Annotated in this window: 60 protein-coding genes (2 of these 60 cut by a window edge); 32 read left to right on the top strand and 28 right to left on the bottom strand. The window is 43.9% G+C overall.

The genetic code is table 11. From position 1 onward, the window contains the following. The 6 genes from AAFP14_RS06765 to AAFP14_RS06740 all read left to right on the top strand — a co-directional run. Nucleotides 1-109 carry the end of a glutathione S-transferase gene (locus AAFP14_RS06765; protein ID WP_341731524.1) on the top strand. It extends 560 nt beyond the left edge of the window, so the window shows 109 of its 669 coding nt (coding positions 561-669); its start codon lies beyond the left edge, outside the window; its stop codon occupies nt 107-109. A gap of 53 nt (nt 110-162) precedes the next feature. Continuing rightward, nucleotides 163-588, top strand: coding sequence for a nuclear transport factor 2 family protein (locus tag AAFP14_RS06760; RefSeq protein ID WP_341731523.1), 426 nt, complete (start codon nt 163-165; stop codon nt 586-588). A 28-nt stretch (nt 589-616) separates the two neighbouring features. After that, a complete protein-coding gene (locus tag AAFP14_RS06755) occupies nt 617-919 on the top strand; it encodes a hypothetical protein (RefSeq protein WP_341731522.1) in 303 nt (100 codons plus the stop codon). Nucleotides 920-1,138: 219 nt separating this feature from the next. Beyond that, complete coding sequence (locus tag AAFP14_RS06750; RefSeq protein WP_341731521.1) at nt 1,139-2,044, top strand: D-hexose-6-phosphate mutarotase; 906 nt, start codon at nt 1,139-1,141, stop codon at nt 2,042-2,044. 249 nt (nt 2,045-2,293) lie between these two features. Beyond that, the gene (locus tag AAFP14_RS06745; protein WP_341731520.1) at nt 2,294-3,820 is read left to right on the top strand and encodes a phosphomannomutase/phosphoglucomutase; all 1,527 of its coding nucleotides are present in this window, start codon (nt 2,294-2,296) and stop codon (nt 3,818-3,820) included. 344 nt (nt 3,821-4,164) lie between these two features. Further along, on the top strand, nt 4,165-4,392 hold the full coding sequence (locus AAFP14_RS06740; RefSeq protein ID WP_341731519.1) for a hypothetical protein: 228 nt from the start codon (nt 4,165-4,167) through the stop codon (nt 4,390-4,392). A 128-nt stretch (nt 4,393-4,520) separates the two neighbouring features. Here AAFP14_RS06740 and AAFP14_RS06735 read toward each other — a convergent pair whose 3' ends face one another. From AAFP14_RS06735 to acs, 7 genes are all read right to left on the bottom strand, one after another. Further along, complete coding sequence (locus AAFP14_RS06735) at nt 4,521-5,552, bottom strand: sulfate/molybdate ABC transporter ATP-binding protein (RefSeq protein WP_341731518.1); 1,032 nt, start codon at nt 5,550-5,552, stop codon at nt 4,521-4,523. A 270-nt stretch (nt 5,553-5,822) separates the two neighbouring features. Continuing rightward, entirely contained in the window at nt 5,823-5,966 is a 144-nt protein-coding gene (locus tag AAFP14_RS06730) for a hypothetical protein (protein ID WP_341731517.1), read from the bottom strand. A 13-nt stretch (nt 5,967-5,979) separates the two neighbouring features. Beyond that, entirely contained in the window at nt 5,980-6,315 is a 336-nt protein-coding gene (locus tag AAFP14_RS06725) for a XisI protein (protein ID WP_341731516.1), read from the bottom strand. Continuing rightward, nucleotides 6,303-6,719 (bottom strand): element excision factor XisH family protein, encoded by a 417-nt coding sequence (locus tag AAFP14_RS06720; RefSeq protein WP_341731515.1) that lies wholly within the window; start codon nt 6,717-6,719, stop codon nt 6,303-6,305. The genes AAFP14_RS06725 and AAFP14_RS06720 overlap by 13 nt, the downstream gene beginning before the upstream one ends. 211 nt (nt 6,720-6,930) lie before the next feature. After that, the gene (locus AAFP14_RS06715; RefSeq protein ID WP_341731514.1) at nt 6,931-7,185 is read right to left on the bottom strand and encodes a hypothetical protein; all 255 of its coding nucleotides are present in this window, start codon (nt 7,183-7,185) and stop codon (nt 6,931-6,933) included. Further along, on the bottom strand, nt 7,182-7,388 hold the full coding sequence (locus AAFP14_RS06710) for a hypothetical protein (RefSeq protein ID WP_333104262.1): 207 nt from the start codon (nt 7,386-7,388) through the stop codon (nt 7,182-7,184). The genes AAFP14_RS06715 and AAFP14_RS06710 overlap by 4 nt, the downstream gene beginning before the upstream one ends. Nucleotides 7,389-7,569: 181 nt before the next feature. After that, a complete protein-coding gene (acs, locus tag AAFP14_RS06705) occupies nt 7,570-9,540 on the bottom strand; it encodes an acetate--CoA ligase (protein WP_341731513.1) in 1,971 nt (656 codons plus the stop codon). A gap of 281 nt (nt 9,541-9,821) precedes the next feature. On the opposite strand from acs, the gene AAFP14_RS06700 reads away from it, so the two are divergent. The 6 genes from AAFP14_RS06700 to AAFP14_RS06675 all read left to right on the top strand — a co-directional run bounded on the left by AAFP14_RS06700 (nt 9,822) and on the right by AAFP14_RS06675 (nt 16,535). Next, entirely contained in the window at nt 9,822-10,481 is a 660-nt protein-coding gene (locus AAFP14_RS06700) for a restriction endonuclease subunit R (protein ID WP_341731512.1), read from the top strand. Nucleotides 10,482-10,532: 51 nt separating this feature from the next. Further along, complete coding sequence (locus AAFP14_RS06695) at nt 10,533-10,781, top strand: type II toxin-antitoxin system RelE family toxin (RefSeq protein ID WP_333367514.1); 249 nt, start codon at nt 10,533-10,535, stop codon at nt 10,779-10,781. A 19-nt stretch (nt 10,782-10,800) separates the two neighbouring features. Next, nucleotides 10,801-11,004 carry a type II toxin-antitoxin system prevent-host-death family antitoxin gene (locus tag AAFP14_RS06690; protein ID WP_341731511.1) on the top strand — a complete coding sequence of 68 codons (204 nt, stop codon included), beginning with the start codon at nt 10,801-10,803 and terminating at the stop codon, nt 11,002-11,004. Nucleotides 11,005-11,006: 2 nt separating this feature from the next. Further along, nucleotides 11,007-11,315: a hypothetical protein gene (locus AAFP14_RS06685; RefSeq protein ID WP_341731510.1), complete on the top strand. Its 309-nt coding sequence runs from the start codon at nt 11,007-11,009 to the stop codon at nt 11,313-11,315. A 259-nt stretch (nt 11,316-11,574) separates the two neighbouring features. Beyond that, the gene (locus AAFP14_RS06680) at nt 11,575-12,876 is read left to right on the top strand and encodes an AAA-like domain-containing protein (RefSeq protein ID WP_341731509.1); all 1,302 of its coding nucleotides are present in this window, start codon (nt 11,575-11,577) and stop codon (nt 12,874-12,876) included. Then, on the top strand, nt 12,873-16,535 hold the full coding sequence (locus AAFP14_RS06675) for a WD40 domain-containing protein (RefSeq protein WP_341731508.1): 3,663 nt from the start codon (nt 12,873-12,875) through the stop codon (nt 16,533-16,535). Before AAFP14_RS06680 ends, AAFP14_RS06675 begins: the two co-directional genes overlap by 4 nt. A gap of 85 nt (nt 16,536-16,620) precedes the next feature. Here AAFP14_RS06675 and AAFP14_RS06670 read toward each other — a convergent pair whose 3' ends face one another. From AAFP14_RS06670 to AAFP14_RS06655, 4 genes are all read right to left on the bottom strand, one after another. Further along, nucleotides 16,621-16,773 (bottom strand): hypothetical protein, encoded by a 153-nt coding sequence (locus AAFP14_RS06670; RefSeq protein ID WP_341731507.1) that lies wholly within the window; start codon nt 16,771-16,773, stop codon nt 16,621-16,623. Between the two features lie 409 nt (nt 16,774-17,182). Continuing rightward, nucleotides 17,183-17,335 carry a type II toxin-antitoxin system RelE/ParE family toxin gene (locus AAFP14_RS06665; RefSeq protein WP_341731506.1) on the bottom strand — a complete coding sequence of 51 codons (153 nt, stop codon included), beginning with the start codon at nt 17,333-17,335 and terminating at the stop codon, nt 17,183-17,185. Beyond that, nucleotides 17,332-17,556 carry an addiction module protein gene (locus tag AAFP14_RS06660; protein WP_341731505.1) on the bottom strand — a complete coding sequence of 75 codons (225 nt, stop codon included), beginning with the start codon at nt 17,554-17,556 and terminating at the stop codon, nt 17,332-17,334. The genes AAFP14_RS06665 and AAFP14_RS06660 overlap by 4 nt, the downstream gene beginning before the upstream one ends. A gap of 56 nt (nt 17,557-17,612) precedes the next feature. Next, nucleotides 17,613-17,756 (bottom strand): hypothetical protein, encoded by a 144-nt coding sequence (locus AAFP14_RS06655; protein WP_341731504.1) that lies wholly within the window; start codon nt 17,754-17,756, stop codon nt 17,613-17,615. A 162-nt stretch (nt 17,757-17,918) separates the two neighbouring features. On the opposite strand from AAFP14_RS06655, the gene AAFP14_RS06650 reads away from it, so the two are divergent. Beyond that, the gene (locus AAFP14_RS06650; protein WP_341731503.1) at nt 17,919-19,991 is read left to right on the top strand and encodes a WD40 repeat domain-containing protein; all 2,073 of its coding nucleotides are present in this window, start codon (nt 17,919-17,921) and stop codon (nt 19,989-19,991) included. A gap of 155 nt (nt 19,992-20,146) precedes the next feature. Further along, a complete protein-coding gene (gene galT, locus AAFP14_RS06645) occupies nt 20,147-21,148 on the top strand; it encodes a galactose-1-phosphate uridylyltransferase (RefSeq protein WP_341731502.1) in 1,002 nt (333 codons plus the stop codon). A gap of 125 nt (nt 21,149-21,273) precedes the next feature. Here the strand turns inward: galT and AAFP14_RS06640 are convergent, their stop codons facing one another. The 4 genes from AAFP14_RS06640 to AAFP14_RS06625 form a co-directional block, all read right to left on the bottom strand. Next, nucleotides 21,274-21,558: a hypothetical protein gene (locus AAFP14_RS06640; RefSeq protein WP_341731501.1), complete on the bottom strand. Its 285-nt coding sequence runs from the start codon at nt 21,556-21,558 to the stop codon at nt 21,274-21,276. 571 nt (nt 21,559-22,129) lie between these two features. Continuing rightward, entirely contained in the window at nt 22,130-23,251 is a 1,122-nt protein-coding gene (locus tag AAFP14_RS06635) for a hypothetical protein (RefSeq protein WP_341731500.1), read from the bottom strand. Nucleotides 23,252-23,411: 160 nt separating this feature from the next. After that, nucleotides 23,412-24,113 carry a GDYXXLXY domain-containing protein gene (locus AAFP14_RS06630; protein WP_341731499.1) on the bottom strand — a complete coding sequence of 234 codons (702 nt, stop codon included), beginning with the start codon at nt 24,111-24,113 and terminating at the stop codon, nt 23,412-23,414. 101 nt (nt 24,114-24,214) lie between these two features. Then, nucleotides 24,215-25,615 (bottom strand): DUF2157 domain-containing protein, encoded by a 1,401-nt coding sequence (locus AAFP14_RS06625; RefSeq protein ID WP_341731498.1) that lies wholly within the window; start codon nt 25,613-25,615, stop codon nt 24,215-24,217. 585 nt (nt 25,616-26,200) lie between these two features. On the opposite strand from AAFP14_RS06625, the gene AAFP14_RS06620 reads away from it, so the two are divergent. Together AAFP14_RS06620 and AAFP14_RS06615 are read left to right on the top strand one after the other, a co-directional pair. Beyond that, a complete protein-coding gene (locus tag AAFP14_RS06620) occupies nt 26,201-26,794 on the top strand; it encodes a Uma2 family endonuclease (protein WP_341731497.1) in 594 nt (197 codons plus the stop codon). Nucleotides 26,795-27,148: 354 nt separating this feature from the next. After that, nucleotides 27,149-27,376: a hypothetical protein gene (locus AAFP14_RS06615; RefSeq protein ID WP_341731496.1), complete on the top strand. Its 228-nt coding sequence runs from the start codon at nt 27,149-27,151 to the stop codon at nt 27,374-27,376. 604 nt (nt 27,377-27,980) lie between these two features. On the opposite strand, the gene AAFP14_RS06610 is transcribed toward AAFP14_RS06615, so the two are convergent. The 3 genes from AAFP14_RS06610 to AAFP14_RS06600 form a co-directional block, all read right to left on the bottom strand. Next, complete coding sequence (locus AAFP14_RS06610; protein ID WP_341731495.1) at nt 27,981-28,682, bottom strand: hypothetical protein; 702 nt, start codon at nt 28,680-28,682, stop codon at nt 27,981-27,983. Between the two features lie 355 nt (nt 28,683-29,037). After that, entirely contained in the window at nt 29,038-29,274 is a 237-nt protein-coding gene (locus AAFP14_RS06605) for a hypothetical protein (protein ID WP_341731494.1), read from the bottom strand. A gap of 27 nt (nt 29,275-29,301) precedes the next feature. Next, nucleotides 29,302-29,517, bottom strand: a complete 216-nt coding sequence (locus AAFP14_RS06600) for a hypothetical protein (protein WP_341731493.1) — start codon at nt 29,515-29,517, stop codon at nt 29,302-29,304. A 123-nt stretch (nt 29,518-29,640) separates the two neighbouring features. Here AAFP14_RS06600 and AAFP14_RS06595 point away from each other — a divergent pair, with 123 nt between their 5' ends. After that, nucleotides 29,641-29,853, top strand: coding sequence for a hypothetical protein (locus AAFP14_RS06595; RefSeq protein WP_341731492.1), 213 nt, complete (start codon nt 29,641-29,643; stop codon nt 29,851-29,853). A gap of 62 nt (nt 29,854-29,915) precedes the next feature. Here the strand turns inward: AAFP14_RS06595 and AAFP14_RS06590 are convergent, their stop codons facing one another. Beyond that, a complete protein-coding gene (locus tag AAFP14_RS06590) occupies nt 29,916-30,626 on the bottom strand; it encodes a DUF547 domain-containing protein (RefSeq protein WP_341731491.1) in 711 nt (236 codons plus the stop codon). Between the two features lie 103 nt (nt 30,627-30,729). After that, complete coding sequence (locus AAFP14_RS06585; RefSeq protein ID WP_341731490.1) at nt 30,730-31,119, bottom strand: pentapeptide repeat-containing protein; 390 nt, start codon at nt 31,117-31,119, stop codon at nt 30,730-30,732. A 129-nt stretch (nt 31,120-31,248) separates the two neighbouring features. Between AAFP14_RS06585 and AAFP14_RS06580 the strand changes: the two genes are divergently transcribed. After that, on the top strand, nt 31,249-32,703 hold the full coding sequence (locus AAFP14_RS06580) for a bifunctional orotidine-5'-phosphate decarboxylase/orotate phosphoribosyltransferase (protein ID WP_341731489.1): 1,455 nt from the start codon (nt 31,249-31,251) through the stop codon (nt 32,701-32,703). 324 nt (nt 32,704-33,027) lie between these two features. Here the strand turns inward: AAFP14_RS06580 and leuB are convergent, their stop codons facing one another. Next, complete coding sequence (gene leuB, locus AAFP14_RS06575) at nt 33,028-34,107, bottom strand: 3-isopropylmalate dehydrogenase (protein ID WP_341731488.1); 1,080 nt, start codon at nt 34,105-34,107, stop codon at nt 33,028-33,030. 204 nt (nt 34,108-34,311) lie between these two features. Here leuB and AAFP14_RS06570 point away from each other — a divergent pair, with 204 nt between their 5' ends. Together AAFP14_RS06570 and hemH are read left to right on the top strand one after the other, a co-directional pair. Next, nucleotides 34,312-35,517, top strand: a complete 1,206-nt coding sequence (locus tag AAFP14_RS06570) for a DUF4336 domain-containing protein (protein WP_341731487.1) — start codon at nt 34,312-34,314, stop codon at nt 35,515-35,517. Nucleotides 35,518-35,752: 235 nt separating this feature from the next. Next, entirely contained in the window at nt 35,753-36,916 is a 1,164-nt protein-coding gene (hemH, locus tag AAFP14_RS06565; protein ID WP_341731486.1) for a ferrochelatase, read from the top strand. Nucleotides 36,917-37,390: 474 nt separating this feature from the next. Here hemH and AAFP14_RS06560 read toward each other — a convergent pair whose 3' ends face one another. After that, complete coding sequence (locus AAFP14_RS06560; RefSeq protein WP_341731485.1) at nt 37,391-38,002, bottom strand: DUF4126 domain-containing protein; 612 nt, start codon at nt 38,000-38,002, stop codon at nt 37,391-37,393. Nucleotides 38,003-38,287: 285 nt separating this feature from the next. Between AAFP14_RS06560 and AAFP14_RS06555 the strand changes: the two genes are divergently transcribed. Continuing rightward, nucleotides 38,288-39,574 carry a Glu/Leu/Phe/Val family dehydrogenase gene (locus AAFP14_RS06555; RefSeq protein WP_341731484.1) on the top strand — a complete coding sequence of 429 codons (1,287 nt, stop codon included), beginning with the start codon at nt 38,288-38,290 and terminating at the stop codon, nt 39,572-39,574. A gap of 56 nt (nt 39,575-39,630) precedes the next feature. Here AAFP14_RS06555 and AAFP14_RS06550 read toward each other — a convergent pair whose 3' ends face one another. From AAFP14_RS06550 to AAFP14_RS06530, 5 genes are all read right to left on the bottom strand, one after another. Next, on the bottom strand, nt 39,631-40,227 hold the full coding sequence (locus tag AAFP14_RS06550) for a CPBP family intramembrane glutamic endopeptidase (protein ID WP_341731483.1): 597 nt from the start codon (nt 40,225-40,227) through the stop codon (nt 39,631-39,633). Between the two features lie 16 nt (nt 40,228-40,243). After that, nucleotides 40,244-41,365, bottom strand: a complete 1,122-nt coding sequence (locus tag AAFP14_RS06545) for a DUF3326 domain-containing protein (RefSeq protein WP_341731482.1) — start codon at nt 41,363-41,365, stop codon at nt 40,244-40,246. After that, entirely contained in the window at nt 41,362-41,565 is a 204-nt protein-coding gene (locus tag AAFP14_RS06540) for a hypothetical protein (RefSeq protein WP_341731481.1), read from the bottom strand. Before AAFP14_RS06540 ends, AAFP14_RS06545 begins: the two co-directional genes overlap by 4 nt. A 65-nt stretch (nt 41,566-41,630) precedes the next feature. Next, on the bottom strand, nt 41,631-41,948 hold the full coding sequence (locus AAFP14_RS06535; protein ID WP_341731480.1) for a 2Fe-2S iron-sulfur cluster-binding protein: 318 nt from the start codon (nt 41,946-41,948) through the stop codon (nt 41,631-41,633). A gap of 240 nt (nt 41,949-42,188) precedes the next feature. Then, the gene (locus AAFP14_RS06530) at nt 42,189-43,127 is read right to left on the bottom strand and encodes a serine hydrolase (protein WP_341731479.1); all 939 of its coding nucleotides are present in this window, start codon (nt 43,125-43,127) and stop codon (nt 42,189-42,191) included. A gap of 79 nt (nt 43,128-43,206) precedes the next feature. Here AAFP14_RS06530 and AAFP14_RS06525 point away from each other — a divergent pair, with 79 nt between their 5' ends. Both AAFP14_RS06525 and AAFP14_RS06520 read left to right on the top strand, forming a co-directional pair. Next, entirely contained in the window at nt 43,207-43,938 is a 732-nt protein-coding gene (locus AAFP14_RS06525) for a C40 family peptidase (RefSeq protein ID WP_341731478.1), read from the top strand. Between the two features lie 127 nt (nt 43,939-44,065). Further along, nucleotides 44,066-45,070: a glycosyltransferase family 2 protein gene (locus AAFP14_RS06520; RefSeq protein ID WP_341731477.1), complete on the top strand. Its 1,005-nt coding sequence runs from the start codon at nt 44,066-44,068 to the stop codon at nt 45,068-45,070. A 250-nt stretch (nt 45,071-45,320) separates the two neighbouring features. On the opposite strand, the gene AAFP14_RS06515 is transcribed toward AAFP14_RS06520, so the two are convergent. Then, complete coding sequence (locus AAFP14_RS06515) at nt 45,321-46,490, bottom strand: IscS subfamily cysteine desulfurase (protein ID WP_341731476.1); 1,170 nt, start codon at nt 46,488-46,490, stop codon at nt 45,321-45,323. Nucleotides 46,491-46,586: 96 nt separating this feature from the next. On the opposite strand from AAFP14_RS06515, the gene AAFP14_RS06510 reads away from it, so the two are divergent. From AAFP14_RS06510 to ldpA, 9 genes are all read left to right on the top strand, one after another. Further along, on the top strand, nt 46,587-47,237 hold the full coding sequence (locus tag AAFP14_RS06510) for a hypothetical protein (protein WP_341731475.1): 651 nt from the start codon (nt 46,587-46,589) through the stop codon (nt 47,235-47,237). A 70-nt stretch (nt 47,238-47,307) separates the two neighbouring features. Beyond that, nucleotides 47,308-48,627, top strand: a complete 1,320-nt coding sequence (locus AAFP14_RS06505) for a four-carbon acid sugar kinase family protein (protein ID WP_341731474.1) — start codon at nt 47,308-47,310, stop codon at nt 48,625-48,627. A 527-nt stretch (nt 48,628-49,154) separates the two neighbouring features. Continuing rightward, nucleotides 49,155-49,835, top strand: coding sequence for a DUF4352 domain-containing protein (locus AAFP14_RS06500; RefSeq protein WP_341731473.1), 681 nt, complete (start codon nt 49,155-49,157; stop codon nt 49,833-49,835). Between the two features lie 58 nt (nt 49,836-49,893). Continuing rightward, entirely contained in the window at nt 49,894-50,601 is a 708-nt protein-coding gene (locus AAFP14_RS06495) for a hypothetical protein (RefSeq protein ID WP_341731472.1), read from the top strand. A 252-nt stretch (nt 50,602-50,853) separates the two neighbouring features. After that, nucleotides 50,854-51,558: a hypothetical protein gene (locus AAFP14_RS06490; protein ID WP_341731471.1), complete on the top strand. Its 705-nt coding sequence runs from the start codon at nt 50,854-50,856 to the stop codon at nt 51,556-51,558. A 53-nt stretch (nt 51,559-51,611) separates the two neighbouring features. Further along, the gene (locus AAFP14_RS06485; RefSeq protein ID WP_341731470.1) at nt 51,612-52,877 is read left to right on the top strand and encodes a histidine kinase; all 1,266 of its coding nucleotides are present in this window, start codon (nt 51,612-51,614) and stop codon (nt 52,875-52,877) included. Between the two features lie 90 nt (nt 52,878-52,967). Continuing rightward, nucleotides 52,968-54,578 (top strand): hypothetical protein, encoded by a 1,611-nt coding sequence (locus tag AAFP14_RS06480; RefSeq protein ID WP_341731469.1) that lies wholly within the window; start codon nt 52,968-52,970, stop codon nt 54,576-54,578. A gap of 115 nt (nt 54,579-54,693) precedes the next feature. Further along, the gene (locus tag AAFP14_RS06475) at nt 54,694-55,956 is read left to right on the top strand and encodes an O-antigen ligase family protein (RefSeq protein ID WP_341731468.1); all 1,263 of its coding nucleotides are present in this window, start codon (nt 54,694-54,696) and stop codon (nt 55,954-55,956) included. A gap of 309 nt (nt 55,957-56,265) precedes the next feature. After that, nucleotides 56,266-56,347 carry the 5' end (the start) of a circadian clock protein LdpA gene (gene ldpA / locus AAFP14_RS06470; RefSeq protein WP_341731467.1) on the top strand. It continues 1,070 nt past the right edge of the window, so 82 of the gene's 1,152 nt are visible here — the first part of the coding sequence; it begins with the start codon at nt 56,266-56,268; the stop codon falls past the right edge of the window.

Here is a 56,347-nt window from a genome sequence, read left to right as displayed (position 1 = left end):
ACACTTACAGTCTTGGTTAACCGAGTTTGTAGATTCCGAAATTTACGCTCGGATTATGCCTAAATATCCGAAATGGGAATCTGGTAATGAATGCGTTGTTTTCCCTTAACCCAAGTGCATTCTATCTGAGTAACTTGTACTATATCCTCTATCTAAATCAAAATGGAAACTAAACCACCTCTACCACCTTTTACCTTAGAAACAGCTAAAGCAAAAGTTCAAGCCGCAGAAGATGCTTGGAATAGTCGCGATCCAGAACGAGTAGCCTTGGCTTACACCGAAGATTCACAGTGGCGAAATCGCGCCGAATTTTTTAGTGGAAGAGCAGAAATCAAAGCTTTCTTAAAACGCAAATGGGCAAAAGAATTAGACTATCGTTTGAAAAAAGAACTATGGAGTTTTACTGACAATCGAATTTCTGTGCGTTTTGAATACGAGTGGCATGATGATTCTGGCTACTGGTATCGCGCCTATGGTAACGAACAGTGGGAATTTGCCGAAAATGGATTGATGCGAAGACGTGAAGCTAGTATTAATGATGTGCTAATTCAAGAGTCTGACCGAAAGTTTAAATGGGAACGCCCATGATTCGTCCTCTAAAAACTGTGTTAAAAGTATGAGAAAACCACAAACAGTAAAATCTCTGGAAGAATTAGGACGTATCCAACTTTCAAAGAGTTTTTTTATGCGTGAATTTCTGTATTCGGAAATATCACAAATTGAAAGCATTCCCAATATCCCGGACGATCCAGATTTAGCAATTGCCGCCGGGAAAAATCTGTGCGAAAAAGTGCTTGAGCCAATTCAAGATGCACTCGGTAGAATCAGCGTCCGTTCGGCTTTCCGTGCTAGTGCTGTCAATCAAATAGGTGCTGAAAATAAAAATCAATATAACCGATCTTTACACTATCAGTTATGATACAAAGTGCAAGTCCGTCCGCTGAAGCCCAAGCTGTTAGGCAACTTATTCACAGGATGAGTCAAGGATAAAGGTGCGTCGCTTTCTACAATCAGCAATTTCCATTGAATATCCGGCGGCGACGCACCCTACAAAGCTACTTCGTGTCCTTCGCGTCTTCGCGGTTCAATAATACTAAAGTCCTGAGATAATTGTGAAGCAGTTAACCAGGCCAACAGCATGAGTATTGACCAATTAAACACCGACTATGGCATTGCCGGCCACCTCACTTTTGCCACCGGAAATGGTGGTTTTCCGATGATTCACATCGACAATGGCCAAGCCAAAGCCTTGATTTCTGTGTATTCTGGCCAAGTGCTCTCCTTCCAACCAGCCACCGAAACCACAGATTTGATGTTCCTCAGCGACAAAGCCTACTATGCGGAAGGGAAAGCCATCAAAGGCGGTATACCCATCTGTTGGCCTTGGTTTGGCCCCGATCCCGAAGGTTTGGGGCGTCCAGCCCACGGGTTTGTGCGGAATCGCCTCTGGAATGTGGTAGCCACCAGCACTACTCCAGAGGGCGCAACTCAAGTGATTTTGGGGCTTAAGGATACTGAGGAAACGAGGGCGATGTGGCCCCAAGCCTTTGAATTGACGATCGCCATTACGGTCAGCACCACTCTCACGGTAGAATTAATTACCCGCAATTTAGGCGATAAAGCTTTTCCCCTCACCCAAGCTTTCCACACCTATTTCCAAGTAGGAGATATCAACCGCGTGCAGGTTTTGGGATTGGAAAATACCCAGTATCTTGATAAAGCCGATGGTGGTGTGGAAAAAACTCAAGTGGGTGGAGTGGTAGCAACTGGTGAAGTCGATCGCATTTATCTCGATGTTCCCAATGAATTAGTCATTGACGATAGCAGTCTTAATCGCCGTATTCGCATTAAATCCTCTGGTAGCAAATCTGCTGTAGTGTGGAATCCCTGGGTGAAAATATCTGCAAGTATGGCCGACCTTGATGATAGCGATTATCAGCGTTTAATCTGCGTGGAAACGACCAATGCGGCGACGGATGTTGTCGAAGTTCCTGCTGATGGTGAGTTTCGATTGGCTGCAATTTACAGCGTGGAGCGTAATTAAGAAATGAGAGGTTAATCTCAGCGGTGATGGGGCTATTATTTTCACTATTGAATTGAACAACTCTGTCACCGTAATGTCTAAGATTTAACCGCAGAGAGCGCAGAGAACGCAGAGGAAGATAAGAGAGAGATGAATAATTATTTGTGACTGATTGTTGCGGGTGTCCTAAAGGCGATCGCAACAAATGTAACAATATTTAATTTCAACCTGCTGTAAACTGAGGTATTGTAGATATTACCATCAATGATTATGCAAAACTATAACTGGAAAAAACTCCAAAATGGCTCAGATATTCGCGGTATCGCTCTCGAAGGGGTTGCCGATGAAAAAGTTAACCTCACACCGGAAATTGCCACAATTTTGGGTCAAGCATTTGCTAATTGGCTGGTGGGAAAAGTCCATAAACCTTCGGAAAAGTTAACGATCGCGATCGGGCGCGACAGCCGCCTATCCGGGCCCAGTTTAATGTCAGCAGTCATGGCCGGAATCACCTCAGTTGGTAGCCAAGTATACGATTTTGACATGGCATCAACTCCGGCGATGTTTATGAGTACCATTACTCCTGGTTTTGATTGCGAGGGCGCAATTATGCTCACGGCTAGCCATTTGCCTTTTAATCGGAACGGCTTAAAGTTTTTCACCGCCAATGGGGGTTTACAAAAAAAAGATATTACAGATATCTTAGCATTAGCTGAAAGTAATAATTTTGAACTAGCCACAGTTCCAGGTAGCATTGAAAAACATGATTTTATATCTGTTTATGCTAACCAGTTTGTGACTAAAATTCGCGAATCAGTTAATCATCCAGATAATTTTCAACACCCATTAAAGGGATTAAAAATTGTTGTGGATGCGGGTAATGGTGCGGGTGGATTCTATGTGGATAAAGTTTTAAAACCTTTAGGTGCTGACACCACAGGCAGTCAGTTTCTGGAACCGGATGGCACTTTTCCCAATCATGTACCAAATCCTGAAGATAAACAGGCAATGCAGTCAATTTGTCAAGCGGTAATTGCTAATCAAGCTGATTTTGGGATTATTTTTGATACGGATGTCGATCGCAGTGCCGCCGTCGATGGAGCCGGCAAGGAACTCAATCGCAATCGCTTAATTGCCTTGATTTCGGCGATCGTCTTACAAGAACACCCTGGTTCCACCGTTGTTACCGATTCCATTACTTCCGATGGCTTAACGCAATTCATCGAACAGGATTTAAAGGGAATTCACCATCGCTTTAAACGAGGCTACAAAAATGTGATTGATGAGTCGATTCGTCTCAATCAAAGCGGACAGGAATCTTGGCTGGCTATTGAAACTTCTGGTCATGGAGCTTTGAAGGAAAATTACTTTCTGGATGATGGTGCTTATTTGGTTAGTAAACTATTGATTGAATTGGCTAAATCTAAGCTGGTAAATAAGTCATTGCCCGATTTAATTAGGAATTTGCAAGAGCCTGAAGAAAGTGCAGAGTTTCGGATTAAAATTAGTGTGGATGATTTTAGGACTCTGGGCGATCGCGTTATTGAACAACTGCAAGAATTTGCATCAACTCAAGCGAACTGGAAAATCGTTCCTAATAACTATGAAGGATTGCGGATTTCCTGCACCTCACCTGACGAATCTGGCTGGTTTCTGTTACGTTTATCTCTGCACGATCCGGTGATGCCTTTGAATGTTGAGTCTAATGTCCAAGGTGGTGTCCGTCGCATAGTCGATCGGCTTTTAGTTTTTTTCCAAACAACAGAATCTCTTGATTTTTCTACACTGTTGAAGTAGGAACCCACCCCTAACCCCTCCCTGGAGGGGAACCCACCCCTAACCAAGGGGGACTTTGAGCGGAATCTTGTCCCCCCCTCCCACCAGGGGGGCTAGGGGGGATCAGATTCTATGCAGCTTCATAAAAAACTGGTATTATAGGGGATGATGTTGTATTTCATCAATTCCAAGACACTTCATTGTAATTTATTTTATGATAAACATCCCTGACGGCGATGGAGCATGATGGCTCCCTCCCCAACCACAAGATTATTAATAATATCTGAGCGCGGATGGGATTTACCAAATCGTGGCACAATAAGTTTCAGACTATTGACAAATCCTATCCAACCAGGAATTTAATTATGTGGCGTGTAAGCATTAACTGTTCAGCAGCAAGCTGGGATATCCATTCTAAGGCATTCAAGGCGATCGCCGAAAAATATCCGGGGACACCTCTTTCTTCCAAAAAAATGAAAGGTGACGGCCAACGCATTATGGAATATCAAATTGAAAACGTCAATGACGCAGAGGATTTTATAGAAGAATGTTTTACCTTAGATGGTTTTAGTGCTACCTTTGAATCCCTATAGAGACGAGGAAAGGGAAATACCCCCTCCCAGACTCCCTGTCCTATTCCAGTCTGTGATTAGCCTTAGTTCTATAAGAAAGTATTATAGAAGCTTGCCCATCCCATTTTGAGTAAGATGCAAAGGTGAATTTACATAGAATAAGCAGGAAAAGTCATCGCGTGTTTGGGTTTGACATAAACCCTTTGATTTCGCACTAACTGTAGTTGCTCGAAGCGCTCGCGGCTGAGATAAGCTGTCACAATTTGACCCGATTCTAATAGTAATTCAGTTTGAATTTCGCGTCCCAGATGAATGATGCGGCTGACTTTTGCTTCAGCAAAACCGGACTCCGGCTGAGTGTTAATTACCACATCATGGGGACGCAAAAATACTACTTGAGAATGAGCAGCTCCATGGTTAGAGAGTTCTTCAGCATTCCTGTTAAACAGCCCGATCGCATTCGGCAACACATTAACAGGCCCAATAAAACTCATCACAAAAGCCGTTGCCGGTTTGTCATAAATTTGAGCAGGAGTGCCAACTTGTTCCACTCTACCTTTGTTCATCACTACAATTTCATCGGCTACTTCCATCGCTTCTTCTTGATCGTGAGTCACAAAAACTGTAGTGATATTCACTTCTTTGTGGAGTTGGTGCAGCCACGATCGCAATTCTTTGCGAACTTTAGCATCCAACGCTCCGAAAGGTTCATCTAATAGCAGCACTTTCGGCTGAACTGCTAGAGCTCTGGCTAAGGCCACCCGCTGTCGTTGGCCTCCCGAAAGCTGGGAAGGGTACCGATCGCCCAAACCACTCAACTGCACTAACTCCAAAAGTTCCTCAACCCGTTTAGTAATTGTGCCTTTAGGAACTTTGCGAATTTCCATCGCAAAAGCAATATTTTTTCTGATCGTCATGTGCTTAAACAAAGCGTAATGCTGAAACACAAAACCGATATTCCGTTCCTGCACCGACTGCTGAGTAGCATCTTCACCGATTAAATAAATGTTACCGCTATCTGGGGGTTCAAGTCCCGCAATCATCCTCAGCAAAGTCGATTTCCCGGAGCCCGAAGGGCCCAACAGCGCCACTAGAGAGCCGTTTTTAATTTCCAAACTCACGCTGTCAATGGCATGAAACGACCCAAAGTGCTTGGATACGTTCTCAATTGTAATGCTCATAACCTTTAACTCCTGTTCGTTGACCGATTTTACGTACTATACATTAAATACCGTTGTCTGTCATGGTCGTAACTTTTTTTAGGAATTGAAATTTTTATTAACTCCAGTTACTATATCTATTTACAGTAGTTCACGTCTTAGCAATTCTCAAAGACGAACAGCATTCTCAAGCAGTCGATGATGATTACTTGTTAGAAGAATGGCTGCAAGTCAGGTCGCAAATTAACCCGGATGCCGTTCATTTATGGCGCGGTAAATAAGATTTTTTTGCTAGATCTGTGAATCGGGAAACGTAAAAGAGCGATCGCCTAACCTAACTTTAGTATGCAGGCGATCGCTGCACCCACACTCAAATATTACTTGCGATCGACGATCGATGCTCGATCGCAAGCAATAAAAGCTTAAATCTTTCATACATAAGCTGTAACTAAGCAACTGCATAACCCGTATGAGGTCTGACATCTGCTGGATGAAATCCTAAAACAATCGAATCCTTGGGAATTCCAGCAGCTACAAGTTCTTTAGTCACGCCGTATTCTGTCTCATCTCGCTGTACCCAAATCTTATTGTCAATAATATCTATATGAACCAAACAGCCGTGAATTCGTTTGGCTTTATCCCATCCTAAAGTAACTAGCAGGTAACTGTCTGAGTTGTCATCAAACACGGCTTTACAAATTATATCGCCGTGAGAGTAAGGAATTTTTGTATAGGGTTCCAGGACTGTTTTAATCGTAGTTCTGAAGTTAGCTAAAGTATCCATTTTACGATCGCCTCTTGATTTGGATCGAATACAATCAGCTTGAGATTTTCATCTTCGATCATTAATTGACCGATCGGTTCTTCAAATAGAGATTCATAAGTAATATCGCGAACAGCCAGATAAAGCGTATGTTCTGGATAAGTTCTTTGAAGAACAGACCGATAAATAGTAAATTGTGCGATCGCATCTCTCAAGTCCTGCATTTCTGAATCGCTGACAAAGCTTTTGACTTCCACAGCAATTTTCTGTTCTCCTCGTTCTGCTGCTAGCACCTGTTTTGCTCCCAGATCCACATACATATCTTTTTTACCCCATTTCAGATGGAGAGGATCGTGAGTAATTATCCAGCCATCATTGAGGAGAGATTTTTTGACTGTATTGTGGTAGAGGTCTAAAGCGGGCATAAAACAAAACGAGCAAAATAAGACTTCATGGTTATATGATAGCAAATTATCATGCAATTATCTTAAACTCTAACTAAACCGCAGATGAACACAGATGTAAATCTTATCTGCGTTCATCCGCGTTCATCTGCCTACATCTGCGGTTAAATACCCCTATAAATCAGCCCGCAATTTATCCGAAGCCGTTTTATTTCAGAAGTAGTATTGCGGCCTATTGAGAGCTATACTCACCAAATGTTGTCACATACCCCTTAACAGTAACTCCCAGATCTAATTCCTCGTGATGAATCAGTAAGCTAGATAATTGGGCTATCAAAAATTCAATCTCGCGACGGTTCTCAAAGGAGAGAAAAATACTGCTACCTTCACCCTTAATAATCACAGTTGGAATATCACTGTCGTCTAACTGTGAATCAATATCTGGGATTATTTGTCTGATTTGTTCTTCAGTCCACATCTGACTCATTCCTCTATCTCCCGTTCAAAAATACAGCGGTATGACTTACCACTTTTATTGAGAATGACACCGCAGAAAGTGCAGCGCCCCTCGCCTCTTAATTCATTATACTCTGCCAACTCACGGCAGCGACGAATAGCAGCTTGCCGATCGCTAGTAGCCACGATTGTGTCTGCATCAAGCCAAACTTTATTTTCAGGGTTTTCTAACATTCCTACACTCTACATTGCCGTAAATATTGCACCATTGTCAATAAACCCAAAACAACCCGGTTTCTGGCTATTGTGCAAGATTTAAATTATACCTAAAAATTAAACCCAGATGAACGCATATCTAATCTTATCTGCGTTCATCTGCGTTAATCAGCCTACATCTGCAGTTGCAAAAATACCCCTAGGAACCACCCCGCAACTTATCTAAAACCGTCCGATCTTCCAAAGTCGAAGTATCCCCAGTCACCTCCAAACCAGCAGCCAAAGAACGCAACAAACGCCGCATAATCTTCCCGCTGCGAGTCTTCGGTAAAGCATCAGTAAATCGAATTTCGCCCGGACGTGCGATCGCCCCAATTTCCTTAACAACGTGCTGCTTCAATTCCTTAGCCAATTCATCGCTAGGTTGCTGTGAATTTTCCAGCGTCACAAACGCCACAATTTCCTCACCCTTAATCTCATCCGGTTTCCCCACAACCGCAGCTTCCGCCACCGCTGGATGCGATACCAAAGCCGATTCAACTTCCATCGTACCGAGTCGATGTCCTGCCACATTAATCACGTCGTCAACGCGGCCCATTACCCAGAAATAACCATCTTTGTCCTTGTGCGCGCCGTCCCCTGCAAAGTAGACGAATTCGCCATCTTTGGGGTGCAAATATTCCCAATAAGTGCGACGGAAGCGATCGGCATCGTTGTAAAGAGTCCGCATCATTCCCGGCCAAGGATGTTTCACAACTAAATAACCGCCGCTTTCGTTAGTTACTGGTTCGCCATCTTGGTTAACAACATCGGCAATAATTCCGGGGAAAGGAAGGGTTGCAGAACCTGGTTTTGTCGGAATTGCACCAGGTAAAGCAGTAATCATAATGCCACCAGTTTCAGTTTGCCACCAAGTATCGACGATCGGACAATTCGAGTTGCCAATTACCCGCTGATACCACATCCAAGCTTCAGGATTAATCGGTTCGCCGACAGTTCCCAACAACCGCAAAGATGATAAATCTCTGGCATTTGGCAACTCTTCGCCCATTTTCATAAACGTGCGAATTGCGGTTGGTGCAGTATAAAAAACAGTGACACCATATTTTTCAATGACATCCCAAAAACAGCCTGGATTAGAAGGGCGAGGAGCACCTTCATACATGACAGTTGTCGCACCGTTGGACAGCGGCCCGTAGACTATGTAACTGTGTCCAGTAATCCAGCCGACATCCGCAGTACACCAGTAAACATCAGTATCTTGGAGGTCGAAGATCCACTTGGTTGTCATGTGGCTATAAAGGTTATAACCACCCGTTGTATGGACGACACCTTTGGGTTTTCCGGTACTTCCAGAAGTGTAAAGAATGAATAGCATATCTTCACTATCCATCGGTTCGGCTGGACAATTTGCAGAGGCATCTTTTTGCAATTCATGCCACCAAACATCGCGCCCCGGTGCCATGTCAATTTGCTGTTTTGTGCGCTGAACTACGAGGACGTTGGTAACGCTAGGTGCGGCATTATTTGCTAATGCTTTGTCTACTTGTGCTTTGAGGCCGACTGCTGCATCTTTGCGGAAGCCACCGTCAGCGGTGATGACGAGTTTGGCTTGGCCGTCGTTGAGTCGATCGCGCAAAGCTTCAGCACTAAATCCGCCAAACACCACGCTATGTACTGCACCGATTCTGGCACAGGCTAACATGGCGATCGCAGCTTCGGGAATCATGGGCATATAGATACCGACGCGATCGCCTTTTTCCACTCCCAAATCCTTGATTACGTTAGCCATTTGGCAAACTTCGCGGTGGAGTTGGGCGTAGGTGAGGGTGCGGGAGTCTCCGGGTTCCCCTTCCCAAATCAGGGCTGCTTTATTTTTGCGCCAAGTTGTTAAATGTCTGTCTAGACAATTGTAAGAAATGTTAATTTTACCATTGACAAACCATTTAGCAAAGGGCGGCTGCCAGTCGAGTACGGTATCCCATTTTTGGAACCAGTCTAATTCTTGTGTGGCGAGTTCGGCCCAGAATGCTTGGGGGTCTGCTTTGGCTTTGTCGTAAAGGGCTTGGTACTCTTCTAGGCTTTTGATGTGAGCTTTTTGGGAGAATTCAGCGGGCGGCTGAAACAGGCGTTTTTCTTGGAGAATTGATTCGATCGTATCTTGTGACATCGCTGTTAGTTTTAATTTTGGTTAGTCTTTTTACCTATTGTTTGCATAAGTTGTGGCAAAAGTATGTTTATTTTCCTTAAGACTTTGGGGGATTTTGTCAATGTTGAAGCTGCATTAAGAATAGTTTCGATGCCAATGCGGGAACCTTTGAGCCGAATATCGTCAGGTCTCAGGAAGTTGAAGTAGTCTTCAAGTTGCATAGCTGGTTCGGGGTGATATCTGGTATGATTATATCATATCAATTATATACAGTTGAATAGATCGGCGATCGCACAAAAGCCATGACTCAAAATTTAGAAGCAAGCCAACTTTCGTTAAATGACGTTCGCCATCTTCTCAAACTCGAAGAGTTAGAAGGAGAAGGTTTCACTGATTTTTTCTCTCTGGAACCGCTGACAGAATCAGAACATCAGGAACTATTGAAACTTAGAAATGACTTTCGACGCTACCTATCCGCAGGAAAAGTTTCAGAAGAACTCATTAAGTTTTTAGTGCTTTCACCTTTGATGAGATTAACAGGATTTTTTGATATTCCGATCGTGCTGACAATGGAGGATAGCATACCCATTGAAGTTGAGGATGAGGATACTTTAATTAAAGGACGGTTGGATATTTTAGCCGTAAATCAGCCGGATGCAGAACTCGCAGCGGCACAGTTTTGGATTTTGGTAGTGGAGGCGAAAAATAGCGCGATCGCCCCTTTGGCCGGTTTGCCACAATTGCTGACTTATGCTTATAAAAGTTTGCAGCAGCAATCGTCGGTTTGGGGATTGACGACGAATGGCGAAAGTTATCGGTTTGTGCGGGTGACGCGGGGGAATCCTTGTACTTATCAAATTTTACCGGAATTGAATTTTATTGATAAAGAACGATCGCACTTATTAGCCCAAGTATTGAAAGCTATTTGCAAATTGCAGAACGTGGAGTTACAATTGGCGTAAGATGATATAATTGGTCGCTCATCAGTTATCCTGTAGATAGGTGACGATTTGATGAATTACCAAGTTGAGTTTAAGCCGAAAGCGGTCAAAGACTTAGAATCTTTGCCAGCAGAGGTACAAAACCGAGTTTTGACCAAGATTGAGTTAATGCAAAATAATCTGGCGGGAGATGTGAAACGGTTAACTAATTATACGCCCGAATATCGGTTGCGGGTAGGAGATTACCGAGTTTTGTTTGAAATTGAGGGAGATGTTTTGGTAATCTACCGCGTCAAACACCGAAAAGATGCTTATTCTTAAACAATTGGAGGAAATACCTATGATTAAATTACATCCTGAGTTTATTACCAAAAATGGCAAAAAGGAATTTGCGGTGATACCTTATGAAGAATTTGAAGCACTGCAAGAATTAATTGCCGATATAGAAGATTTGATGGATTTGAGGGCTGCAAAGGAAGAAGAGGCAAATCAGCCTTCTGTGCCACTAGCAGAGGTGAAGAGACTGTTAGGATTGCAGACATAAATTTGCTATGTATCAATATTGTTGTCTTGTACGGTTGTACGATCGCCCTTCCTAAGAGCGATCGCACCCGATGTTATTTTGATGGTGGAATTGTGCGATCGATCGCTGGAGTGGGCGGTTGTTGGGTATTTGGAGGGGCGATCGACGGTGTGGCTAGAGGAATTAGGGCAGGAATTAGGGCGATCGCGATCGGTACAGCAACTTTTTCAATCCACCATTTGATGTTGGAATCGTCAGATTTTTTCACTGGATTTACCTTTTTAGCTAATTTAGTCTTGTTTTGTGGAAGCCGTTTTAAAATCTTCATTTAGTTCATTCCCTTCTCTACAATTTCAAATGTACGGCTAAGTTGATTAGTATTGTTTGATTGACAAATAAATCCGACAAAAAAGTCGATCGCCTGCGAATTACCAAATTTGTTCGCAATTGAGTTGAAGAGTTTGTGGAAAAATATTCACAAATTAGCTGGTGTTTGTAAATTTGTGAAATTAAACTAACAATCCGGGCTGAAGCTGAAAACTGTGGTAAATTAGTAATAATCGCAGGGAAAGTGTTAAGGGAAGTATGCGGATGATGGAACGAAAAGAGTTTGAGGCGAAGTGCGAAAAGCTAACCCCCAAACAGCTTAAAGTGCTAAAACTATTTTTGCAAGGGAATCCAGAAGCTAAAATTGCTAAGTGCATCGAAGTTAATAATTCATCAAGTGTCAGACACCATATTTCAAATATTTGCGAATTATTTGGTTTTCAAAATGAACCAGGTGAGCATTTACGACAGCGCGATGAATTAATTCCGCTATTTGCCAAGTATAAACCTGACTTAGTGAGCGATAAATTAAAAGAAAATTATGGAATCTTTCCTGACAATCCACAAAAAGTTAAATTTTACTATGTAGAGCGCGATTGCGAGAGTAAATGTTATGATAAAATTTTAGAAGATGGAGCGCTGATTCGGATCAAAGCGCCTCAGAAAATGGGCAAGACTTTACTGGTAGATAGAATTCTCGATCGCGCTTCGCAAGCAGGTTACAAAACTGCACTCCTCAGTTTTGAAGAAGCTGACAGCGAAGTTTTGGGGGATTACCGGAAATTATTGCAGTGGTTGTGCGTTACTCTGGGCGACTTACTGGAATTGGATAATAAATTAATGGAACATTGGGATGACACTTTAGGCGGTATTAACCCGAACGTCACTAAATATTTAGAAAGGTATTTATTCAAAGATTTTGCTCAACCTTTGGTACTGGTATTAGAAAAAGTAGACTTGGTTTTTGAGCAAGCTAATTTTAATGTAGATTTTTGTCGCTTGCTGCGCGCGTGGAATGATGCAGCAAAAAGGAAAGATCGCCGCGGTGCAATTTGGCGAAAAATCAGGTTAATTATCGTTCACGCTACAGAAGTTTACAGTTCTCTTGATATCAACTCATCGCCTTTAGCAGGTGTTGGGTTGACTGTACCTTTGCCAGATTTTACCCTAGAAAAAGTACAGCAGTTGGCGCGGCAGTATCAACACAATTGCTTGAGTACAGAGGAGATTCAACAACTTATGGTAATGTTTGGTGGCTATCCTTATTTGGTGCAAACTGCTTTTGCTTACCTGCAAACGCCTCAATCTTCTCTAACTAAGCTTTTGGAAATTTCACCTACCGAACAAAGTCCATTTATCAATCACTTGCGCGAACTTTTTGGCAAGCTCAAACTTTGTCCCGAACTTGCAGCAGTTTATCGAGAAGTTGTGAATAACAATAAATCGGCAATGCTGGAAACTCATCAGATATTTAAGTTGGAAAGTATGGGATTGGTGCGAGTGGAAAATAATGATTGTTTTCCCCGCTGCGATTTGTACCGTAAATATTTCTCGGTGCGTCTATGACTTATCAATATATAGCTGAATCAACTCTTCCAGAAGATACCCAAACCTATGTAACGCGAGAAGCTGACAGTCAGCTTTATCGAGCGTTGCTGGAAGGTAAACTTTGTTATGTTTTTAATTCTCGCAAAATTGGTAAGTCTAGTTTGGCGCTACAAACTATCAAGCGACTGCGAAATTCAGGCGTTCGATCGGTTTTTATTGACTTGTCTGGCGACGAGACGAAGTTAGAGCATCCCGAACAGTGGTATGCTAATATACTTGATACTTTGGCTTATGAATTAGAGCTTGATGTCGATCTAAAAAACTGGTGGCAAGAAGGAAGTTGGCTGTCTCCCTTACGCCGATTTCAGAAGTTTATTGAATCGGTGATGCTGTCGCAGATTCCTGGAAAAATAGTTATTTTTATTGATGAAATCGATAGTGTTCTCAGTTTAAATTTTTCGGCAGACGATCTATTTGCTTTTATCAGAAGTTGCTACAATCGCCGCACCCAAAATCCAGAATACGATCGCATTACCTTTTGTCTGTTGGGCGTGGCAACACCTTCAAATTTGATTCAAGATAAAAAACGCACGCCATTTAATATCGGTCAAGCTATTGAATTAACAGGTTTTACTAAAGAACAAGCTGCACCTTTAGCGAAAGGTTTAGCAGGAAAAGTCGATCGCCCGATTCAGGTTTTACATGAGATTGTAGACTGGACGGGCGGACAGCCTTTTTTGACTCAAAAACTTTGTAAGATTGTCCTAGAAAGAGCAGAAACCCGCAATCCTGACATTGCCACACTGGTACAAGCTTACATTATTAATAATTGGGAAGCGAACGACAATCCCGAACACCTCGGCACAATTCGCGATCGCATCCTCAGCAACCAACAGCGGATCGGTCAACTCCTAGGCATCTACCAACAAGTTATTACCCCCCCTAACCCCCCCTTGCTAAGGGGGGGGACAGATAGCACTGATTCTTTCGTCGAAGCACAAATTATTACCCCCCCTAACCCCCCCTTGCTAAGGGGGGGGACAGATAGCACTGATTCTTTCGTCGAAGCACAAATTATTACCCCCCCTAACCCCCCCTTGCTAAGGGGGGGGACAGATAGCACTGATTTTCCCTTACTAAGCAGGGCGAAAGATAGCACTAATTCTCCCTTAGCAGAGCACAAAATAAAGAATCTTACTCCCCCCCTTAGCAAGGGGGGGCTGGGGGGGGTTAAACCCTTAACAGAAGACAAAACAAACAATCTTACTCCCCCCCTTGCTAAGGGGGGGCTGGGGGGGGTCGCCGCTGATAATAGTCCCGACCAAATGGAGTTACAACTCTCAGGATTAGTCGTCAAACGCAACGGATATCTGCAAGTTTATAATCCCATATACGCTGATATTTTTGACCTCGATTGGGTACAGCAAGAATTAGCGAAACTCCGCCCATACCAGGAAAACTTCGCCGCTTGGATCGCCTCAAAACGTGAAGATACTTCGCGACTGTTGCACGGTCAAGCGTTGGATGATGCGTTGCAGTGGAAAGTGGGGAAACGTTTAAGCGATGAGGATAATGATTTTTTAGATGCCAGTCGAGATGATGAACGGCAAGAACTGAAAAAAACTATTGAATCATTAAGAGAAATCCGTAAACAAATCAGGAAAGTTTTCAAAATCGAAGAAGCTGGACGCATGGCGTTAAATCTTTTTCAGTCGGATGGAAAGCAAATAGAAGCCTTGCGGGCAGCTATCAAAGCAGGAGAAGATTTAAAGAAGTGGATACCTGATAATCCGCCGGTTTCCGATTATCCCGTTACCAATCCTCTATTAGTTTTGCAGAAGATTCTTGCTAAAATCCGCGAACGGTGCCAGTTTGTCGGACATAAGGACTGGGTAAGAAGTGTCAGTTTTAGCCCCACAGGAGATAGGATCGCTACTGCCTCAGATGACGGCACAGCCAAATTGTGGGACTTGCAGGGCAACTGCAAGGTAACATTCACCGGACATAATGACTTGGTAAGAAGTGTCAGTTTTAGCTCCACAGGAGATAGGATCGCTACTGCCTCAGATGACGGCACAGCCAAATTGTGGGACTTGCAGGGTAACTGCTTGGTAACATTCACCGGACATCAACATCATCAGTGGGTAAATAATGTCAGTTTTAGCGCCACAGGAGATAGGATCGCTACTGCCTCATCTGACAAAACTACGAAATTGTGGGACTGGCAAGGCAACTGCAAGGTAACATTCATCGGACATAATCACTGGGTAACAAGTGTTAGTTTTAGTCCCACAGGAGATAGGATCGCTACTGCCTCATTTGACAAAACTGCGAAATTGTGGGACTTGCAAGGCAACTGCAAGGTAACATTCACCGGACATAATAACCCGGTAACAAGTGTCTGTTTTAGCCCGACAAGAGATGCGATCGCTACTGCCTCATATGACAAAACTGCCAAATTGTGGGACTTGCAGGGCAACTGCAAGGTAACATTCACCGGACATAATAACTGGGTAACAAGTGTCAGTTTTAGCCCCACAGGGGATGCGATCGCCACTGCCTCATCTGACGGCACAGCAAAATTGTGGGACTTGCAGGGTAACTGCTTGGTAACATTCACCGGACATAATGACTCGGTATGGAGTGTCAGTTTTAGCCCGACAAGTGATGCGATCGCTACTGCCTCAAAAGACAAAACTGCCAAATTGTGGGGCTTGCAGGGCAGCAGCTTGGTAACATTCACCGGACATAATAACTCGGTAAGAAGTGTCTGTTTTAGCCCGACTAGAGATGCGATCGCCACTGCCTCAGATGACAACACCGCGAAATTGTGGGACTTGCAAGGTAACTGCTTGGTAACATTTACCGGACATAATCACTGGGTAAGAAGTGTCAGTTTTAGCCCCACAGGAGATAGGATTGCTACTGCCTCAGATGACGGCACAGCCAAATTGTGGGACTTGCAAGGCAACTGCTTGGTAACATTCACCGGACATAATCACTGGGTAAGAAGTGTCTGTTTTAGCCCGACAGGGGATGCGATCGCCACTGCCTCATCTGACAAAACTGCCAAATTGTGGGACTTGCAAGGCAACAGCTTGGTAACATTCACCGGACATAATGGCTGGGTAAGAAGTGTCAGTTTTAGCCCGACAGGGGATGCGATCGCCACTGCCTCATATGACAAAACTGCCAAATTGTGGGACTTGCAGGGCAACTGCTTGGTAACATTTACCGGACATAATCACTGGGTAAGAAGTGTCTGTTTTAGCCCCACAGGAGATAAGATCGCCACTACGTCACACGACAACACCGCGAAATTGTGGGACTTGCAGGGCAACTGCTTGGTAACATTCACCGGACATAATAACTCGGTATGGAGTGTCAGTTTTAGCCCCACAGGGGATAAGATCGCCACTGCGTCACAAGACGGCACCGCCAAATTGTGGGACTTGCAGGGGTATTTACTTGCAGACTTTAGCGGCTATAAAGGCAATTTACTCAAAGGTGAGGCAGATTTTGTGGAGTTGAAAAGTCCGATTTATAGTCTTTGTTTTAGTCGGGATGGGAAGTTTTTAATAACTGGTTCAGCAGATGGAAAGGTGCGGTTTTGGCCAGTGGAAACTTTGGATGAGTTGTTGGCAAGGGCGAGGGAATGGCTGGGTGAGAAATTTTAACGCCTGCAATTGACGTAAATTTTAGTTTCCCAAGTTTAAGCAATGATACAAGTCAAAGACTAGCCAGACTCTTGCAAACATTTATTTATGTTCGCACTTGCCAAGCTTTGGGATCTCTCCGACTGTGAAAAATTGCTGTGACAATCACCCGACTTGATACAATCCGATAGTAAACAGTATAAGGAAAGCGACGCACCACAGATCGCCTAACATCACGATAGACAACTGGATTTGACACTCTCAGGGAGTCAACGCCACTGAGATTCTACTGACAGAATTAGACTAAGTGTATTACCTCAATCTAATCTCGTTACGGCCGTCAAACGCCGTCTACCTAGTCACCAATCGTCAAGCGATAGTTTCTAGCTACTTTTATCATCGTTTTAATGCTTTCAGAATCCATCACTAAGCCAAGACACGGTACGCTCAACATCCTGCCATTATTAGCTCTTTTTGTGTTGCCTCTCAATAGGTGTACTAAGTTGCAGGGATTTCTCCGATACTAGGATGTTTCAACACGTAGATGTTTTTGTTCTTACTCACAATTCAAATCATATCATATTTTCAAGAACACGGGGACTGAAGTCCCCGATCCGCTTCCCTCTCAGGGCTAAAGCCACTGAGTTTCCCGCATCCCGTATTAATTTTTATGATTCTGGCATCTGGCAAATTCGATTTAACGTCTCGTCCACAGAGTCCAAAAAATCGTCGCCAAGTCCTACCTGCTGGCTTTCGTACCAATTGTAAGCCTCATCGAGTTCTTCACGAACTTCTGGCCGAAACACTAGCGCATAATTCATGGGCGTCTTTTTATCGAAGCTTTAATTTGTTCCCAAGTCATTACATCATCTGGATTAGCTTCGGAATCGCTAATCCGCCGATCCAGTTCTTGTTTTTGTATTTCTGTAAGATTGGGGTAAGCTTGCTCTGCTGCGATGCTATCCCAAATTGCTTGTACGAGCCGAATTCGGTCTTCAATACTGAGCGATGTAATTTGATTCAACGTGACAGTGAGATCCATACTAATTAACCTGGAGGAAACAGTGGGCAATTGGTACACTTAAAAATATAGCAGATTTATTGCTCATATTCATTACTTTCTGTCACTTCGGGAATCAGCACAATTACTTCTACTTTGCTATTTTGCTCTAAATTTAACGGTTCATCAATGCACAATTGCCCTTGGTTGTCAATCGTTGCCATCACTTTAATTGCTTTCATAGTTAGTTAATTCAGGTAATCTAGGGTGTCAGAAATAAATTGATGTCTAAGGCTAGTGCCACGATCGCCTTTTTCAAGATTACCAAAAAGTTTAATGAAGTGCGATAACTTTATGGGAAACTAAAAAATAGTCCATAACTGGCAATAGCTGACCGCGAAGTCGTGACCCAAAACCAACCTACCAAACTGGAAGCTCATCAGCAAGTCAAATTAAAAAGTATGGAAATTGAAAAAGCTGGACACGATGCGTTAGAGCTTTTTAAGTCGGACGGCCACCAAATAGAAGCCTTGCGGGCCGCTATTAAGGCTGGGGAAAATTTAAAAACATGGATGCTAAATCATCGGGCGGTTACTACCTATCCCAGTACCAGTCCCATTTTGGCTTTGCAGGTGATTCTCTCGAAAATTCGCGAACGCCATCAGTTTGTCGGACATCGGAGCACCGTCAGGAGTGTCTGTTTTAGCCCGAATCAAGATGCGATCGCCACTGCTTCCATTGACGGTAGCGCCCAATTGTGGAACTTGCAGGGTAAGTGTTTGGTGACTTTTAGCGGACACAAAGACTGGGTAAATAGTGTTAGTTTTAGCGCGAATCAAAGTGCGTTAGCGAAGCCCTCGAAGAGGATCGCCACTGCATCCGATGACAAAACCGCCAAATTGTGGGACTTACAAGGCAATTGTCTAGTGACTTTCACCGGCCATAACGACTGGGTAACTAGCGTCTGTCTGAGCCCCACTGTCCCTGCGCTGGCGACGGCTTCCTATGACGGTACTGCCAAATTGTGGGACTTCCAAGGCAATTGTTTGGTGACATTCAGCGGACATCAGCAATCGGTGACAAGTGTCTGTCTCAGCCCCAAGGGAGACACACTGGCCACCGCATCCTACGATCGCACCGCCAAGCTGTGGGACTTCCGAGGCAACTGTTTGGTGACATTCAGCGGCCATGATGGGTGGGTAACTAGCTTGAGTTTTAGCCCGACAGGAAATGCGATCGCCACAGCATCCTATGACGGTACCGCCAAATTGTGGGACTTAGAAGGCAACTGTTTAGTCACATTCACAGGCCATGATAGTTGGATTACCAGCCTCAGTTTTAGCCCGACAGGAAATGCGATCGCCACAGCTTCAAACGATCGCACCGCCAAAATCTGGGACTTACAAGGCAACTGTTTGGCAACATTCAGCGGCCATGATAGCTGGATCACCAGCCTCAGTTTCAGCCCCACAGGAGATGCCCTAGCTACAGCATCCAACGATCGCACCGCCAGATTGTGGCACTTACAAGGCAACAACCTAGTAACTTGTAGCGGACATCAAAAATCAGTAAATAGCGTTAGTTGTAGTCCCTATCAAGATAGAATCGCCACAGCTTCCAATGACCGCACCGCCAAATTGTGGAACTTCCAAGGCAAATGTTTAGTAACTTTTATCGGACACAACGACTGGGTGACAAGCGTTAGTTGCAGCCCCAATCAACCTAGAATCGCCACTACTTCCAGAGACGAAACTGCCAAATTATGGAACTTCCAAGGCAAATGTTTAACGACTTTTATCGGACATTTTGACTCTGTATGGAGTGTCTGTTTTAGCCCAAAAGGAGATACAATTGCCACTGCTTCTAGAGATGCTACAGCCAAATTATGGAACTTGCGGGGCAAATGTTTGATGACTTTCACCGGACATCAAAGCTGGGTAACAAGCGTTAATTTTAGCCCAAAGGGAGATACAATTGCCACTGCTTCCAGAGACGATACTGCCAAATTGTGGAACTTCCAAGGCAAATGTTTAGCAACTTTAATCGGACACCTTGACTCTGTATGGAGTGTCTGTTTTCACCCCCATCGAGATGTCCTTGCTACTGCATCCAATGACGGTACTGCAAAATTGTGGGATTTCTATGGCAACTGTATGGTAACATTCACCGGACACGATGGACCTGTCTTGAGTGTCTGTTTTAGCCCCACGGGAGATACACTGGCCACTGCTTCAATTGACCGCACTGTTAAATTGTGGGACTTGCGGGGGAATTTATTGGCAGAGTATCGCGGTTATCGGGGGAATTTGAGCGACGGTGAAGCAAATTTTGTCGAGTTAAAAACTCCGATTTATAGTGTTGGTTTTAGTCGAGATGGAAAATTTTTACTATCGGCTTCAGAGGATGGAAAAGTGCGGTTTTGGCCCGTAGAAACTTTAGATGAATTATTAGTGATAGCGAGAGAGTGGCTAGATTAGATGTCCCATAATTATTCATCTCTCTCTTCTCTAACTCTGTGTCCTCTGCGCCCTCTGTGGTTTAATACTATAAAATTTTGTAAAATGCCCGTGACATAATATCAAAAAAAATCTAAAATAAAAGACAGCTCGACCCTAACAATGTAGGTGAGAAAATGTCTGAACTTAGACAAAATCTAATTACCAGAGATTGGGTAATCATCGCCACTGAACGGGCAAAAAGACCGGATCAATTCGCCAACCACAAAAAAATCACAGAATTTCTGCCCTCCCACCGCCCCGATTGTCCGTTTTGTGTGGGAAATGAGGAAGATGGAACTTTGGAAACTTTCTGTTTGGGCGATCGCGCTGACTGGAAAGTCAGGGCAATTCGCAATAAATATCCCGCCCTTTCCCCAAACGCAGAAGGATTTAGAATTTCCTCGGGAATTCATCGCCGGATGTCGGGAATGGGCATTCACGAAGTAATTGTCGAACATCCGCGACATGATTTGACGACAGCTTTGTTAAGCATTGAAGAGGTGAAAAATATACTTGTAGTATATCGCCAGCGTTATTTAGAAATTAGAAAATATCCTCATATTGAAACAATTATTATTTTCAAAAATCATGGTGAAAGTGCCGGAACTTCCCTAGAACATCCTCACTCGCAGATAGCAGCTACCCCGGTTGTTCCCAGTCAATTTCGCACCAGGATTGATGAAACTATTCGATATTTTGACGATACCGGAGAGTGTTTGTTTTGCCGGACTTTGGAAGATGAATTAGCTGCTGGTGAAAGGGTGATTTTTGAGAGTAAACATTTTGTGGCTTTTATCCCTTATGCTGCGCTTTCACCGTTTCATATTTGGATTTTTCCCCGCCGCCATGCTTCGTCCTTTGATGATATTACCGATCCAGAGATGGCTGACTTGGCTGATACTTTGAAAACTGTACTGGCTAAGCTTTATTATGGATTGAATAATCCCGATTACAACTATAATATCCGGTCTGTGCCGACGGCGGAACAGGGTACTAAGTATTTTCACTGGTATATTGCGATTATTCCCAGGGTTTCTAAGCAAGCTGGGTTTGAGTTGGGTAGCGGAATGTTTATCAATACTGCTTTACCGGAGGAAAGTGCGGGTTTTTTGCGATCGATCTTAATTCCTTCTTAATTCCTCTCGATCCGCCCTAACCAGTGGGCGGGCGAGTACAGGGGCACCGCCGCCACAAAAAAGTGTCGCGTAAATGTATCAGGGAAATCAACCACCTCTAGTTTCCCTATTCCCTATTCCCCATCTCAAAATAAACCTTCGACGTACTGCCAGTAGTCGTCGCTAAAACTAGCTTGCAATATTTCTCTAATCTTGATGTCGATAGCTAATTGACTCTCACCGGGATCGCCACTATCGCCGATTTCCCAGCCCCCATCGGAGAAATTTTGTTGGAGATGGGAGAGTTGATGGGCAAAATTCGCCAGAAAATGATGTTCGTTTACCCATTCTGCCGGATCGGGTATTGCTGAACTAGCAAAGGTGCGATCGACTAAATTATTGTTGAAACCATTGTCAGTCTGGTTTTGCATACTTCTGTTGATCGAGAACTTGAATTCGCAGCTAATTAGTCGCTTATTCTATCTTAATCTTAACTCTGAATTTCCTAGGGCGATCGCGATCTGCCCCTGGAAGTGATATATTGGGGTCTTTTTGGCGATCGCGATCCAATCTCATTTTGGCATTCCTATGCTAAACTATGCGGCCCTAGATTTTAATCTTAAAAAATCTTATTATCTTTTTTTTGATGACTGTTTTTTTATGAACCGCAGAGTCCGCAGAGTCCGCAGAGTCTAAGAAGAGAAAACTCAATAATTCTGATGCCAACGGATTGGATAGGATTAGCTACAATTTTGAGCGACGAAAATCAGATTTTCAAGTAGTAAAATTGGATAAATTTAAACTCAAAAATTCATCAATTGTTCTCAATTAATTAAGGCTGACATCAAATCCGTTGGTATCGTCCTGTATTCATCTCTCTTCTCCTCCTCTGTGCCCTCTGCGCTCTCTGCGGTTAAATCATTCCAATGCAACCGTAAACAATATGACGCACAGCCCCTACAAAAATCTATAAGTAGATGCTGTGCGTAAGTTTTATCATCACTAAATAAACTTTCTCGCCTCTACTAAAGCTGCGTCAAACTTGAGCAATACATCCTCTTCAGTATGAATCAGTTTCTCCTGTTCCAGCAGCGGCCTCCCGAAGCGAAAAATACCATCCTGTTCGACGTGATCTACATTAGGTAGGGTTTCTGGATGTGGCAAAAACTTTCTGCCAATGGTGTACGGCGTGTGGTAAGAAAAACTAAAATCAGGAAATTTGTCACTCTTGATTTCCAGATAATAAAGGGAATAATAATCTTTGGTTTCGCAGTAAACGCAGTCGCGACACTTATTTACCAGTTTGCGGTTTTGATAGAAAAAATCCCACTTGTCCCAATAGTAATCATCTTTCATCATTTCCTGGTGGTCGTCACAAAGTTCGAGATACAATTTATCAGCATCGTGGGGACGATAAAAGTACAGCATGGCGTAGGGCATTTCAATCAGTACCTTGACTGCTTGATTTTTGCGCTGATACCATTGCTGCCGATGAATTTCGTAAATTTCGTTATGTTCAATAGCTTTGGCGCTGTTAAGCTGATTTTCTTTGGCCCACCGCGAAGCCCAAACTGTCCAGTAAGCTAGCTGGAAAGTTGCAGAAATTTCAGCAGAACCTTGTTCTTCCCAGTCGGCAATAATTTTTGACCAAGCTGAACTAAAAGCTAATCGCGAGTCTGCCTTTTCTTGCTGGCTTTCTCGACTGATTGGGGTAGCTGTTTTGCGATTATTCTGAATCTGTCCTTTTGGTTCGTTGCGCCAACTATTGATATCGGTTTGTGAGAGAGTCAAGATGAATCTTCTGTCGTGAACGGGATATTCTAAATGAATTCCTGACTTGAGGAAGGTGCGATATTCTAAAACAGGGAGTTTGCCTTGTTCAATCCATTGTTGGCGTTCTTTTGAGGAACATTTGAGCAGTTTTTCTAATTCTACTGGCTCGACGGCTAATTCACTTTTGAATGTCTCCCAAAATCTTTCTTGTTCGGCTGGGTTTACCTCGATCGCGGATACAATTGTGCTAACGAGGTGGTCTATTTGGTCGGGGCAATTGTCAGGGAGTCCTAAAAATTCGAGTAGTTGGGCTTTGAGTATGCGTCTGGAAGAGATTAGCGAGGCTAACATGAGAAGCTCCAGTAGAGTCAGAACTTGTGCCCTTGTTGAATTTGCAAGATTTGCACAAGTCTATATATCTTACGGCAATTTAAGACTCGATCGCCCGTAATTCCCACTCAAATCAGCATAAATACTCAAATTTTGTGACAAAGGTCGATCGACCCCGTAACTAAAAGCGATAATTGCGCTGTCGCACCCACAGACTCACAGGCACTGCATGACCTGTTTTGTCCACTTTTACTTCTACCACAAAAGATTCCCGCTGTGCCCTTTGAGCTTCCCCAATCTCCTGATTGACCTTTTCCCTTTCATTTTCTGGCATATAATAAGTTTCCAAACCATATTCCATCTGCCAGCCATTATATTTACCCTGAATGGCGATTTGATTTGCAGGTAAATTCGCGGGATTTTCTAAACTAACGCGGACTGGTTTCCAAGCTTGGGGACGGCCAGCATTGGTCTGGGTTTTTGGCGATTCCAAAATCACATAAAAACTGGTTCCCGACTTGACCTTGTAATTCTTTGATGGTGGGCAAACAACACCGGATGGACAAGGTTTGTTGTCGCTTGGTAACTCTTTCCATCCCGGTAATTTTTCGAGATTATTTGGCTGAGAAATATCATAACTCAAAACTTGGTAATATCCGCGCATTAAATCGTAAGGGTCTACTGGTACTGTTTGCAAAACCACTGTTTTACCAGTGACAAAAGTGTAGACTGCCGAAGCTGGTACGGTGATAATTAGTCCTATTTGGAGCAATAAAGGAATCCACATTCGCCACGCGGGAATACGTTTGGCTTCCGGGGGAATCTGAAACAAATTTGTTTCTTCTGGATTTTCAGTTAATAAATCAATGTTGTTGGTGTTCATGTTTATCTAGGGGTTATGTTGTTGAGGGTTATTTCGGAATTATTAAACCACAGAGAACGCAGAGAACGCAGAGGAAGAGAAGAGAGATAGATGAATGATTTTTATTCGTCTTTGATGGTGGCGAAGTGTCGCTCGAACCACAAGCCAGCGGCAATTACACCAATGCCACACAGCACAAATACAAAAGATTTTAGCAACAATTCAGTATTGTATTCAAACAATCTGCTGATTATTTGTAAAGTTATCAATACCATGCCTCCCCAAAAACTCCGGCGGTTTCCTAGTGCTAAACCTTCTCGAATTAAACCCACCGCTAGCAGAAATAATAAAACGTTAAACAGAAAAGTTGCTAATTGGGGGAGAGGAGAAACATTGAGATGGTAAAACGGTATTAAGGCGCTGATGACGATCGCAATGGCGATCGCACCTGTAGTCAAATCCACTCCTTTTTGTTTTGGTCGGCGCAGTTCCAAACGTCCCAAATGCAGCCACTCAAACACCGTTAAAGCACCCAAAACAACTACATTTGTCAAAACACTCCAATCCAGGGGAATCTGCGAAGGAGCGGGGGAATCTTGCCACAGCCAGTGGAAGGAAAAAAAGTAAAAAAGACCAGCCAAAAATATCAATCCTAAACTGCGGGCGGTAGCTTGAAACAGTCTGCTGTCTATATTCGGCCACATTGCATCGTCGTATCCCCACAACAAAGCGGGTGGTAGGGCGCAAAAAATGGCAGCGCCCCAGGTTGGATTTAACCCTTGGATGATGGAAACTTGTAGGGAAAAAATGAGGACGATCGCACCTAGGGCAAATATAGCACGCGATCGACACCAATAAGCTAGTGGTATAAACATGATACTGGCGGCGATCGGCATTTGTCGCACCAAAATTTCCAGCCAAGAAAACTCGACTTTAGAAGACCAATCTAACACAGCTAGCCAATAACCTAAACCGACTAAAAGTGCTGACAAAACGCCCAAGGAAGTCAACCGCAAACTGTAAGCCATTCCGAGCACGCCGATTCCCCAAGCGAGGAAAAGTCCGTAGGAAGAACCGCCAATATGAAACATTTGCGCCATCAGTGCCATATTTGCTCCTAAAATCAGAGCTCCTAATAGCAACAATCCTTCACCTAAAAGTTGGTTTCGCCCTTTGGTTCGGGGTATATTTGGATTAGAGTTTTTGCTGCGGGATGGGGGAATTCGCCACAGATAGAAACCTGCTGCATTCACTGCTACGAATAAACTTAATAACAGTGCAACTCTGGATTCTCGCGACCAAACTTGCCAGTTTGCTGCTACAAACGTGATGACTCCTAGGGCGAGGAGAATGCTGCCGAGACTGATGAGAATGCCCAGGAATCGGTTGCGGGAGGCGCTTTCGAGGGTGTGGAATTGGTAGCGATCGGCAAGTTGTTGGTAGAATGAAGTATCGATCAGTCCTTCTGCTTCCCAGAGTTTAGCTTGCGATCGCAATTCTCGTCGAAATTTATCTGAAATCATGGTGTATATTCCAGAGGATTTGAGCGGTGATAGCTTTCAATATGTCAGCGATCGAGTAATTGTAGGTGGAAGCTGGGACACCTGTCTAAGTTGCACAGTAGATTTGATACGAAATCCTGTAGTTAGGAGACGGCACTGCCCATTGGTGTCAACTTAAGCCTGAAAGCCATATAAATGTAGCTCTTAGGCAAAGTCTAGATCCCCCTAAATCCCCCTTAAGAAGGGGGACGAAAGAAAAGACTCTTGTCCCCCCCTTCTTAAGGGGGGCTAGGGGGGATCTAAGTTTAATAGTCAAACAACCATCTGTGACTGGGTTTGAGCTTAAGTTGACACTAATGGGCACTGCCCATTGGTGTCAACTTAAGCCTGAAAGCCTTGAGAAATCTCGTTTTTACCTGAGTCCAGATCCCCCTAAATCCCCCTTAAGAAGGGGGACTTTGAGAAGACTCTTGTCCCCCCCTTCTTAAGGGGGGCTAGGGGGGATCTAGATTTAATAGTCAAACAGCCATCTCTGACTGGGCTTGAGCTTAAGTTGACACCTATGGGCACTGCCGTGTCCCTACAATTAATAAGGAATGTAATATTATGGTACAAGCTCAATCTAAAAAATTAACCTTTGATGAGTATCTTAACTACTCAGATAACACCGATAATCGCTATGAATTAATTGATGGAGAGTTAATCGCTTTGCCGCCAGAATCTGAACCTAACAATTTCATTGCCAACTATCTATTTTTCTATTTAGCTAGCAGCGGGCTAGTGCCACTTAGATTGATTAAAATTCATAATTGTGAGGTTCAAGTTGCTGTTTTGCGATCGGGAGATGCCGCCAATCGCTACCCAGATTTGATTATTTTGGAACCCGAACACATTCCGCTGACAGCAAACAGGTTAACTATTACCTTTGATATGTTGCCTCCTCGGTTGGTTGTGGAGGTAGTTAGTCCGGGTAGGGTGGGTAGCGATCGGGATTACGAGCGCAAACGAGCTCAGTACGCAGCGCGGGGCATTGCAGAGTATTGGGCGATCGATCCAATTGAACAAGTAGTGACTGTTTTGCGGCTTGAGAATGGGCAATATGTTGAGGTTGGGGTATTTCGGGATGGAGAGGCGATCGTATCTCCGATGTTTCCACAGCTAAGTTTGACGGTTCAACAGATTTTGAGTGGAGAGGTTTAAGGGCGGATCAATAGCTAATTGGTTAGCATTCATCTAACCACCTACCGATTAGTGAAAATCTCCACTCTCAACCTGATTAAGGCCATGTTTCAATCCCTGATAGGGATTTAGGTTGATTGCAAGCTGTAAGTTTCGCTAACAGTCACACCATTTTTAGATAGTGACGTGAGAATATTACCAACCTTACTTTGCTAAATAAATCTAGGCGAGGAAACTCAAATTTCCCCGCCTAGGATGGGGAACCGCCACCGCTAGGTCAAGATAGTGAAATTTTTGATAAATTTGTAGTATGGTTCTATACTTAATATAAAGTTATCTCGTTTTTTGAGTTATTTTATTTTGAGGTAAATTATTATGTGGGTGGAAGAAAAAATTACGCTTAATGAGTATGTATATGCTATTTTACGTATTCATTCAATGACAAATCTTGTTCATGCAATTGATGTTTATCAAGTTGACAGTTCCCTATTTAATTATCGGGGGGTTAAAAGGTTACATCAGGAACCATATGGAATTACTAGGGAAGAGGCTATTAAAAAGGCTGAGGAATTTTTGCAGAGCGGCTCCGGGGCGCAATCTTAGGTTTACCAGCTATAACCTGAAAACAAGTTTTCCTCCTCTCAACAGTGAGTTACTCAGTCTCAACAACTGGAGATTAAATTAACAGCACCGGAAGAAAATCTGACTGTAGCTCATTATATCCAATTTTCCCGCCTAGAACAAAGTTTTGGAGTGAGTGGGAAAATTGGGACTTTTCCCGCCTAGGACGTGAAACCCTTGTGGTTCAAATGTCTTACAGGATAAAAAACAGTAAAACGAAACTGTAGGACACAATTAGTTCCGTGCAGTTAATGCCATTTCCATAAACGGATAGGCAGAGAAACTCAAAATTCCTTATCTACAGCTCCTGGTTCGTAATATGGTTCAGTTAACACTCTCCAACAAATTTTAATCTCATAATTTTATCGGACATACAGGTACTTTTGGGATGTCCAATTGTTCTTAACTGAACCGTATTAAACTGCTTCGGACCGCCTCCTGTGGTGTAACGAACCGATATTGAGGGATGCAAGTATGAAGTCTAACAGTTCAAATCAGAGGCAGCGAGTAACCTCGAACTTAGTAGAAACGACTTAAAATGTCTCCTACATTTGAGTTGTTGGTCTTTGTTTGAACAACAAAAAATTTATGAGGGTTTATCATTTTGTTCAGTAAATTGTGCAATTGCAAACCTAAGCCTCATTTGCTGCTCATACCCTGGATTGTTTTTGGGCCACTCAAAATCCATATCTCCTCCGCAGCAATCTACCGAGTTAGGAGAGACCAGAAATTTAATCCCACGGTCAATTAATCCCTCAATTAGAAAAATACGCTCTGCTAGAGCGTCCTCATTATAATCAATTGCATATAAACCCCAACATTTATTAATGAATGGATCTATTACCTCATATATAAAATCAATAGTTTCTCCACAGAAGTCAACTTTTTGTGGGGGCGCAAAGTGCTGTATAGAATTTCTCAATTTACCGAAAGCTTGATACTTTTCTAACTCTAACTCTTCCAGCTTTATACCAGTAGTCGCCCATAGCCGTTCGGGTAAGTCTTTGTATTGAATAGTTGTACCACTTTCACATAAGTGCTTAAGTTCTAAAAAATTATCAGTTGCCTTTTTGGAAATAGGAAACTTCTCAAAAATAAGTAAGGGATGCTCCTGGGCTATACGTGCTTTGATTAATATTTCCGCTGCATGGGCTGCTTGTAAAACGGAAAGCTCCGGCCAGCTATTGTTGTGATCACTCGCAGAATTTGCGTGCCAATTTGCATGGGCTAGAGCACCCAAGCCAAGCGCCAGCATATGTTCTGAAACCTTTTCCAACTCTGAATTCAAGGCTATCTCCTTTCTTAAAATATGCCATTATATTTGGCTGAATGACAAGACTACGCCAAACTAATTGTACACAATTTACCTGTAAGTAAATCGGCGCGAAAAATATCCCTATAGAAGCAAGAGCAAAGTTTCCCCATGCTCTCTAGTGGCTAACTTAAACCTCTTTACATAGTGTTACATTATTCAGTTTAATCTTGCCTACCTATCCATATCTCCTAGCTTAGATATTGGAAGTGCAAAAGTTAAATCAGGATATGACAGTATTCTGACCTAGCGCTTGAAAGTTTTACGGCAAGGTAGCAGGGTGTAGCAGAGCAAAGTTTACTCTGCATAACAGCATTTTAAAATAGGATTATTACTGAGATTCTGATTGCTGACGAGCCATCTCTACTCCTTTGATAATACCAAAGATGAATAGCCCTCCTGCTGCCACAACACCAGCTATAGGCAAAGCTACTGTTGTAGTTGTGGTAAACCCGATAACTCCAAGAATCCCCGGAGCCGAAGAAGTAATTGTAGCAATTGTCACAGAACCTGTCCCAGTAGCTGCCGCTGCACTGGTAATAGCACCCACAATTTTCAAATCATCCATAGCTCTTCCCTAAGATATCTAAAATCATTAATTGAAAAACGCTTTCTTGAGTCCGTATACTGCTAAACCGACAACAGCACCAGCAGCAACAACGGGTGCTGCACCAATTGCAACAGCGGTTCCGCCAACTGCTAAACCCATCCCACCTACTGCACCAGCTACGGTTGCTCCCGCAGCAGCACCACCAGCTACATACCCAATTGCCTCTGTTTTATCTTGAGAGTCATCTTTATGTTTAGACATTTATCATTTCTCCAAAAGAGAGGGATTACAAGTAAGTCCTATTGCATAATTTAACCTTTTTTGAATTTAGTGTCTACCGTAAAAATACTTAAACATCAACTCTTTACATAAAGACCTGTAACAGTGCCAACCTATCCGACTGTGCCAGCGCTCCGACCGTACCAGCGCTCCGAACGTGCAGCCGTGCCAGACGTGCGACCGTGGGACCGTGCCAGACGTGCGACTGTGCGAGTGCCAGCCGTGCCAGACGTGCCAGCAAGTCGCTCACCCTGTTGCCTCAAAATCATCCGATCGCCTCGGTGTCATCCGATCGCCCTGTTGAATCTGGCAATTTGAAGGGGTAACGACAGACTAAAAAAATTACCCCCTCAAAAAACACCTACCCCTAGGCGCAAATTTTATCCATCAACCCGATTTAAATTCCAATCATACGGCAAAAAAACGATCGCACATTCATCACTCACCGCCACATCCGCACCCAAATAACCACCGACATATCCAGCCACCGAACCCGCCACCTTCACAAAATCCTCACCATACCAATCAAAAATCTTACTCAAATAAAGAGTCTTTTTCCCAGCATCGTACTTCACCTTATCAGGATTATGAATAAAACCCTTAGCATCTGCTTCCAATTGAATTAGTACCGACTCCGGGAAATAAGCCCCGCGACGCAACATCGGACATCCCACAGCAGCGCAAACTAACGCAAAATGGATGCGGGGTTCCCTAAATTCCCGGCGCAAAATCCCGTGTTCGATTTGATTGAGACTATACTTTTTTCTCCCAATTGTCCAAGTTGAACGGGTGAAGAAATCCAAAAAGCTCAGCCAGTTGGGAATTCCCAAAACTTTGGGACGGATGGAGGCGATCGGATATACTTCAAGAACTTGAGCAATGGCGATCGCATTATACACATTCAGCCACAAAGCCAGACGCTCATTCCCATCAGTCACAGCAGCCAAATCCACAGCCGCCAAACTTTCCAGCCACTCTCTCAAAACCTGTGCCGACTCAGCTTTCCAGCGCCCATAATTCACGCGCCCAAAATCGTCAACATAGGTGTGTAGCAAATTGTCCCAAGTCTCAAAGGCGATCGTATTTATCATTCATTGCTCAGCTAAACAACATTTAGTTTGCATTGTGAAATCTCTTAAAACTATTGTGGGACGGGCTAGAAGCCCATCCGCGACTTGACCAATTAGCTTCTATTTATTTAATAGTACCATCAACCCAAGTCGCACCTTTGAGCTTAGCGTTGTCCAAATTAGCCCCCGTTAAATCTGCCCCAATTAAATTAGCATCAGTCAAATCCGCACCTTGTAAATTAGCCTGTCGCAAAGAAGCCCCGCTCAGAGAAGCCCCCCTTAAATTAGCCCCCGCCAAATTAGCCCCTCTCAGATTCGCCCCCCTCAAATCAGCCTCTTGCAAATCAGCATTTGCCAAATTCACCTCTGGTAAAGGAACGCTTCTCAAATCGCAACCTTGACACTGGTTAGTTTCCCGCAACTGGTTGAGTTGTTGGGGGTTAGCTGCTATCGTCGTTGTTACCAGGCTAAGCATCAATCCACAGGATACAGATCCCAAAATTAGAGATTTCATGGTCTTGATATTCTACAATTTTATAACATTCTCAATTTAAACTTCAATTGCCCTCGATATCTTCCGCTAAACTCCTATCTCAATTTTCACACCCCCTTGGGATTTTTAAATTATCATTCCCCAATCCCCATGAATCATCCACAAAAATTCGGCGACAAACTGTTAGCTGCCATTGAAAGCAATCAAAGTTTGCTGTATTTGACCCTAGACCCCCAACCCGAAACTTTCCCAGATACACTGTCCATAACCACAGATTTCTTGGCAAAAGCTAAATGGGCGATCGACCAAACAGCAGACTTAATTAGTGCGTGCAAAATCACCCTAGGTTTTTACCAATCTCTCGGCATTCCCGGCTGGGAACTACTGCAACAAATATTAGCAATTATTCCTCCTCACATTCCCGTAATTTTAGATGCCAAACACTGCGATTTAAACACCAGCACCCTATTTGCCAAAACCGTATTTGAAGACTGGCAAGTTGACGCTGTTACTTTGAGTCCCTATGCCGGATTCGACCAAGTAGCGCCCTTTTTATTATATCCCAACAAAACTGTTTTTGTCCTTTGTGCTACTGCTAATCCCACCGCCGCCGCTTTACAAGAATATCCAACACCAGAAAATCCTTTTTACCTACAATTAGTCCGAGTTTCTCAGACTTGGGGAACCCCTGAAAAACTCGGTTTACAAGTAGGAGTAATGCCGGATATGTTAGCGCGGATTCGTCAAGCCGCTCCCGAACGCCTAATTTTAGTTGAAGGAGACATCCCAGAACAAAATGACTTGACAGAACAAAACGACCTTGCAGAATTGCTGGCGGCCGGTTTAAGTAAGAATGGTGAAGGTTTATTGCTACCAATCCCCCCTAGTTTATTCGACTGTCAAGAGCCACGCTTAGAAATTCAGAAATTGCGGGATAATATTAACGAACAGCGACTAAGGGCGATCGCAGGTAGTCCTACTTGCGAATTATGGCTACCGGATGTTTGCTTTTTGCAACCGGAACCTCACCGGGATTTAATCTTGCAACTTTATGATATTGGCTGCGTAGTGTTTGGCGACCACGTACAAGCATCAGGAGCAGTATTTCCATATTACATTGACTTGCGAAAGATTATCTCAATTCCGCAAATTTTTCACCAAATAGTCAGCGCCTATGCAGAAATTCTCAAAGGCTTAAAATTCGATCGCATTGCGGGAATCCCCTATGGTTCCTTACCCACAGCAACTGGTTTAGCTTTGCGGATGGAACGGCCAATGATTTTTCCCCGCAAGGAAGTGAAAACTTACGGTGCCGGAAAGTTAATTGAGGGGCATTTTCAGGCGGGAGAAACTATTGTGGTAGTTGATGATATTTTGATTAGTGGCAAGAGTGTGATGGAAGGGGCTGCTAAGTTAAAATCTGCTGGGTTGAATGTGGAAGATATTGTGGTTTTGATTGACCACGAACAAGGAGTAAAAGATAAATTGCGGGTGAATGGTTATCGGGCTCATTCTGTGTTAGCGCTTTCGGAAATTGCTCAGATTTTGTATCAAGCAAATCGGATTGATACGGAGCAATTTCATCTTTTGACTGCGGAACATTAAATGCTCATATCTTAACATTCAACACACATTTTCGGTGGATTTGGGTGATGTATGGGGCGGGTTGATATAGATGGTTGATGAGGGTTATATATAGCAGTCATAAATGAGTAGTAAAGTTTTTTACCCCACCCCAACCCTCCCCTTATGAAGGGGAGGGAGTAAGAAATTCAGAAATGATTTAGGATTGCTATATTATTCGTAAAACCCGCCCCCGCCCCACCCACAATTGATTTGGATGATGTATGGGGCGGGTTGATACAGATGGTTGTTGAGGGTTATATATTATTCGTAAAACCCGCCCCTACCCAACACACAATTATTGCTTTACAAAACTTCGATCAAGGCATTGCCCATCGCCCGACAACCGACAAGTTTCATGCCTTCTGACATGATATCACCAGTGCGATAACCTCGGTCCAAAACTTCCACCACCGCTTGCTCAATCTTAGTCGCGGCTTGCGGTTGGTTCAAAGCATATCGTAACATCATAGCTGCACTCAAAACTTGGGCGATGGGATTTGCTTTATCTTGTCCAGCAATATCCGGTGCAGAACCGTGAACGGGTTCAAAAACTCCCGGTCCTGTGGCACCCAAACTAGCAGAAGGTAGCATTCCAATACTACCAGTTAACATTGCTGCGGCATCAGAAAGAATGTCACCGAATAAATTGCCAGTTACAATTGTATCGAACTGTTTTGGCCACCGGATTAACTGCATTGCTGCATTGTCAACGTAGAGGTGAGAAAGTTCCACATCAGGGTATTCTGAGGAAAGGGCAATTATGCGATCGCGCCACAGTTGCGAAACATCCAAAACATTCGCTTTATCCACGGAACACAGCCTTTTCCCACGCTTCATCGCCGTCTCAAAAGCTACTCGCCCGATGCGATCGATTTCTGACTCAGTATAAGCCATTGTATTGACACCGCGTTTTTCCCCAGTTTCCGTTTGAAAAATACCCTTCGGCTTCCCAAAATAAATGCCCCCAGTCAATTCGCGGATCACCATAATATCCACACCTTCGACAACTTCCTTTTTCAAAGAAGAAGCATCAACTAATTGAGGTAAAATAGTCGCGGGACGCAAATTAGCAAACAAACCTAATCCGGCACGCAGCCCTAAAAGTCCCGTTTCTGGCCGTTGTTCGCGGGGTAAATTATCCCACTTGTAACCGCCGATGGCTGCTAATAATATGGCATCGCTGTTGCGGCAAATTTCTAGGGTTTCATCGGGGAGTGGATTGCCTGTTTCATCAATAGCAGCACCTCCCATTAAAGCTTCTTGAAATTTAAAGTCAATGTCGAATTGTTTGCCGACAATTTTTAGGACATCTACTGCTACTGCGATAATTTCAGGACCGATTCCGTCTCCGGGTAACAGAGTGATGCGGTAGTTTTGTGTCATATCTACTAAGTTGATAAATTTTGCGAACTTATGATTATATCAGGACAAGTTACCTAAAACTTGAGAAAGTTGTTTGTAGTAAAAAGGTTTATAATTACTTGAATCATTGCTTTTTATTGCATTTTCCTGCTTCCTGCTTCCTTCTTCCTTCTTGCTTCGGCTATAGTTCGATCGCACGTACAGCAATTTGGAAGGAGTCTCTCCGTGACAGCAGGCGAAGATACACCAATATCAGAACAGATTGATTCCAAGGACTTTTCCTGGCCCTTTTGGCCCCTAGTCCCTATCTATCCCTACAGCAGGCGGCGGACAATCCGCAAGGAAATCGTTAAGGACACAATCTGGACTTTTGACCAACTTCAGGGCATTTTCTACGTCGTTGTTCCGATTCGGATGACGGTGATTAAACTCGAACCCGAAGGCCTTCTCGTCTACGCCCCCGTGGCGCCTACTCCTGAATGTATCCGCTTGCTCAACGAGTTGGTGGCAGAACATGGTGAGGTTAAGTATATCTTGCTGACAACTATTTCTGGCATCGAACACAAGGTTTTTGTCGGCCCCTTTGCTAGGTGTTTTCCCACCGCCCTGGTGTTTGTCGCCCCGCAGCATTGGAGTTTTCCGCTGAATTTACCCCTGAGTTGGCTGGGTTTTCCCGCCAAACGCACCTTTGTACTTTCCGCCGATAGCAGCAAAGCGCCTTTTGCCGATCAATTTGATGTGGCTATTCTAGGTCCCATCGACCTTCGCTTAGGTTGGTTTGCGGAAGTGGCGCTATTTCACAGGCGATCGCGCACGCTGATGGTAACAGATTCTGTGGTTTCGATCCCTGAAAATCCACCGGCGATCGTCCAACTCGACTCTTATCCCTTGTTATTTCACGCCAAGGAAAGCGCTGCGGCACCCGTGGCAGAAACTCAGGAAAATCTGCGCAAAGGGTGGCAGAGAATTGCCCTATTTGCGATGTATTTTCGTCCTAGCGTGTTGGAAGTGCCGTCATGGTCATCTGTATTAGCAGGGGCCCTCAAAGCCCCTGAACGTTCTGCCAGAGCCTATTTCGGCTTGTTTCCCTTCAGGTGGCAAGCGGATTGGAGGCGATCGTTTGAGGCCTTGCGGTCCGGAGGGCGATTGTTTGTCGCACCGATTTTGCAAGCTTTGATTCTCAATCGCGCACCCCAGGAAACCCTCGATTGGGTCGATCGAGTCGCGAGTTGGGATTTTGAAAGAGTGATACCCTGTCACTTTGATTGTCCCGTCGCCGCCAATTCCCGTGAATTTCGGCAAGCATTTTCTTTTCTGGAAAAACACTCTGATGTCAACCTTTTGCCAGAAGCAGATTTTCAATTACTTAGGGATATTGATGCAGGTTTAAATAAAATTGGTATTGTCCCGCCAGCTAAGGAGAAAGTTTAGCAATTATTGCCAAATTCAAAATTATGTATACGTTGCTATCGACTTAAGATATTATGAAGTTATATTATAAAGTCGGCATGGGGCATCGGCACGACTCTAAATGGACAAATAGGGAAGGTAAGACTGCCTCGGCAGCACATCCCCGTCAACTGTCAAGAGTAACCGCCCTCACAGAGCGGTGAGTATGTCAATAAGATAAGTAACAGAACTGGACGATGAGAGAGCTGTAACCGTTATGGGCCGTGTAGGAGTATTGCTATTAAACTTGGGCGGACCCGATAAAATCGAGGATGTCCGCCCTTTCCTGTTCAACTTGTTCGCTGACCCGGAAATTATTCGCCTGCCGTTTCCCTGGTTGCAGAAACCACTCGCCTGGTTGATTTCAACCCTGCGTTTTCAGAAATCCCAGGCAAACTATCGCCAAATCGGGGGCGGCTCTCCTTTGCGTCGCATCACAGACGAACAAGGGCTAGCGCTGCAACAGCTCTTGGAGTCCAAGGGAAAAGATGCGCGTGTTTATGTGGGGATGCGCTACTGGCATCCTTTTACCGAAGAGGCCATTGCCCAAATTAAGCGCGATGCGATCGAACATTTGGCAATCTTGCCACTGTATCCTCAATTTTCCATCAGTACCAGCGGTTCTAGTTTCCGACAGCTAGAAGAAATCTGGGGAAAAGATCCAGAACTCAAGGATATTGAATATACCGCTATCCCTTCTTGGTATCATCGTCCAGGCTACATTCAGGCAATGTCTGAATTGATCGCCCAGGAATTAGACCATATTCCTAATTCCGATCGAGTTCATATCTTTTTTAGCGCCCACGGTGTCCCTGTCAGCTATGTAGAAGAGGCTGGAGACCCTTATCAGCGCGAGATAGAAGATTGTACTCGTCTGATTATGGAGCATTTGAATCGATCGAACGAACACACTCTCGCCTATCAAAGTCGGGTTGGCCCGGTGGAATGGCTCAAGCCTTACACCGAAGATGCCATTACCGAACTCGCGGCCAATGGAGTCGAAGATTTGTTAGTAGTTCCGATTAGTTTTGTGTCCGAGCACATCGAAACTCTGCAAGAAATTGACATGGAGTATCGAGAATTGGCCCAAGAGTCGGGAATTCAAAATTTCTACCGAGTGCCGGCCCTCAATACTCATCCGGTGTTTATTGAGGCTTTGGCTGATTTAGTCATCGAGTCCCTCGAATCTCCCAGTGTTAAGTTCTCTGATGTGGTACGCCCTTCTAAGAAAGTGAAGATGTACCCTCAAGAGCAGTGGGAATGGGGTTTGACTACGGGGGCGGAAGTCTGGAATGGTCGTGTGGCGATGATTGGTTTTATGGCACTCTTGCTGGAGTTAATTACCGGTCGCGGCCCTTTACACTCGATCGGCTTACTTTAAAGGCGGTTTCTTAAGAAAATGATGATGGGGAATCGTACCCACCCCTAGCCCAGGGCGGTTTCATTCTCTTGTAGGGGCAGCCCCCCGTGGCTGCCCCAATCTCTTGTAGGGGCAGCCCCCCGTGGCTGCCCCAATCTCTTGTAGGGGCAGCCCCCCGTGGCTGCCCCAATCTCTTGTAGGGGCAGCCCCCCGTGGCTGCCCCAATCTCTTGTAGGGGCAGCCCCCCGTGGCTGCCCCAATCTCTGAAATGACGGAAAATGGTTGGTGGGGGGGTAGGCACGGGGGCGCTACCCCTACAAAACCCTTTTTTTGGTGAGAATGAAACAGCCCTGACCCCTAGCCCCTCCCAGGAGGGGAACTGGATCTAGCTCTCCCCCCTAGGGGGGAGAGCATTGGGAGTTTGGAATTGGGTATTGGTAGCAAATAACTAATAACCAATAACCAATAACCCATAACTAATAACTAATTATTAAATTAATCTGGATCGCGTTTACCTTGACGGGGATTTCCTAATAACGCCTGTTTTGCTTGGCTCCTGTACCAGCGATACCACTCTTTAGAGCTGCGAATTGCCAGCCACAGCAGCAACATGGCAATCAATCCCCCTTGCCGCGGTGCATCAAAGGCAAATAATACCAAAGCAATACACAAAGCATCTTGAACAAAAATCAGCCAAATCGGCAACACCTTCAGCCGATAAAGCCATCCTGCTTGCACCAGTTGCAGCACTAAAGCCAACAAACCTCCGACAATACCAATAATCCACAGCATCCAAGGGTGAGCAACAAGTTCGTCGATGGAACTTACCTGAGCGATCGCAATTGCCATAATTGCTCCTACAATGGGGCTGAAAATAACTTGCACAATTTGCAACACCCGCTGTCCCACAAAGGTTTTAGAAGCAAATAATTCTAATAGAGACCAACTCACCAAAATTGCTATCACCACTTGGGGGTGAAGCCCCGACAATAGAGGTATTTCTGACCACAGTTTATCGATGCGTAACAAACCAATTAACAGCAGGGGCATGGCAATTCTCATACCCCCCGCCGCCGACGCAGAGAGGGCAGCTAGGAGTCCAACCATAATAATTATTTAGTTAAGAAAGTGAGTTAATTAGTCGATCGATGTCAGATTTTCCTTACCCTAATGGCTGGCTTTGATTCAAGCGATCGAGCTCAAGTTTTGCCTTGAGTTCACTATTACTCTCTATTGTAAGTCTAAATGCTTAATTTGTGGTTGCCGATGGCAGATAGTCGATCGAGACAAGGTTGTTGACTGTTGTTACTGTATATAAGTATTATTAAGTAGAATTCCTGAGCAAATCTGATTTCTACTTCCCACTTCCTGCTTTCTTTTTCTTGATTAATTATGTCTGAATCGTTATTTACTGATGCCAGCCGCCGATTAGAACGAGCCTTAAAATATGTATCCCTTTCCGAGGATACAATCGAGCGGCTGAAATATCCCAAATCTAGTTTGATTGTATCAATTCCCGTGCGGATGGATGACGGTTCTCTGCGAATTTTTCAAGGTTATCGAGTGCGCTATGACAATACCAGAGGTCCTTCCAAAGGAGGAGTTCGTTACCATCCCAAAGTATCGCTGGACGAAGTGCAATCCTTAGCATTTTGGATGACTTTTAAATGTGCAGTTTTGAACTTGCCCTTTGGAGGAGCTAAGGGAGGAATTACTGTAAATCCCAAGGAATTGTCTAAACTGGAATTGGAAAGATTGAGTCGCGGCTATGTGGATGCGATCGCTGATTTCATTGGCCCAGATATCGATATTCCCGCACCTGATGTTTACACAAATCCCATGATTATGGGTTGGATGATGGATCAATATAATACCATTAAACGGCAACTTTGTCCAGCGGTTGTGACTGGTAAACCCGTAACAATTGGTGGTAGTTTAGGTCGAGATACGGCTACAGCAACTGGGGCTTTTTTTGTATTACAAAATATTCTGGCAAAATGTGAGTTATTTCCTCAAAATACCACTGTAGCAGTACAAGGTTTTGGGAATGCGGGTGCAGAAATAGCAGAACTACTCTGGAAAGCAGGTTACAAAGTTGTAGCAGTTAGCGATTCCCAAGGGGGGATTTATGCTAAACAAGGTTTGGATATTCCCAGCATCCGCAGTTTTAAAGACTCGAATAAAGGTATTAAAGCTATTTATTGTGAAGGCTCTGTTTGCAATATTGTCGAACATGAAATTTTGACTAATCAGCAAATTTTAGCTTTAGATGTAGATGTGTTGATTCCCGCGGCTTTGGAAAATCAAATCACCGAAGCAAATGTTGATAGCATTCAGGCTAAGTTTATTTTTGAAGTAGCTAATGGTCCCATTGATTCCGCTGCTGATTTGATTTTAGAAGCCCGAAAAATTCAGGTAATTCCTGATATTTTAGTCAATGCTGGAGGGGTAACGGTTAGTTACTTTGAGTGGGTGCAAAACCGTAGCGGACTTTATTGGAGTCTGGAGGAAGTTAATCAGCGCTTGAAGCATAAAATGGTGGAAGAAACTGAGGCTATCTGGAAAATATCTCAGGATTTATCAGTTTGTATGAGAACTGCTGCTTACGTCTACGGGTTAAACCGACTGGGAGAAGCGATGAATGCGAAGGGAACGCGCAATTATTATGTTAACGGTTAAATAGATCTCTGGTAAACACCAAGCTGTGAACAGGCTTTCGGGCCTGTTACACAATTTTAAAATCGATTGGCTGTTTGGTTTTCCCACTTCCAAACACAGCTAGAAATCAGATTTGTACAAATATGAGCTAAAATTGGGACTAACAAATTTCCAGTATTTAAAAAACTGTAGCCTAATAGGAATCCGACAGCAGTTGCCCAAACTGCATAGGGCCACTGATCGATGTCTCCTAGGTGCAAAATGCCAAAGCAAAAACTGGATAAAATTAAACCAGTAGCATTTAATCCTAAAGCCGACATCATCACGCCTCGAAATAGCAATTCTTCGCTAAGTCCGGGTAACAATCCCAACCAAATTAAATCTGGCCAAAATAAGGGTTTGAGGACTACTTCTAGGTAAACGTTGGCACTGCGCCGATAACCGGGCCAGAGTTGATAAACGATCGCACTAGCGCCAGAAATGAGGAATCCGATCGCACATCCTTTGAGTAAGTCAATTCCGATTAATTTGACTGGCAAAAGCGATACCGATCCAAATACCAACCACAATTTAGCTACCGCCAGCAATATAATTGCTGTCACGCCCATTGCTACTAAAACTTGGGTGCGTGTCAATGGTTCAAATTCTGGATTTTCGGGAATTTTTTCTGCCACTTAATCAATTTTAGATTTAAGATTTGAGATTTGAGATTTGTTTAGTTGAGTCCGACAAACACCGCAAGGGGGAAATGTCTGCACCCAAGGCAACTGGTGTGATGCCTGTTCGTAAAGCGACCAATACTCCGATCGCCTCTAAATATGAGTTTACCTGCAAAGCTTTGATTCCGAGTTTTTCGGGAGGAACTTGCATTTGGGTTTTGTTATCGGCCACTGCAATGATTTGTACAGCCGATCGCCCGCTTAAACTCAGGATAGCACTGCCACCGCAGGCTGTGGCGGGTATCACCACGGCATCAACTCGATCGGCAGTAATTGGTAATTGGGTATGCTTTCTGTTTTTGTCTGTGTCTCTCTCTTGGGTACCGAGGGTGACAAACTGCGGGGCTTTGCTGAGCCCTGCGAGCACGCAGGGTAGGAAAGTGTAGCCGATTTCTTCAGCAGCCGATCGCGGTGACAGATGCGGATCGAGGGGTAGCGGCAACAGGGCTGGGGCGTGGGCACAGGGGATTTTAAATGTCTTGACAATCAGGTGACTGATCGCTGCTTCTGCGCCTGCGAGAGGGTCAACTCCTTTGCCGTGGCGGTAGTTGGCGAGGGCGATGCTGCCTGCGTCGTCAGGAAATCTGGCTACAACAGCGATCGCCTCTACTTTTGCTTGGGTAATTAATTTTTCGGCGGCGCGTAAGAGACTGTCTGGATGCGCGATCGTCCCCCAAGATGCCCCTGATTCCGACATTCGCAATTCTACATTCAGGGGAACATCAGTTAAAACATAATCTGTTATGTTCAAACCTAATGTAGCTCTAGCAGCATCAACGGCTTGCAAGTGGCGCAACTGCAAGTCTGGTTCGATGCCGCCATCGAGGATTAAGCCAATCCGATTTTGATGTACTGGTTGTAGACCCCAGCATCCTTGTGCAAATTTGTCAAGGCCATAGCCTTCGACGTAAAGAGCATTAGGTATGGGCCAATAGAGTTGAGCGCCGTTGAGGACGTTGGGGTGAGTAATCAGGGTATCTGAAATGTGGGCGATCGCCCTAGCCACAGGTAGGGCATCCCCTGCAAAGCCCCCGATGGACGCTCCAACGCCTGTGGGGACTATCAACACCACGGTCAAAGGACGCCGGTTCACGCTATTGCCTGGGATGGTTCTAGGGCGGATTCTAGGAGGACGTAGCCTTCTACCACGGCTTTTTGGCGATCGACATCAACGTCTGTGACAGCCCAGCGCAGGGGCTCACCGTGCTTTTGCAGTTCAATCTCGATCGCCGAGTGGAGTTCCTCCGCTGTATCGTGGAGGTGGACTTCTGCGGAAATGAAATGGGTAGTCATAGGCTTGTCTGTAATTCCTGAATGGTGATACCGCGATCGGTAATTGTATCCATTTTAACTTAATTCTAGGGTTTACCGAACTGGCGATGGTAGACAATATCTTCTTTTTCGGTTTCTATCTTCAAGTTCGATCGGGGGTAAGCCACGCATAGCAACACGTAACCTTCCGCTTGGAGATCGGGACTAACGCCCATGCAATCATTTTGTTCGACTTGGCCTTCCATAACTTTAGCAGCGCAGGTGGTACAAACCCCTGCATTGCAAGAACTTGGCAACTCAATGCCGGCGGCGTTGGCGGCGCGCAGAATTTGTTTGTCTTCGGGAACCTCTAGGGTGTAGGTATTGCCTTGATGAAGTAATTCAACGGTGTAAGTCTTGGACATATTTTGATTATTGGTTTTAATGGCGATCGGAATTTACGTTATATCTGCCAACAAAGCAATAAATATCTTACCGCCCTTCGAGACTTTGTGCAAATTTACAAAATTCATAGTCCTGGACACATGGGGACTCAGGAACTGGGTTTTGTACGAAAATACACATTTCTTAGATTCAGACTTGAATGATATTAAATTTTGTAGATACTGTTCTCAAAGAATTGGATACCTTAATCTTAATTTAATTTAATTCAGTGTTTTCATGGCTGCCATGACTTGCTGCGATACAAAAGGCAAAATTTGTTCATTTTTACTATTCTGTTTTCCTTCGGTAAATACCACTAACAAGTAAGGGCGCAGATTTGGTATTTCAATGTAGGCCGCATCGTGACGCACTTGACTTGTGAGCCCTGCTTTTGACCATAATTTCGCTTCTAATGGTAATCCGCTACCTAAAAAACCTGTAACTTGATTTTCGGGATCTGCTTCTAATTCCGCTGGTTCTAAGCTACGTTTCATTAAACCCATCATCTCTTGGGATGCTTTGGCGGAAACAGCTACACCACCGATGATACTATGCAACAAAATCGCCGTGGCATTGGTGGTTAGCATATTTCTATTTTCCATTAATTCGCCCAAAAATTCTCGCTCCCGACCGTAGGGGCCGTCGCACCATGTTTTTTGATTGAGGTTAATGTCTTGTAAGTCTAGCCAATTTAATGATTGAAAGTAACGGTTGATGATATTTCGCTGCTGTTTCCAGGTTTCAAAGGGGCCGGAGGGCAATTCGGGACCACTGGTAGTGCCGGTTAGTACATCTACTACTAAACTGGTGGCGTCGTTGCTGGAATCTACTATCATGTCTCTGACAGCGCGTTCTAATTCTTTTGATGTTTTAATCATCCCTTTTTCTGCCCATTCCCAGACGGCAACAAGGTAGAATAATTTGACGATGCTGGCGGGATACACTCGTTCTGAAGCCCGATGGCTAAAACCTCTGGCTTGATATTTCCAAAATTCTTCGGGGCTCAGAGCTCCGCCTGTGTTGACTCGCACGGGCGGATCGTAGACTATCCAGGTGAGGGCGAGACGATCGCCTCCTAATTCTGTAAATTCTGCGTGAACTGCATCTATAATGCTCTTGCCGAGGGTTTCTAGTTGTTCGTCTTTACGAAAAAATGTCATGGTAATTTTAGGGGGTTATGAGGGCTTGCTATAGGAGTTATCGGTTATCAGCTATCAACTATAAACTAGAAAAAATTAAATGACTAATTATCAATTATCTGATGTTGTGGAGTATCGGGCCCGATCGCACATAAATATTTACGATTCCCCCAAGTGCGATCGACTGGCGACTCAGGCGATGGCTGGGCGACACTTGCGAGTAGTCGAATTACCTGTAGTTGACGCTCAGATAGGTGTAAATTTTGATACCATGGCTGTGATGGTGCGGCTGTGCGAAGATGATTATCCGGGATGGCTGAATCTGCGAGATTTTGAGTCGATATCAGTGGCAGAAATACCCTATCATCCTGTGATTTTATCGGAGACCAAAATTAGAGAAAAATTACCAAAAGTAATTAATTTTGCTCATCAGGCGATGGACAAATCTAATGAATACCTTTGGGGCGGCACTGTGGGGCCAAATTATGATTGTTCTGGATTAATGCAGGCTGCTTTCATGTCGGCGGGTATCTGGTTGCCGAGGGATGCTTATCAGCAGGAAGCTTTTACTAAGCCTATTAGTATAACTGGTTTAGAACCAGGAGATTTAGTTTTTTTTGGAACACCAGAAAAGGCTACTCATGTGGGACTATATCTGGGAGGCGATCGCTATATTCACAGTTCCGGCACTGAACAAGGTCGCAATGGTATCGGGATCGATATTTTGTCGGAGGATGGCGATCGAGTTAGTCAAGCTTATTATCGGCAATTGCGAGGATATGGTAAAGTGGTGGCAAGTTATCAACCTATAGTAATCCTAAATCATTTGTGAATTTCTTACTCCCTCCCCTTATGAAGGGGAGGGTTGGGGTGGGGTAAAAAACTTTACGACTCCTGCAAGGACTGCTATAGTTAGTTGTTGATAGTTGAGTTGACGGTTGATGTTATAGCATAAAGAAATGGACGCTGCATTATTTTTGGAAAAATTGGCGGAAAAAAAGGCTGAGGCAGAGGTGATGCTGGATGTTTCGGCGGTAGTCCCGGTGTATAATGAGGTGGAAAGTTTACCTCATTTGATTGAGGCGATCGCCACTTCGATTCAAGCCTCTGGACTCAGCTATCAAATTATTTGCGTAGATGATGGTTCTAAGGATGGTTCCGCTGAACTTCTCAAACAGTTAGCTAGCAGTCGCGATGACCTTTGTGCTGTAATTTTACGTCGCAATTATGGTCAAACTGCCGCCATGTCAGCGGGTTTCGATCGCGCTCGCGGTCGTGCTATTGTCACCCTAGACGGCGATTTGCAAAATGACCCGGCTGATATTCCCCTATTGTTGGCTAAGTTAGATGAAGGCTACGATTTAGTCAGCGGTTGGCGAAAAAATCGTCAGGATAACACGATTAGTCGCTTAATTCCTTCTAAAATGGCGAACTGGCTAATTGGCAAAGTTACAGGGGTGACTTTGCACGACTACGGCTGTTCTTTAAAAGCTTATCGATCGGAGTTGGTGGCAGATTTGAATCTCTACGGCGAATTGCACCGATTTTTGCCTGCTTTAGCCTTTATTGAAGGGGCGAGAATTGCCGAAATGCCAGTACGACACCACGCCCGCCGCTTTGGTCAAAGCAAGTACGGAATTTGGCGGACTTTTCGGGTGTTGATGGATTTGTTGACTATTTCTTTTATGAAAAAGTTTTTAACTCGCCCCATGCACGTTTTTGGACTTTTGGGACTGAGTTCTATGACTTTGGGAACGGTGTTAGGGATTTATTTGACATTCCTGAAATTGGGTTTTGGCCAAAGTATTGGGAATCGTCCTTTACTAATTTTAGCTGTGGTTTTGCTGTTAACAGGGGTGCAGTTATTTTGTTTTGGTTTATTAGCAGAAGTGATGATGCGGACTTATCATGAATCTCAGGGTAAACCAATTTATCGAGTCCGCGAAGTGTTTGGTTCTAATTAATATCAATTCCGATGGTACGGGGCCATAATTGTTGAGGGCTGATATCAAATCCTTCGAGATCAGAACAATTATTTCTCTCTTCTCTTTCTCTGTGTCCTCTGTGTTCTCTGTGGTTTAATCATTCCGATACAACGGTCAACGATATGACTCTAAAAACTGAAAGGGATTGGCAAAATATCTAGGCCCAGTCAAAGCATCTGGTTCCCAGACCCAGCCTGGGAACCAGTTAAATTGACATCAAAACTACTTTCTAACTCATGACTTTTTGAGCTTGTCGGAGAGATGTAATAGTAGCGATCGCGTGTTGAGAGACTGCATCTATTTCTGCTACAGTATTGAAACGACCAATCCCAAACCGAATCGAAGCGTAGGCTAATTTGTCCGATCGCCCGATCGCTGCTAAAACATGAGATGGAGATATTTTGGCAGAAGTACAAGCAGAACCAGAAGAAACCGCCGCCGCTGACTGTAACCCCAACAGCAATGCTTGACCGTCAACGCCACCTACACTAATATTAAGATTTCCTGGCAATCTTTTAGTCGCGTGACCGTTGAGAAACACATCTCCTAATTCTGCCAAATTTTGCCACAAACGCTCGCGCAAACTCACAACTCGTGCTGTTTCCGCCTCCATTTCCGCAATTCCTAATTCCACAGCTTTAGCAAATCCGACTATTTGCGGTGCGTACAGTGTACCGGATCGCATTCCCCGTTCGTGACCGCCGCCGTGCATTTGTGGTGCTAACTGCACTCTCGGTTTATGGCGACGCACATAGAGAGCTCCAATGCCTTTTGGTCCGTAAATTTTGTGGGCTGTCAAGGACATTAGATCGATATTCATCTCCTGTACATCTAGGGGAATTTTACCAATCGCCTGGGCTGCATCTGTGTGGAAAATAATATCATTTCCGCGACATATTGCTGCAATTTCGGCGATCGGTTGAATCACTCCAATTTCATTATTAGCAGTCATCACCGAAACTAAAATCGTCTCCGATCGAATCGCTTTGATCAAGTCGCCTATATCAATCAATCCGTCACTTTTTACAGGTAGAACAGTAATGTCAAACCCCAACTTTTCCAAATAGGTACAGGGGTCAAGAACCGCATTATGTTCAGTTTTTACTGTTATAATGTGCTTTCCTTTGCTGAAATAGGCTTCGGCGATGCCTTTAATCGCTAAGTTATTGGCTTCCGTTGCACCGCTGGTAAAAACAATTTCTTCTGGAGAGGCATTGATGGCTTCTGCTAAAATTTGTCGTGACTGTTTTACCGCTGCTTCGGCTTCCCAGCCGTAGACGTGGTTGATGCTGGCTGCATTGCCGAATTGCTCGGTGAAATAGGGCAGCATCGCATCAAGTACCCGCTTGTCTACGGGGGTTGTCGAGTGGTTGTCGAGGTAGATAGGACGTGCGGACATAGTGGAAATTTAGTGAAAAAAGATGTTAGATTTATTGTAGACGAGCCTTTTGTTCTATAGCTAAAATTTATAATTAACAAATATTTGTAAAGATTTATGCGCTCTGACATCCAGGGATTAGAAATTACTGCGGGTGAACTCAAACGCCTCAGCGGTACGGGCCCCGATCGCGTATATCGACCAGCAACAGCAACTAAGTTTGTTCGCGAAGGCGTGAAAACCTTCGGTTTAATTATTTTAATTCCGATTAGTTGTTTGCTGCTGGTAATGATATTTCCCAGGGCTTATTTGGTTTGGTTGGCCGTTCACCTGATGGCGATCGCCGGTTTAATCTTTGAGGATATCTGGAAAATTAGGTGCAGCCACCAAAACAAACATCTAATTAATCTTTTTGATGATGTCGATCGCTACAATGGTATCATCAAGGCGATCGCCATTAATGACGACATAGAAGATGCTGGTAATTCGGGAGTCAAAATAGCCGATCGCTCAAAAGTCATTCAAGCATTGGAACTGATCAGAAAGGATTTAGTCAGAGCGTTAAAAACCGAGAGAATCATCAGGGAAAACCAAAAATTTGTGGGAACTAACTCCGAACTATTCGCCACTAACCTAGTCGCCTTAAATGCCCTGCAAATTAGCGATCGGGCTAGCGAACAAGGGCGATTGCTAAACGAAGCTTTGCAGGTAGCCGTGGGAGTTCAAGCAGAAATGAAAAAGTTGCAAGAGCGAAAGCAGGCGACTTAAGGTAAAATTTTTTCAGTGAAGTCACTGGGTCAGGATATCTTAGAAAGGTGACGTTAACAACCAGGTCAGTATGTCTGCTAAACCTAAGATTATAGTTCTTGATGACGATCCCACAGGTTCTCAAACCGTACACAGTTGCTTGCTGTTGACTACTTGGGACGACGCAACCCTGCGTTTGGGACTGCGGGACAAATCGCCGATTTTCTTTATACTGACAAATACTCGATCGCTAACTCCCGAAAACGCAGCCTCCGTCACCCGCGAAGTGTGCCAAAATCTCAAAAAGGCGATCGCCGCCGAAGGAATTCAGGATTTTTTAATAGTTAGCCGTTCCGATTCTACCCTGCGCGGCCACTATCCCATCGAAACCGACGCGATCGCCGAAGAACTAGGCCCCTTCGACGGTCATTTTCTAATACCCGCCTTTTTTGAAGGAGGAAGAATTACCCGCGACAGCGTACATTACCTAATGGTGAACAACGTCGAAACACCAGTCCACGAAACCGAATTTGCCAAAGATTCAGTTTTTGGCTACAGTCACAGTTATCTGCCAGACTACGTGGAAGAAAAAACCAAAGGTAGGATTCAGGCCGAGAATGTCGATCGCATCTTACTCGCAGACATCCGCCAAGGAAACTTAGATCGACTCATGCACATGACAAACAACCAATGTGCAGTAGTAGATTGCGAAAATCAAAGCGATTTAGACACCTTTGCCAAACACATTCTCGATGCAGCTAGTCAAGGGAAAAAGTTTTTATTCCGCAGCGCAGCCAGCATTTTAACATCCTTAGCCGACCTAGGTCCCCAGCCCATCGCCGCCGACAATATGGCAAAATATGTCAGGAATGGCAAACCCGGTGCAGTAATAGTTGGTTCCCACGTTAAAAAAACCACAGAACAATTGGAACAATTGTTAAAAGAACCCAATACAGCGAGCATTGAAATAGATGTAGCTCATTTACTAGAAGAAGCCCCAGAGGATCGGACAAATTTACTGAATAAAACCCTAGAAAAAGTCCGCAATGCTCACAGCGATGACAAAACCCCAGTAATTTATACCAGCCGCCAGGAACTACAATTTAAAAACACGGAAATCCGGTTAAAATTTGGAGAAGCTGTTTCTGCTTTATTAATGGATATTGTCCGCGGACTGCCGGGAGATATCGGGTTTTTAATCAGCAAAGGTGGTATTACTTCCAATGATGTTTTGAGTACAGGTTTGTCCCTCAAAAGTGTCAGACTCCTAGGTCAAATCATCCCTGGTTGTTCCGTAGTAAAAACCGAGTCAAATCATCCTCTATTTCCCAATTTACCAGTAGTTTTGTTTCCCGGAAATGTCGGAGATAGTAATGCTTTGGCTACGGCTTACAAGCGGCTGAGCAAGTAACCAGCAGACTGAGTTCAAAAAACACCACACTTAGATACCCGACTTCTTAGAGAAGTCAGGTATCTAACATATTGAAATTTTAATGCCAGAGCGTATCTTGACAATCCCCTCAAATAAGCCCAATGCTGCAACTCCTGTAAAAATCGCTCTTCAGATTACGAATAAAACGGCAGCCTCGTTGCGCTTTCAATAGTTAAATAAAACGTTACAGATTCTAGGGCAAGATGGTAAAAAACTGCGGTGGATTGTATCGGTCGCTACTTTGTGGACTAAGCATTAGAGAGAGCCGTTATACTGCTGATAGTAGGGAAAATTGGTCTAAAAAACTTCAGTATTTTTACGGTTAAAAGATTAATATATTTGTCCTAATATATATAGTCAAATAGTAATGAGTCACTTTAAAAAAAGCAGAGCTAATTCATGTGATATCGTTTCCGGTTGCATCGGAATGATTTAACCGCGAAGGCGCAAAGGACGCAAAGGAAGAGAAGAGAAAGATTAATAATTCCGATGCTAACGGAATTGATATGATTAAGCATTTTGCCTTGTTTTTATTGGCTTTAATCATTTCGGGTGTAATCGCGCTCCGCCATGTACCCAGATTGTTAGCTGGGGCTGTTGATGCCCAACTGGGGAGGGCAACTGAATTGACATCCTTTGAATCAACACATAGCAATGTAGTTGAAGTAGATGGTATCCATTTAGAAACTGTGGTGTTTAACCCGATATGGCCAATTCCAGCCAATCTGCACGGTGCAAATACCCCTGTGCAATTTGGTGTCCGCATTACCAACAAAACATCAGAGTCTATTCGCGTCCCCTTGGCGCTTAGCTTTGGTCCAAAGATTATAAAAATGGATGGTCAAGAATTAAAAATAGCGAACAAGGTAATTTCATCTGATCCACCGACCTTAAACAAACCCCTTTGTCCGTCAATCAAACCTGGAAAAAGTGAAACTTTCGTTTGGAACTGGATACTTCAGTGGCAGAATAATCAGCTTCAGCTTGAAGGTACTAATGCTCAAGGTGCCCCTTGGATTTATGAGCCTCTCAGTCCTGGCGTGTACTCGATTGCTTTAGAGTATGACGTCCGCAGCACAATAGTACGACTCTGCGAACTAATAACGCAAGTACCCAGGACAGAAGAAAAAATCTGGGTAGGTCGGGGAATTACTCCCTCAAAGAATTTTAGCTTAGTCCACCTTTGAACATAAGTTTTAAGATGCGTCTAATTCCCAAGCCTGATAGTGTCAATTATTAGAAGGTATGAAGTATCTTTTGCGGTTGAAGTATTTTTTTCTGTTGTTGCTCGCTTTATTACTTTCAGGAGCGATCGCACTCAGCAATATACCTGAAGGAGCGAGCGCGATAGGAAATCTATTGATCGACTCAAATCCCGATTTGATATCTTTTGAATCGAGCGATAGCAATGCAGTTGAAACAAATGGTATTCGGTTGGAAATTTTAGCACCGGATCGGGTATGGCGCATACCTGAAAATCAGCCAAATACTACTACTCTTGTTCGGATCGGTTTTCAAATGACAAACAATACATCTCACCCGATTCGCTTTCCTCCACTCGATCCCCTTTTTGTATTTCCACTAGAAATAGTGGATGCTAATGGTAATTTATTAGAGCGCTCTGGAGCTAGAGTTATGCTTTTCAACTCTCCGCAACTGGCTTGTCCCTTACTTCAACCACGAGAAAGTCTAACCTTTTTCTTGCAAGCACAACTTTTGTGGCGGAACAATCTGCTTCTCTTCGGAGGCGCTGATGGATTAGGTGGCGGATGGAATTTTGATATTAGGCCTGGTAACTATCAAATTAGGTTGAGATACATCAATTCTCGCCCTTTATTATATTGTGATGAACCTCAACAGCAGGAGTACAACAAATTAACACGAGGGATTTGGACGGGTCAGATAGTCACACCCTTTGTGAAGTTCCGCGTCGTCCAGTCTGAATCTAAATAGAAGTTAAGTGGCAATTGTTACTCGATTTCAAGCCGAGACAGATATTTCCTACCCCATACAAAGGAGTTGTCAACAATGAAACTATCACAATACTGGACAATTTTATTAAGTTCGCCCTTACTGATGTTGCTAACAAGTAGAGCCAGTTTCGCGTTTTCTTTCACATTGCCATCCCAACAACCAAACCCGATATGCACTCCGACCTCGCCTTACTGTTCCTCAATATCCCATACAAAGCCCGGTGTAGGTACTGTGACTGTCTCTACTACCTCAGTCTCAGCACTCCCACTAGGCGGCACCAATGATTTTTTTAACCTGCTAACGTCATCTGTATGGGCACAAAATGGTTGGACGTTTAACAAGGCGCAACCTGTAGAGTCTTTAACAGGTAGGTTTGATATTGGGGTTTATGCTCCCTTTATTTTTCTTACTAACCCTAACCCAGAAACTGTTGGAGCTGAAATACAAGTTCTTTATAACCCTGGTGCTGGTTTAGATCCCGTAGGAAGTAACGTTCATTTTATCCAACGGGTAGTTAACAATCATGCTTACACCATTACCCTACAGGGAGTCATTAAGCAGCCACCAGGAACTCCTGACGATAAAATTGATACGCTACTAGAGCAAACTCAACCAGGTTTTATCGACCCCCAAAAACCCACATTTAACCCTTTTTACGACACCTATGGTCGGGTGATAAGGCCTCCCGCCGATCAAAGAATTCTTTTTGTGGATACTCCATCCCGAGATGATATCTATTATAACAACAAAAACTGGAGTGCAGAACTTTATCTTGCTGAGGTCAAAGATCCCATTAATAACCCCACTCAAGTGACAATATATAATGGGATATCATGGGGTTGGAAAAGCATATTTACTCCTCCTAAAATCACTAAAAAGTTTTCCGACAGCTATACTGCTGATAGTAGGGGAAATTGGTCTGAAAAAGTTCGGTAGTTTTACGGTTAAAAGATTAATAGACTTGTCCTAATATATATAGTCAAATAGTAATGAGTCACTTTAAAAAAGCAGAGCTAATTCATGTGATGAAGAACTGTTACCTATTTTTATTGGTTTTAATTCTTTCTGGCTTAGTGGCATTGAGTCATGTGCCTAGAGAAGTTATTGCGATGAAAGAGGGAGTAATGGCATTAAGCCATGTGTCCAGAGGCTCGACTGCGCCCTCCCATCTAGGAATAACGAGGGTGGCTGAGTTGAAATCCGTAGATTCACCTGACAACAAAACCGTAGAACAGGAAGGCATTTCTATGAAAATCTCAGTGCCATACTTTGTTTTACCCATACCGGAAAAGAAGCTGGATATCAGTAGCCCTTTATCTTTTGTAGTTAGCATTGCCAACAATACACAAAATTTCATTCGAGCTGACAACGACACATTGATTCCAGAACTTGTAGGGCAAGATGGTCGATCGCTGCCACTACAAAAAGCTAGAGATAGACAGTCAAATACGAGAAGTTTGTGCGGATTAGTGGAGCCAGGAACAAGAAAATTATTCCGTTCCGGTGTACTTACATGGAATAATAATAAGCTTCAACTCAAAGGTGATGCTGGGCTTGGTTACTTCTGGTATTTTGACGAACTAAAGCCCGGAGAATATCAGCTTCGGTTCATTTATGACAGTCCTGGTGGAAAAGTTTCCTGCTATGACGAAGAAACGCAAAAGCCGATGACAGTAAAAGGACTTAGAAGAGGTCAGGGAGCTACGAACTTCATACCGATTCGCGTAGTTCAACCTGTATCCATTAACAGCAATACAGTTGAATTAGATGGCATTCGCTTTGAAATTTTTATGCCAGAGCGTGTCTTTATAATCCCCTCAAATAAGCCCAATGCTACAACTCCTGTAAAACTCGCTCTTCGGATTACCAATAAAACGGCAACTTCGTTTCGTTTCCAACAGTTAAATACAATGTTACAGATTCTAGAGCAAGGTGGTAAAAAACTGCGTTTGAAAGGACGCGGGGGAGGGAATTTGCTGGCAGGATACAACTGTCCGTTAGTCGAGCCAGGAGAGAATGTTACTTTCAGTCTAGATGCCAAACTCTTCTGGGAAAATAACTTGCTTTTACTTGGACGCTCTGAACGCTCTGGTGGCTTCATCTATTTTGATGAGTTCAAGCCCGGTAAGTATCAGATAAGAATTGGGTACAACCCTGGAGTGTCAGAAGTAAGCTGCACTCAAAATTTATCCGGAGATACGTGGAAGGGCTTGGGAGCGACGCCTTTTGTAGAGTTTAACTTAGTCGAGAATTGAGCCTTAACGACTTCACAATGATCTGTTGGGGATAATTGCTACGCAGGTTGATAGTTTTTTAAAATTAGTAGTTTATAAGGAGTTAAAAAAATGCAATTAAGACCATACCCTTTAGTATTGTTGACGGCGAGCTTGTTGCTCGGACTGACAGGTCAGCAAGAGAGTGCGTTTTCTTTTAGTTTGGGTGGTGACACTAGCTCTAAAACCATTTCATACAAAGACCCAATTAAGGCTGAAGGTAAAATAACGGTAAAACAGGTAAAACTTCTTGACCCACCTGCTCAAAGTAGTGACTTTATAAAAAATCTAAAAACCCTTTTTCAAGGATGGGAATTTAATACGGTGCAAATAGATGGTAGATTTGAAGTTCTAGAGAATAATCCGTACTACACACCAGAGGCTAACTTCCCAGACGAAGCTACTCACGTAGGGGCTAAATTTCAACTCAATTACCTTTATCAGATAGCAGAAAATGGCGTTTCCAGCAGCTTTCACAATAATATTAACAATCTACATTGGATTCAACGGGTAACTAACTATGAATTTTTTAACGATCGTAAAGGAGAGCCAAATAATTTCATTGACGTTCCATCTTTTCAGGGTAATCCATTCTACGATCTCCAGTTTCCAGGAATGTTACAACCCGGTGTATTTAAAGACTATCCATTCAGGAATAATGTCTCGATAGGTCATACCTTTGACGCTGAACTGTATCTGGTTGAGAAGACAGCAGACAATAAAGTCTCAATTTATAACGGGGTTTCTTGGGGTTGGAAAAGTACAATTAATCGTCCTAAAACTTCTAAAAAGTTTTCCGACAGCCTCGCCTCCGGTTTTGAAGTAGACCGTTTTAATCTCCCTAACCTTACCCCTGGTTCAAAATATATAGCCTGGACAAACAACGACCTCCCCTCCAATCGCTGCAACCCCAACACATTCTTAAGCACCCACAATAACTCAGGTTTTCGGCTAGGATTTGACGACAACAGTAGCTCTGTAGGAAATGGTTTTGCCTCCGCACTAACGGGTACTGTAGGTAGTAGCGGCAATATCAACCTCGATGTCCGTGCTGCTGGTGGAGGTGCTCGCGGTCAAGACACAGGCAATTACGAGCTTTTTGTTGATGTTTACGACCCACAAGACTCGCCAGATTTTAGCTCCGCAAGTAGCGGCGGCGGCGGATTCGGAAAAGAAAAGCGGGGCCTGACACAGCAAAACCCCATCCTTCCTAATTCTATCCAAAATGGCTGGCAAGTCTTCAACAAAGTTCCCGGCTGCCGCTGGTTTGACCCTCCAACTACTTACGGCTTTGAATTCCAATCTCTGGAAGACACTTTATTTACTGAAATTCTCGATTTCCCTGTGGGCGATGACCAGGAGTTTACTGTTGCAGTAGGAGATTCGATACTCGGTAATTTCAGTCCAGGAGATAAGTTAGACTTTATTTCTTTGTTGGGTTATCCAGTAGATAATTTTAGAATCACTGGGATTGATTCATTATTTGGTGAGACAGCAGAAACAGCATTTCCAATTCAATTAGCTTTTCAGGAACGGGAAGGAAGTTTCAAGATGCGGCAAATTCCCAAGCCAATTGATGCGGAAGCTGTGCCGGAACCGGGAAGTATTCTGGCGACTAAAGGAATGCTGTTGTGGTTCGCTGGGATGCGGCATATTTTGCGGAAAAAGCGACAGGCTGGATAATTTTTCTAGAGCCTAATATCCCGATCGGGGCGGGTTTTTGAGATTGTCAATTATTAGCAGATATTGTTGGTGAACCCGCCCCTACAGCAATCACACAAAGCTCGCAATGACACAAATGAAAAATCTTTACACTCTGCTATATGCTTTCAGCCTCATTCTCATCAACCCTTGGGGAGGCAGCCGCGGCGAAATTTGGACGCAACCTAAAGTTTTTGTTGTCCTGCTGATTGTGCTTTCAAATTTATCATTTTTATGGGAAGAAAGGAAACTTTTAACTTTTTCCCGCCAGTGGAAAATCTGCCTGATTTTGTGGGGAGTTTTTTTGACGGTGGGAGCGATTTCTACCCTCAACAGTCCTTTCCCGGAGCGTTCTTTTTGGGGACAAGACCAAATGGGAGATGGCTGGCTGTACTGGCTGTTAATTTCTATTTTTTCGCTGAGTAATAGGTTGCTACTAAAACTTCATCCCGAACTGTTTCTCTCTCAAATGCGGGGTTTGCTGATAGGAGGGGCGGTTGTAGCTGTTAGCGTTTTTCCGCAAGTTGTCAACTGGCAAATTGATTATACAGCAACGAACGGTCAGTCGATCGCACATGATGTTTTGGCTAGTACGATTTTTCGGGGACAGCAGCCGATCGCACTTTTCTCGCACCGCGGTCACGCAGCCATAGTATTGGCTCTGACAGCCGTGATTTGTGCGGTAGGTTGGAAGTGGAAATTAATTAACGATCGCACTTCCACTCTGATTTTATTCATAATTCTCCCCGCTTTGCTATTTACCAACACTCGCACAGCAATTTTATCTTTAATTATAGCACTATTTTACTTATTGGGATGGCAATACTATAAATTAATGATTGCAGTTATTGCGCTCGGCTTAGTAGCAATTAGTGCAATGACCTTTACTAGACCTCTGGACTGGAATCGGGTATCTGTTGCACAAGTAATGTCCAGCCGATCGCCCCTGTGGGAACTTGCTGTGCGCGGGATTCAAAAACGACCTCTCTTTGGCTGGGGTTTTAACGGATTTGGCATTGCATATCCTTTCGTCGCCAATCCCAATAAGGTTCCTGAAATTGTGAATTTAGGTCAGTTTTCTTACGATTACCTGGATATAAACGGACAGATTCGTACTGAAAAAATACCGAGTTATAAAGCTCACAATTGGATTTTAGATACTGCTATTTCTACAGGCATTCTGGGTGCGATCGCTAGTTTTGCTTTGTGGGGATATTGCTTGCACTGTGCGATCGTGTCGCTAAATACCGACATATCAGCAATGGCGATCGGCTATTTAACTTTCATTCTGCCTTGGTTTGAGTGCGCTCAATACGCCCAGGTGCTTTGGTGGGCGCTAGATGGCTCCGAATCGAGTTAAGAGATTCCAAAACTCTCAATCCTGCAATAATAGTCGGCTTTTATCTTGCACCCACCGCTAACAAATGATAGTATTATAAGTCTGCCTAAAATTAAAACCTCAGCCAACAATTAAAAATCGCACCCGCAACAAAAAATCTTAAAAAAATTAGATTGCCAAAAAAGTAATGGTTGATACTCCACATCTGGGGCTGCCCCCCCAAGTCCCACTCCTATCGGTAGCGTTTTGATCCTTGTATCTGTCTGAGTCGGAAAACTCAGTTGAAATTTTTGCCTCGCAATTTTTAGCTCAAAACGTTAGCATATAAAGGTGACAGAACATTACCAGCCCCTAAACTCATTAAAAGGTGGCCATTGGTTCAAACTGATCTGCGGGGCCAGCTTTCAACACC

This window comes from Microcoleus sp. EPA2, from assembly GCA_020882975.1.
Classification (GTDB): domain Bacteria; phylum Cyanobacteriota; class Cyanobacteriia; order Cyanobacteriales; family Microcoleaceae; genus Microcoleus.
Note: the sequence above shows the minus strand (reverse complement) of the source record. Positions and strands in the feature narration are given on the sequence as shown.

What these genes read in the sequence shown, in the direction of transcription:
- AAFP14_RS06690 (WP_341731511.1), top strand. Translation starts at nt 10,801, where the DNA reads ATGATTAAATTACATCCTGAGTTTATTACCAAAAATGGCAAAAAGGAA.
- AAFP14_RS06640 (WP_341731501.1), bottom strand. Translation starts at nt 21,558, where the DNA reads ATGCAAAACCAGACTGACAATGGTTTCAACAATAATTTAGTCGATCGC.
- AAFP14_RS06655 (WP_341731504.1), bottom strand. Translation starts at nt 17,756, where the DNA reads ATGAAAGCAATTAAAGTGATGGCAACGATTGACAACCAAGGGCAATTG.
- AAFP14_RS06665 (WP_341731506.1), bottom strand. Translation starts at nt 17,335, where the DNA reads ATGAATTATGCGCTAGTGTTTCGGCCAGAAGTTCGTGAAGAACTCGAT.
- AAFP14_RS06750 (WP_341731521.1), top strand. Translation starts at nt 1,139, where the DNA reads ATGAGTATTGACCAATTAAACACCGACTATGGCATTGCCGGCCACCTC.
- AAFP14_RS06475 (WP_341731468.1), top strand. Translation starts at nt 54,694, where the DNA reads ATGAAAAATCTTTACACTCTGCTATATGCTTTCAGCCTCATTCTCATC.
- AAFP14_RS06660 (WP_341731505.1), bottom strand. Translation starts at nt 17,556, where the DNA reads ATGGATCTCACTGTCACGTTGAATCAAATTACATCGCTCAGTATTGAA.
- AAFP14_RS06480 (WP_341731469.1), top strand. Translation starts at nt 52,968, where the DNA reads ATGCAATTAAGACCATACCCTTTAGTATTGTTGACGGCGAGCTTGTTG.
- AAFP14_RS06710 (WP_333104262.1), bottom strand. Translation starts at nt 7,388, where the DNA reads ATGTTAGAAAACCCTGAAAATAAAGTTTGGCTTGATGCAGACACAATC.
- AAFP14_RS06485 (WP_341731470.1), top strand. Translation starts at nt 51,612, where the DNA reads ATGAGTCACTTTAAAAAAGCAGAGCTAATTCATGTGATGAAGAACTGT.
- AAFP14_RS06630 (WP_341731499.1), bottom strand. Translation starts at nt 24,113, where the DNA reads ATGAACACCAACAACATTGATTTATTAACTGAAAATCCAGAAGAAACA.
- AAFP14_RS06500 (WP_341731473.1), top strand. Translation starts at nt 49,155, where the DNA reads ATGATTAAGCATTTTGCCTTGTTTTTATTGGCTTTAATCATTTCGGGT.
- AAFP14_RS06755 (WP_341731522.1), top strand. Translation starts at nt 617, where the DNA reads ATGAGAAAACCACAAACAGTAAAATCTCTGGAAGAATTAGGACGTATC.
- AAFP14_RS06560 (WP_341731485.1), bottom strand. Translation starts at nt 38,002, where the DNA reads ATGGTTGGACTCCTAGCTGCCCTCTCTGCGTCGGCGGCGGGGGGTATG.
- AAFP14_RS06590 (WP_341731491.1), bottom strand. Translation starts at nt 30,626, where the DNA reads ATGATAAATACGATCGCCTTTGAGACTTGGGACAATTTGCTACACACC.
- AAFP14_RS06605 (WP_341731494.1), bottom strand. Translation starts at nt 29,274, where the DNA reads ATGGATGATTTGAAAATTGTGGGTGCTATTACCAGTGCAGCGGCAGCT.
- galT (WP_341731502.1), top strand. Translation starts at nt 20,147, where the DNA reads ATGTCTGAACTTAGACAAAATCTAATTACCAGAGATTGGGTAATCATC.
- AAFP14_RS06620 (WP_341731497.1), top strand. Translation starts at nt 26,201, where the DNA reads ATGGTACAAGCTCAATCTAAAAAATTAACCTTTGATGAGTATCTTAAC.
- AAFP14_RS06635 (WP_341731500.1), bottom strand. Translation starts at nt 23,251, where the DNA reads ATGTTAGCCTCGCTAATCTCTTCCAGACGCATACTCAAAGCCCAACTA.
- AAFP14_RS06580 (WP_341731489.1), top strand. Translation starts at nt 31,249, where the DNA reads ATGAATCATCCACAAAAATTCGGCGACAAACTGTTAGCTGCCATTGAA.
- hemH (WP_341731486.1), top strand. Translation starts at nt 35,753, where the DNA reads ATGGGCCGTGTAGGAGTATTGCTATTAAACTTGGGCGGACCCGATAAA.
- AAFP14_RS06535 (WP_341731480.1), bottom strand. Translation starts at nt 41,948, where the DNA reads ATGTCCAAGACTTACACCGTTGAATTACTTCATCAAGGCAATACCTAC.
- AAFP14_RS06725 (WP_341731516.1), bottom strand. Translation starts at nt 6,315, where the DNA reads ATGGATACTTTAGCTAACTTCAGAACTACGATTAAAACAGTCCTGGAA.
- AAFP14_RS06505 (WP_341731474.1), top strand. Translation starts at nt 47,308, where the DNA reads ATGTCTGCTAAACCTAAGATTATAGTTCTTGATGACGATCCCACAGGT.
- AAFP14_RS06585 (WP_341731490.1), bottom strand. Translation starts at nt 31,119, where the DNA reads ATGAAATCTCTAATTTTGGGATCTGTATCCTGTGGATTGATGCTTAGC.
- AAFP14_RS06695 (WP_333367514.1), top strand. Translation starts at nt 10,533, where the DNA reads ATGAATTACCAAGTTGAGTTTAAGCCGAAAGCGGTCAAAGACTTAGAA.
- AAFP14_RS06555 (WP_341731484.1), top strand. Translation starts at nt 38,288, where the DNA reads ATGTCTGAATCGTTATTTACTGATGCCAGCCGCCGATTAGAACGAGCC.
- AAFP14_RS06730 (WP_341731517.1), bottom strand. Translation starts at nt 5,966, where the DNA reads ATGAAAGATTTAAGCTTTTATTGCTTGCGATCGAGCATCGATCGTCGA.
- AAFP14_RS06675 (WP_341731508.1), top strand. Translation starts at nt 12,873, where the DNA reads ATGACTTATCAATATATAGCTGAATCAACTCTTCCAGAAGATACCCAA.
- AAFP14_RS06515 (WP_341731476.1), bottom strand. Translation starts at nt 46,490, where the DNA reads ATGTCCGCACGTCCTATCTACCTCGACAACCACTCGACAACCCCCGTA.
- acs (WP_341731513.1), bottom strand. Translation starts at nt 9,540, where the DNA reads ATGTCACAAGATACGATCGAATCAATTCTCCAAGAAAAACGCCTGTTT.
- AAFP14_RS06540 (WP_341731481.1), bottom strand. Translation starts at nt 41,565, where the DNA reads ATGACTACCCATTTCATTTCCGCAGAAGTCCACCTCCACGATACAGCG.
- AAFP14_RS06745 (WP_341731520.1), top strand. Translation starts at nt 2,294, where the DNA reads ATGCAAAACTATAACTGGAAAAAACTCCAAAATGGCTCAGATATTCGC.
- AAFP14_RS06625 (WP_341731498.1), bottom strand. Translation starts at nt 25,615, where the DNA reads ATGATTTCAGATAAATTTCGACGAGAATTGCGATCGCAAGCTAAACTC.
- AAFP14_RS06600 (WP_341731493.1), bottom strand. Translation starts at nt 29,517, where the DNA reads ATGTCTAAACATAAAGATGACTCTCAAGATAAAACAGAGGCAATTGGG.
- AAFP14_RS06510 (WP_341731475.1), top strand. Translation starts at nt 46,587, where the DNA reads ATGCGCTCTGACATCCAGGGATTAGAAATTACTGCGGGTGAACTCAAA.
- AAFP14_RS06615 (WP_341731496.1), top strand. Translation starts at nt 27,149, where the DNA reads ATGTGGGTGGAAGAAAAAATTACGCTTAATGAGTATGTATATGCTATT.
- leuB (WP_341731488.1), bottom strand. Translation starts at nt 34,107, where the DNA reads ATGACACAAAACTACCGCATCACTCTGTTACCCGGAGACGGAATCGGT.
- AAFP14_RS06495 (WP_341731472.1), top strand. Translation starts at nt 49,894, where the DNA reads ATGAAGTATCTTTTGCGGTTGAAGTATTTTTTTCTGTTGTTGCTCGCT.
- AAFP14_RS06680 (WP_341731509.1), top strand. Translation starts at nt 11,575, where the DNA reads ATGATGGAACGAAAAGAGTTTGAGGCGAAGTGCGAAAAGCTAACCCCC.
- AAFP14_RS06715 (WP_341731514.1), bottom strand. Translation starts at nt 7,185, where the DNA reads ATGAGTCAGATGTGGACTGAAGAACAAATCAGACAAATAATCCCAGAT.
- AAFP14_RS06520 (WP_341731477.1), top strand. Translation starts at nt 44,066, where the DNA reads ATGGACGCTGCATTATTTTTGGAAAAATTGGCGGAAAAAAAGGCTGAG.
- AAFP14_RS06530 (WP_341731479.1), bottom strand. Translation starts at nt 43,127, where the DNA reads ATGACATTTTTTCGTAAAGACGAACAACTAGAAACCCTCGGCAAGAGC.
- AAFP14_RS06760 (WP_341731523.1), top strand. Translation starts at nt 163, where the DNA reads ATGGAAACTAAACCACCTCTACCACCTTTTACCTTAGAAACAGCTAAA.
- AAFP14_RS06720 (WP_341731515.1), bottom strand. Translation starts at nt 6,719, where the DNA reads ATGCCCGCTTTAGACCTCTACCACAATACAGTCAAAAAATCTCTCCTC.
- AAFP14_RS06525 (WP_341731478.1), top strand. Translation starts at nt 43,207, where the DNA reads ATGACTAATTATCAATTATCTGATGTTGTGGAGTATCGGGCCCGATCG.
- AAFP14_RS06740 (WP_341731519.1), top strand. Translation starts at nt 4,165, where the DNA reads ATGTGGCGTGTAAGCATTAACTGTTCAGCAGCAAGCTGGGATATCCAT.
- AAFP14_RS06735 (WP_341731518.1), bottom strand. Translation starts at nt 5,552, where the DNA reads ATGAGCATTACAATTGAGAACGTATCCAAGCACTTTGGGTCGTTTCAT.
- AAFP14_RS06700 (WP_341731512.1), top strand. Translation starts at nt 9,822, where the DNA reads ATGACTCAAAATTTAGAAGCAAGCCAACTTTCGTTAAATGACGTTCGC.